This window comes from Geodermatophilus sp. CPCC 205506 (assembly GCF_051383635.1).
Lineage (GTDB): Bacteria > Actinomycetota > Actinomycetes > Mycobacteriales > Geodermatophilaceae > Geodermatophilus.
In genome coordinates this window covers 1-54,979 of the sequence record NZ_JALPKP010000004.1, presented here as the reverse complement: position 1 = coordinate 54,979, position 54,979 = coordinate 1, and the positions used below count along the sequence as shown (strand labels likewise).

Here is a 54,979-nt window from a genome sequence, read left to right as displayed (position 1 = left end):
CCGTCGCGGTGGACGACACCCTGGCCGCGGCCCGGGAGCGGGTGAAGGCCGTCCGGTCTGCGACCATTCCGCGAGCGTGACGCGCGAGTGAGCATCGCAGCGAGCGCCGGCGAGCGAGGAGCGGAGCGAGTGCGGAACCGAGCCCAGGTGCACGACCGGTGAGCTCCGGCACGCTGATCACGGTCGCCCCGACGGGGGCGGAGTCGGCGAAGGCCGACGTCCCGGCGCTGCCGGTGACCGTCGAGGAGGTCGTCGCCACCGCGCGCGATTGCCAGGCGCTGGGCGCCGCCGTCGTCCACCTGCACATCCGCGACGCCGGCACCCGGCCGACGCTGGAGCTCGACCGGGTGCGCGAGGTCGTCGCCGCCGTGCGCGAGGCGACGGACCTGGTGGTGCAGCTGTCCACCGGCGGCGCGGTGACCGACCCGTTCGACGCGCGACTGGCCGTGCTGGACGCCGAGCCGGATGCCGCCTCCCTCTCGCTGGGCACGGTGAACTTCGGCCGCGACGTCTTCAGCAACCCGTGGGACCTCATCGTCGAGCTGCACACCCGGATGCAGCAGCGCGGCATCGTGCCCGAGTACGAGGTCTTCGACCTCGGCCACCTGGCCACCCTCGCCCGGCTGCTGGACGGGTACGGCCCGCCGCACGGCGGGCACGTCCACGTCGACCTGGTCATGGGCGTGCCCGGCGGGATGCCCGGGACGACGCAGGCCCTCGCCGCCTGCCTGCCGCACCTGCCGCCGGGCGCGTCGTTCGCCGCGACCGGCGTCGGGCGGACCTCGCTGCCGGTCATGCTCGCGGCGCTGTCGGCCGGCGGGCACCTGCGGGTCGGCATGGAGGACACGCTCACGTATGCGCCCGGGGAGCCGGTGCGCGACAACGCCCAGCTGGTCGCTCGCGCGGCCGGGCTCGCCCGGATCGCCCAGCGACCGCCGATGAGTACCGGGGACGCCCGCGCGTTCCTCGGCATCGCGCCGCCCGCCCGCACCCGCACGACCGTGGAGGCTCTCCCGTGACCCCCGAACCGACCCCCGCGGGCGGCGCCGCCGTCGACGCGCTGCTCGACCCCGGCTTCCTGGAGGCCGCCGTGCAGCGGCCGATGGCCGACGTCCGCCGGCTGCGCCGCCAGGCCGAGCAGCAGGAGGTCAACCTCTCCTACACCCGCCGGCTGCTGCAGGGCCGGCTGGACATCGTCCGCCGCGAGCTGCAGCGACGGGCCGAGCACGACGGCCGCTCCCTGGTCGACCTGCTGCCGGAGATCCTCGCCGAGAAGGGCCGCGGCCCGGCGCACGGCCTCGGCCGCCACCAGACGGTGCAGCCGGCCGCGCCCGGGGAGTACGAGCACTGGGTCAACGCGCTGACCCCCGGCGTCGACCTCTCCGACGTGACCGGGCTGGCCGAGGCCGACCTCGAGCAGGCCGCCCGGTCCCTGGCCGCCGCCGAGAGCACCCTCTCGGAGCGCCGCCGGGGCGTGCAGCGGGTCATGGACGGCCTCGCCGCCGAGCTCGGCCGCCGGTACCAGAACGGCGAGGCCGACGTCGCCGCGCTGCTGGCCGACGAGGGCCGGCACTGATGAAGGGCCCCCTTGCCCCCCACCACTCGCACGCTCGCGGTGGGGCCCTGCAAGGGGGCCGTTCCAGTACGTCACCTTGGCCGGAGAACCCGGTGCTGGTGGAGGTGTGGCGCTCCGGGTTCCTCGAGTCGGTGCACCGCGGCGCGCTGGTCGTCGTCGGCACCGAGGGGGAGGTGCTCTACTCGGCCGGGGACGTCGACCGCCCGGTGCTGCCGCGCTCGGCGAACAAGCCGGTGCAGGCCACCGCGCTGCTCGCGGCCGGCTGGTCGCCGGGCTCGGGCGAGGAGCTGGCCATCGGCGCGGGCTCGCACTCCGGGGAGGACGGGCACCGCGATCTCGCCGCCGCGGTGCTGGCCGCGGCCGGGCTGGCGCCCGACGACCTGGGCTGCCCGCCCGCCCTGCCGGCGCACGAGCCGACGCGCGCCGCCTGGCTGGCGGCCGGTCGCGAGCCCGAGCGGCTGGCGATGAACTGCTCGGGCAAGCACGCGGCGATGCTGGCCGCCTGCGTGGCGGCGGGCTGGCCCACCGAGGGGTACCTGGACCGCGAGCACCCGCTGCAGCAGGCGATCGAGGCGCGGCTGGGCGAGGCCGCCGGGACGACGGTCGGCGCGGTCGTCGTCGACGGCTGCGGCGCCCCTCAGCACGCGCTGCCGCTGACCGGGCTGGCCCGCGGCGTGGCCGGACTGGTCGAGGCGCCGTCCGGCAGCCGGGACCGGGCGGTGGCCGACGCGATGCGCGCGCACCCGTGGTTCGTGGCCGGCACCGGACGCGAGGACACCGATCTCATGCGGGCCGTCGACGGGCTGCTGGTCAAGGGCGGCGCCGACGGCGTGCACGTGGCGGCCGTCCCCGGGCGCGGGGCGGTCGCCCTCAAGCTGGACGACGGCGGCGAGCGCGGCCGCACCCCGGTGCTGTGCGCCGGCCTGGCCCGGCTGGGCGTGCCGGCGGAGCAGCTGGCGCCCTGGGCGCTGACGCCGGTGGCGGGTGGGGACGGCGTGGTGGGTGAGGTCCGCTCGGCCGCGGCGCTCGGGACTCGAGCCGAACCGGACAGGTGTGAGTGAGCTCACGGATGGGTGCCGGCTCAGCCGCTTGCAGTAGCTAGCACCCCAGGTTAGCGTCGTGAACGTGCAGACACCCGGCGAGTTCGTCCGTGAGCAGGTGACCACCGTCCGCGAGAAGGTGGACCAGCTCGCGGGCACCGTCGTGGAGACCGTCGTCGCCGAGCGCTCCAAGGTCTCGGCGACGAGCTCCCAGGTCGGTGAGTTCATCCGGGAGCAGCGCAGCGCCGCCCGGGTGTCCCTGCGTGAGCTCGCCCGCAGTGCCGGGGTGAGCAACCCGTACCTCTCCCAGGTGGAGCGGGGGCTGCGCAAGCCCTCGGCGGAGATCCTCGCCGCCATCGCCAAGGGCCTGAAGATCTCGGCCGAGACGCTCTACGAGCAGGCCGGGATCCTCGACCGCCGCGCCGGTAACCCCGACACCGTGGCGGCCATCCGGTCCGACCAGTCGCTCTCCGAGCGGCACAAGGCGGTCCTGCTCGAGCTCTACGAGACCTACGTCCGGGAGCACGCGTCGAGCGCGCCGGCGGCCCCCATCACCGCATCCCCGTCCACGTCCAGCCCCTCGAAGGAGTCGGCATGAGCACCACCCAGACCCTGAAGAAGGTCGGCGAGACCGTCGCCGTCCAGAACAAGACCGTCCTGCTGGCCGCCGTCGGCGCCGGTGACCTGGCCGTCGAGCGCGCCCGCGCCGTGGTCGGGACGCTGCGCTCGCGCGCCGAGGCCCTGCCGGGCGAGGCCCAGGTCCAGGTCGACCTGGCCACCAAGGAGGCCCGCGCCAAGGCCGAGGAGGCCGCCGCCCGCGCCCGCAGCGCCGTGCAGTCCGCCCGCACCTCCGCCCAGAACGTCGCCTCCGCCGTCCGCCCGGAGACCGTCGCGAGCACCCTGACCGGCCTGGTCAGCACCGCCCGCACCCAGACGGTCGCCACCATCGAGACCCTCGCGGTCCGCGGTGGCGAGGTCGTCGAGGAGCTGCGCCGCCAGCCGACCTTCCGCAAGGTCGTCTTCCGGGCCGAGCGGGCCGTGGACGCCGTCGAGGACCGCCTCGAGGACGTCCTCGAGGAGACCGCCGAGGCCGTTGCGGAGGCCTCGAACGAGGTCACCTCCGTCGCGCAGAAGACCGCGGCCAAGACCGCCAAGGTCATCGACGCGGCCGAGGAGAAGACCGCGCAGGCCGCCGAGGCAGCCAAGTCCACCGTCGGCGAGGTCGCCGAGACCGCCCCGGCCAAGCCGGTCAAGAAGAGCTCGCCGGCCCGCAAGGCCACCCCGGCGAAGGCCTCGGCCCGCGTGACCCGGGCCCGCACCGCCAAGCCCGCCGACCCGACGGCCGTGCCCGCCAAGAGCACCGACTGACGAAGGACCCCCTGCAGGGGGTCGACAGGGCCCCGGAGCCGCGCGCAGCGCTCCGGGGCCCTGTGCCGTCCTGGGCACCTCCCCGGACCCACCCGAACGGGTGCGCGTGCCCGGGCTGAGCGCAGTCCCGGGGGTACCCTGCCGGGCATGCTGTCCTTCGACGGGGTCATCTACCTGGGCCTGTACTACGGGGCCCTGGCGCTGACCGCCTACGCCCTCGTCGACGCCCTCGTCCGGCCGGCCACCGGCTACGTGGCGGCCGGCAAGCTGACCAAGCCCGCCTGGGCTGCGATCACCGGGCTGGCGACGCTCGTCGTCTTCTGGCAGGGCCCGATGAGCTTCCTGGGGCTGCCGGCGATCATCGCCGCGATCGTCTACCTGGTCGACGTCCGGCCCGCGGTGCGCGGGCTGCGCCGGGGTGGCAGCGGCTGGTGACCCGCCGCTGCGGCGGCCGGTGTCAGTACCCGCGGTCGGCGGGCATGACGACCCACAGCACCAGGTAGGCGATGAACTGCGGGCCGGGCAGGATGCAGGAGAGCACGAACGCCAGGCGCAGGCCGCCGACCGACAGGCCGTAGCGCCGGGCGATCCCCGAGCAGACGCCGGCGATCACCTTGTTGCTCGTGTCGCGACGGAGCGGGAGTCGGGCAGGCGAGGTCATGGCCCGACCCTACGGCCGGCGGGCGCGGGGGCGGGCGGTCCGGGCGACGGCCTCATCGGCTGAACACGCCCTCCGGGGGTTCCGGGGAGGCGACGGCATCGACGTCGTGCACCGGCCGGGACCGGCCGGCGAACCGGTCGAGGTCCGCGCCCTCCACCACGCGGCTGGGCATGGGGTCGGCGGCGCAGCGGCGGGTCAGGGCGGCGATCGGCAGCTCGGCGTCCGAGGCCACCGCCACCAGGTTCCCGAAGCGGCGGCCGCGCAGCGTGCCCGGCTCGGCGAGCAGGCAGACGTGCCCGAAGACGGCGCGCAAGGTGGCGACCTGGACGCGGGCGAAGCGCAGCGGAGGCCCGTCGGCCACGTTGGCCGCGAAGTACCCGCCGGGGCGCAGCACCCGCCGCGCCTGCTGCGCGTACTCGACGCTGGTCAGGTGGGCCGGGGTGCGCGCACCGGCGAAGACGTCGCTGAGCACGACGTCCGCGCTCGCCGTCGGCAGCGCCTCCAGGCCGGCGCGGGCGTCGGCCGCCCGCACGCGCACCCGGGCCCCGCGCGGCAGCGGCAGGTGGGCGCGGACCAGCTCGGTGAGCCGCTCGTCGATCTCCACGACCCGCTGCCGGGACCCGGGCCGGGTCACCGCGACGTAGCGGGGCAGGGTGAGCGCTCCGCCGCCGAGGTGGACGACGTCGAGCGGCCGGCCCTCGTCCGCGGCCAGGTCGAGGACGTGCCCCATCCGGCGCACGTACTCGAACTCCAGGTGGGACGGGTCCTCGAGGTCGATGTGCGACTGCGGCGTCCCCTCGACCATGAGCACCCACGAGCCGTCCCGGTCGGCGTCCCCGAGCAGTTCGGCGGTTCCCCCGTCGACCGGCGTCGGGCCGGGCGGGACCACCGGCTCGGGTCGCGGGTACCGGCTCACACCGGTCATGGTGCCGTGGCGGCCGGGCGTTCCCGCAGCCGCGCCCGGCGGTCAGCCGTCGGTGACAAGTCGGCGACGCACCGTGATCGGCCGCGCGGGTGCCCGCTGTTCGCCTGGGACTCCGCTGTGCGGTGGTGCCGGGGCAGGGCCAGGCTCAGCGGCACCAGAGGGATGTCCGACGGTTCCTGCTGTCCGCCGGACGGAGCTGAGGAGGTCGAGCATGGTCGATCGACGGACGGGCACGGCGGGGAGGACGGCGCGGCGCGTCGCCGCCGCGGGCGCCGGAGGGCTGCTCGTGGCGCTGGCGCTGCCGGCGGGAGCCGCGGTCGCGGGTGGCGGCCACGGGTGCGAGCACGGGGACAACGACAGCTTCGACGAGCTGCTGGAGTGCATGACCGCCGACGGCGTACTGGAGCACCTCGAGGCCTTCCAGAAGATCGCCGACAACAGCACCGACCCCGTCTACCCCGGCACACGGGCCGCCGGCACCGACGGCTATGCCGACAGCGTCGAGTACGTCGCCGGCCTGCTCCGCGAGGCGGGGTACGAGGTGACCCTCGACCCGGTCCAGATCACCTTCAACTTCCCGGCGGAGCTGCGGCAGCTCACGCCCACCGCGGCCGAGTACGAGACCGGCGTCTTCACCGGGAGCGGGTCGGGGCGGATCGAGGCCGGCCAGGTCGTCCCGGTCGACGTCAACCTGGAGGGGGACCGCGCCTCGACCAGCGGCTGCGAGGCCGAGGACTTCGCCGACCTGGACCTCTCCGGTCCCGCCGACATCGCGCTGATCCAGCGCGGCACCTGCAGCTTCGGGCTCAAGGCGCAGAACGCCGACCAGGCGGGCGCCGAGGCGGTCATCGTCTTCAACCAGGGCAACAGCCCCGACCGCGAGGCGCTGTTCATCGGGGACGCCCAGACCCTCGACCTCGAGGGCACGATGCCGGCCACGTACGACATCCCGGTCGTGGGCGCCAGCTTCGCCGAGGGTGTGGCCCTGGCCCAGCCCGGCTCGACCGCGTTCGTGGAGGTGCTGCCCGCGGAGACGCGCACCGACCACAATGTGATCGCCGAGCTGCCGGGGGAGAACCGGGACAACGTCGTCATGGCCGGCGCGCACCTGGACAGCGTCATCGAGGGGCCGGGCATCAACGACAACGGCTCGGGCTCGGCCGCGCTGCTGGAGACGGCGCTGCTGATGGCCGAGGGCGAACACGAGAACACGCTGCGGTTCGGCTGGTGGGCCGCCGAGGAGCAGGGCCTGGTCGGGTCGGCCGACTACGTCGCCGGGTTGTCGCAGGCCGAGCGCGACCGCATCGCGCTGTACATGAACTACGACATGGTCGGTTCGCCGAACTACGTCTTCATGGTCTACGACGCCGACCAGTCGACGTTCCCGGCGCCGGAGGGTGTCCCGATCCCGGAGGGGTCCACCGCCATCGAGGACGTGTACGAGTCGTACTACACGCTCGTCGGCGAGCCGTACGACGACACCGAGTTCTCGGGCCGGAGCGACTACGAGGCATTCATCCTCGCCGGCATCCCCTCGAGCGGGCTCTTCACCGGCGCGGAGGGCATCAAGACCGAGCCGCAGGCGGCGATCTGGGGCGGGACAGCGGGGGAGCAGTACGACCCGTGCTACCACCTGGCCTGCGACACCATCGAGAACCTGGACCGGCACGCGCTCGACGTGAACAGCGACCTCATCGCGTTCGCGATGCTGACGTTCGCGTACTCCACGGAGCCGGTCAACGGCGTCGAGGGCAGGGACCCGCGCGGCGGGCCCGTCGAGCTGCCGGCGCCGGCGGGCCCCGAGGGGACCTTCGTCGAGGCCGGCGGCGGCGCTGCCTCCGGGGCGGTGGCCTGAGCACCCGGTGACCGGCCGGGGGCGGTCGCGCGGCCGCCCCCGGCCGGCGCCTCCTCAGCCGGGCGCGACGGCCGACCAGCGCACGGTCAGCTCGCCGTGCCGCCAGCGGCGGGAGGAGCCGACGAACGGCCACCCCGCGTCGGCGAGGGACTGGACGGCGGCGGTCCAGCGCTGGCGCGGGCCGAACGTGGACAGCCCCGCGGCGGCGGCCCAGGCCCCGTCGAACGCGCGCAGGAACTCGTGCACCGGCCGGCCGGGCACGTTGTGGTGGATCAGCGCCTTGGGCAGCCGCTCGGCGAGGTCGGACGGCCGGTCCAGGTCCGCGACCCGCGCCGCCAGGGTGAGGGTGAGCGGGCCGTCGGCGTCCAGGGCCACCCACGCCGCGCGCCGTCCCCACTCGTCGCAGGTGCCCTCGACCAGCAGGCCGCCGGGACCCAGCGCGGCGCACATCGTCTGCCAGGCGCGGGCCGCGGACTCCTCGTCGTACTGGCGCAGCACGTTGAACGCGCGCACCAGCACCGGCCGCAGCCCGGCCAGCTCGAACCCGCCCACCCGGAAGTCGACCCGCGGCGGATCGCGGTCGGCGGCGACGGCGGCCACCCGCGCGGGATCGATCTCCAGGCCGACCACCTCGAGGCCGGGCACCACCGGACCGAGCCGGCCGGCCAGCTCCAGCGTCGTCACCGCCGAGGAGCCGTAGCCGAGGTCGACGACCAGCGGCCGGGCGGCGTCACGCAGCCGGGGGACCTGGGTGGCCAGCAGCCACCGGTCGATCCGGCGCAGCCGGTTGGCGTTCGTGGTACCGCGGGTGGGCAGCCCCAGCGCCCGCGCGCGGCCCGCCGCCAGCCGCGGGTTGGCCTTCCTCGGGGCGAGGGACGCGCGGCGCTTGTGGTCACCGCCTCCTGCCTCGCTCACCGGTGCGGAGCCTAGTCGCGGTTAGCGTGGGGGCGTGCAGGTCCGACGGAACGCCCGCCTCGCGGAGCTGACGACGCTGGCGGTGGGCGGTCCCGCGGAGCGCCTGGTCGAGGTCACCGACGCCGAGCAGCTGGTCGCCGCGGTCCGCGAGGCCGACGAGGCCGGTCGGCCTCTGCTGCTGCTGGGCGGCGGCTCCAACATCGTCGCGCCCGACGAGGGCTGGCCGGGGGACGTCGTCGCCGTCCGCAGCCGGGGGGTCGAGCGGACCGGGTCGCAGCTGGTGGTCCAGGCCGGCGAGCCGTGGGACGACCTGGTCGCGCACACCGTCGAGCAGGGGCTGGCGGGTATGGAGGCGATGTCGGGCATCCCCGGGTCGACCGGCGCGACGCCCGTGCAGAACGTCGGCGCCTACGGCCAGGAGGTCGCGCAGGTCCTCACCGCCGTCCGCGTCTACGACCGGGCGGAGAAGGCCGAGTACACGCTGAGCCCCGCCGAGTGCGACTTCGCGTACCGCGACAGCCGGCTGAAGCGGCAGCCGGGCCGGTTCGTCGTCCTCGAGGTGTCGTTCGAGCTGCAGCCGGGCGCGGCGTCCCGGCCCGTCGGCTACGCCGAGCTGGCCCGCACGCTGGGCGTGGAGCTCGGCGCGACGGCGCCGCTGGCCGACGTCCGCGCCGCCGTCCTGGCGCTGCGCCGGGGCAAGGGCATGGTGTGGGACCCCGCCGACCCCGACAGCCGCAGCGCCGGCTCCTTCTTCACCAACCCCATCGTCCCGGCGGACCGGGCCGTCGACGGCTGCCCGAACTGGCCGGCCGGCGACGGCCGCGTGAAGCTCAGCGCGGCCTGGCTGGTCCAGCACGCCGGCTTCGGCCGCGGCACCCGCGAGGGCCGGGTCGGGACGTCGTCCCGGCACAGCCTGGCCCTGACGACGGCGGAGGGCGCGACCGCCGCCGAGCTGCTCGCCTTCGCCGACAAGGTCGTGGCCACCGTCGAGGAGCGCTTCGGCGTCACCCTGGAACGCGAGCCGACCGCCGTCCGGCCGTAGGGGCTCCCGCACGTCCCAGGGCGTTGATCATGGGTTTGTTGCTCGCGGACAGGCCGCTGCACGCAGGTCGTCCTGCAACAACCCCATGATCAACGAGAAGGTCGGGGTGAGCGGCGGGGGGCTCAGCCCTCGCGGTGGACCTTGTGCTGGGCGGCCTGGGCGCGGGGGCGGACGACGAGCAGGTCCACGTTGACGTGGTGCGGGCGGGTGAGCGCCCACGCGACGCAGTCGGCGACGTCCTCGGCCACCAACGGCTCGCGCACCCCGCGGTAGACCGACTCCGCCTTCTCCTGGTCGCCGACCCGGTTGAGGGCGAACTCCTCGGTCCGCACCATGCCCGGCGCGATCTCCATGACCCGGACCGGCTGGTCGTACAGCTCCAGCCGCAGCGTCTCGACCAGGGTGTGCACCGCGTGCTTGGCCGCCGTGTAGGACGCCCCGCCCTCGTAGGAGACCAGCCCCGCGGTGGAGCCCATGAACAGCAGGTCGCCGGCGCCGGACGCGATGAGCCTGGGCAGCAGCGCCTTGGTCAGCCGCACCGTGCCGAGCACGTTGACCTCGTAGGTGCGCGCCCAGGAGTCGAGGTCGGCGTCGGCGACCGGCGCCGCGTCGAAGGCCCCACCGGCGTTGTTGACCAGCACGTCCACCCGGTCCAGGGCGCCGGCGAACTGCTCGACCGACGACGGGTCGGTGAGGTCCAGCGGCAGGGCCCGCGCCCCGATCGTCGCGGCCAGCTCGGTCAGCCGGTCGAGCCGCCGGGCCCCCAGGACGACGTCGAAACCCTCGCCCGCCAGGCGCCGCGCGGTGGCCGCACCGATGCCGCTCGAGGCGCCGGTGACGACGGCGGTCCGGCCCGCGCCGGGCGGGCCTGCGGGGGTGGGGGGAGACTGGGGAGCGGGGCCGGGCATGAGGACCATCCTGGCGCTGTTGCAGGATGGGGAGTCGAGCGGGTGCCGTCCGGTGCCCGGAACCGAGGCGGGAGGTCGTACGTGACCGCTCGCCGCCGTCCCTGGTCGGCCGTGCCCCGGCGGGTGGCGACGCTCTCGGTGCACACGAGCCCGCTGGACCAGCCCGGTGCCGGTGACGCCGGTGGCATGAACGTCTACATCGTCGAGGTCTCCCGGCGGCTGGCCGCCCGGGGCATCGAGGTCGACGTCTTCACCCGGGCCACGTCCAGCGACCTCCCCCCGGTGGTCGAGATGAGCCCGGGCGTCACCGTGCGGCACGTCACCGCCGGCCCGTTCGAGGGTCTGGGCAAGGAGGAGCTGCCCGGCCAGCTGTGCGCGTTCACCGCCGCCGTCCTCCGCGAGGAGGCGCAGCACGAGCCGGGCCACTACGACGTCGTCCACTCGCACTACTGGCTGTCGGGCCAGGTGGGCTGGCTGGCCCGCGACCGGTGGAGCGTGCCGCTGATCCACACCGCGCACACGCTGGCCAAGGTGAAGAACGCCGCGCTCGCCGCCGGTGACCGCCCCGAGCCGCGGGCCCGGGTGATCGGCGAGGAGCAGGTCGTCGACGAGGCCGACCGGCTGATCGCCAACACCGACGACGAGGCCCGCCAGCTGGTGGACCACTACGGCGCCGACCCGCGCCGCACCCTCGTCGTCCCGCCCGGCGTCGACCTGGACCGGTTCACCCCCGGCGACCGGACGGCGGCCCGCCGCGCGCTGGGCGTCCCCGCCGACGCCGTCGTGCTGCTCTTCGTCGGCCGCATCCAGCCGCTCAAGGCCCCCGACCTGCTGCTCGAGGCCGCGGCGCGGATGCTCGCCGACGACCCCGCGCTCCGTGACCGGCTCCAGGTGCACGTGATCGGCGCGCCCAGCGGCTCCGGGCTGGAGGCCCCCCGCCAGCTGGAGCAGCTCGCCGCCGAGCTGGGCATCGCCGACCTGGTCCGGTTCCTCCCGCCGCAGCACTCCGAGCGGCTGGCCGAGCACTACCGCGCCGCCGACGTCGCCGTCGTGCCCAGCCACAACGAGTCCTTCGGGCTGGTGGCGCTGGAGGCCCAGGCGTGCGGCACGCCGGTGGTCGCCGCCGCGGTCGGCGGCCTGCGCACCGCCGTGCGCCACGGGGTGTCCGGTCTGCTCGTGGAGGGCAGGGACCCGGCCGACTACGCCGCCGCCATCCGCGCCGTCCTGGCCCGCCGGGAGCTGCTGTCGGCCGGCGCCCGCCGGCACGCCGGCGCGTTCTCGTGGGAGCGCACGGTCGACTCCCTGGTCGGGGCCTACGCCTCCGCCGCCCGCGAGATGGCGTCGGCCGCCCGCCGCGCGGCCGCCAGCGCGGTGCTGCGGCCGGCGCGGGCGCTGGGGACGGTGCGACCGCTGCCCAGCGCCCAGGTGGCCCAGTGAGCGGACAGCGGCGCGAGCATCGCAGCGAGCGCCGTCGAGCGGGGAGCGGAGCGCCCCGCGGGAGCGAACCGGTGGCCCAGTGAGCGGACAGGACGGCGCAGTGAGCAGGGTCGAGGAGCTCGACGACGTCATCGAGGCGACCCTGCGCGAGGCCGAGCTGGCGCACGAGCACCCGGCACCCGGCCGCTGGCTGGTCGACCTGCCCGGCACGAAGAAGCTCAAGACCGTCTGCGGGCTGATCGTCGGTGAGCACGCGCTGCGCGTGGAGGCGTTCGTCTGCCGCCAGCCCGACGAGAACCGCGAGCAGTTGTGGACCTTCCTGCTGCAGCACAACGCCCGGATGTACGGCGTCGCCTACTCGATCGACCGCGTCGGCGACGTCTACCTCACCGGCCGGCTGCCCCACGCGGCGGTCACCCCCGAGGAGCTCGACCGCCTGCTCGGCGCGGTGCTCAGCTACGCCGACGACCACTTCAACACGATGCTCGAGATCGGCTTCGGCACCTCGATCCGCCGCGAGTGGGCGTGGCGGGTCAAGCGCGGGGAGTCCCTGCGCAACCTCGAGGCGTTCGCCGACTTCGCCGACCCCTCGCGCCGGTCCCGCTCCGAGGAGGCCCGGGACGGCGGAGCGTGACGGCGACCGACCGCACTCCCGCCGCGGTCGAGGAGGAACGGCCCGGCCACGACCGCCGCTGGTGGGTGCTGGCGACCATGACGGTCTGCCTGCTCGTGGTGATCATGGGCAACACGACGCTCAACGTCGCGATCCCCAGCCTGCAGCGGGAGCTGGGCGCCACCCAGGGCGAGCTGCAGTGGGCGATCGACGCCTACATCCTCGTCTTCGCCGGCCTGCTCTTCTCCTGGGGTGTGGTCGGTGACCGCATCGGCCGGCGCCGGGTGCTGCTGCTGGGCCTGTCGATCTACACGGCGGCGTCGCTGTTCGGGGCGTTCAGCGGTACCCCGGGTGAGCTGATCCTGTGGCGGGCGGTGATGGGCGTCGGCGGGGCCGCGGTGCAGCCGGCCACCCTCGCCGTCATCACCAACGTCTTCCCGCCGGGAGAGCGCGGCCGCGCGATCGGCATCTGGGCCGGCGCCGCGGGGCTGGCGGTCGCCGCCGGTCCGCTGGCCAGCGGCGCGGTGCTGGAGCACTTCTGGTGGGGCGCGATCTTCCTCATCGCCGTCCCGGTCGCCGTCGTCGGGATCGTGGCCACGCTGCTGGCCGTCCCCGAGTCGCGGGACCCCTCACCGGGTCGGCTCGACGTGCCGGGCGTGCTGCTGTCCATCGTGGCGCTGGCCGGGCTGGTCTACGGGATCATCCACGGCGGGTCCGGCGCGGGCTGGGGCTCACCCGGCGTGCTCGTGCCCCTGCTCGGCGGGCTGGCCCTCCTGGCGCTGTTCGTCTGGCTCCAGGCCCGGTCCACCCACCCCGCGCTCGACGTGACGCTCTTCCGCAACCCGGCCTTCTCCGCCGCCGCGGCCGGCCTCGGGCTGAACTTCTTCGCGCTGATGGGCGCGACCTTCTATCTCGTCTACTACCTGCAGGGCGTGCTCGGCCACGGCCCCCTGGCCAGCGGCGCCGCCCTGATCCCGATGGCCCTGGGCATGGCGGTCATGGCGCCGGGCGGCTCGCGCCTGGCCGAACGCCTCGGCGCCAAGGTCGTCGTCGCCTCCGGCTTCGCGCTCATCACGACAGCCGTGCTGGGCTTCCAGCTGCTCGACCGCGGCTCGCCGCTGTGGCTGCTGCTGGCGATCCTGTCGGTGCAGGGCCTCGGGATGGGGGCGGTGATGGCACCGACGACGGAGTCGATCATGTCCGTCGTCCCGCGGCACAAGGCCGGAGCGGGCGCGGCGGTGAACAACTCGGTGCGCCAGGTCGGCGGCGCGCTCGGGGTGGCCATCCTCGGGTCGCTGCTGGCGGCCTCCTACGCCGGTGCCCTGGGCGACGCCGTCGACGCGCTGCCGGCGGGTGCCCGGGAGGAGGCCAGCACGTCGATCGTGGCGACCCTCGAGGCGGTCGCCGCGGCCGGTGCGGGCGGGGACGCCGACGCGGCCGCGGCCGCCTCCGGGCTGGTCGGGCCCGCGCAGGACGCCTTCGTCACGGCCATGCACCGCACCGCCGTCGGCACCGCCGCGGCGACCGCCGTCGCCGGGGTCGTCGTCCTCGTGTGGCTGCCCGGACGGCGCCGGGCCGCGGCACGGTCGTAGGACGGACGGCGGACCGCCGGTGGGCCGTCCCAGCCGTTAGCGTGGCGCCGATGCAGGAGGGTCCCGCGCAGGTCCGCTTCGTGCGGGCGCTCGTCGGCGTGGTCGCGGCCTCGGCGCTGGTCTACCCCATGCTGCTCTGCGCGGTGCAGCTGCTCTTCGCTCAGCTCGTCGTGGTCGACGTGGCGGCGGTCGTGGTCTGGCTCGTCGTCGCGGTCACCTGCAGCATCGCGGCCGTGGCGGTCCTGCGGTGGGGTGCGGCCCGGCCGGTCCGCAGCCCGTGGCTCGTCACCGGGCTGCTGCCGCCGGCAGCCTTCGAGCTGTGGCTGCTCTGGCCGCTGCTCACCGGGTGAGCCCCGGCGGGCCGCGTCGGGCAGGATGGCCGCGTGACGACCGGGACGCTGGTGCTGCTCCGCCACGGCGAGAGCGAGTGGAACAAGGCCAACCTGTTCACCGGCTGGGTGGACGTGCCGCTGTCGGAGAAGGGCCGCGCCGAGGCCGCCCGCGGCGGTGAGCTGCTCGCCGAGCACGGGCTGCTGCCCGAGGTCTGCCACACCTCCGTGCTCAAGCGGGCCATCTCCACCGCCGAGCTGGCGCTGGCGTCCGCCGACCGGCAGTGGATCCCGGTCAAGCGCTCCTGGCGGCTCAACGAGCGGCACTACGGCGCGCTGCAGGGCAAGGACAAGGCGCAGACGCTCGCCGAGTACGGCGAGGAGCAGTTCACGATCTGGCGCCGCTCCTACAGCACGCCGCCGCCGCCGATCGAGCCCGGCAGCGAGTACGCCCAGGACGACGACCCGCGCTACGCGATGCTGCCGCCGGAGGTGCGGCCGGGGACCGAGTGCCTGGCCGACGTCGTCGTCCGGATGCTGCCCTACTGGTACGACGCGATCGTGCCCGACCTGCGCGCCGGCCTCACCGTGCTCGTCGCCGCGCACGGCAACAGCCTGCGGGCGCTGGTCAAGCACCTCGACGGGATGGGTGAGGACGAGGTCGTCGGGCTCAACATCCCCACCGGGGTGCCGCTGCGCTACGACCTGGACGACGACCTGCGCCCGGTGAAGCCGGGCGGGGAGTACCTCGACCCCGAGGCCGCGGCCGCGGCGATCGAGGCGGTCAAGAACCAGGGCAAGCGCTGAACGACGACCGGGGCCCCTCCCGCGCGGGAGGGGCCCCGGTCGTCGTCGCCGGATCAGCCCGCGGCGCTGACCCGGCGCTCGCCGGTGACCAGGTAGACCACCCGCCGGGCGACGTTCACCGCGTGGTCGGCGAACCGCTCGTAGTAGCGGCCCAGCAGGGTGATGTCGATGGCGGTCTCCACGCCGTGCGGCCAGTCGGCGGAGAGCACCTCGCGGAACAGCTGCCGGTGCAGCTGGTCCATCGCGTCGTCGTCGTCCTCGAGCTCGAGCGCAGCCTCGACGTCGCGCTTGGCGATCACCGTGCCGGCCTTGGTCACCAGCCCCTCGGCGACGTGCCCGGCCTCGAGGAACACCGGCCGCACCTCCTGGGGCACCGCCGACTCCGGGAACCGCATGCGCGCGACCTTGGCGATGTGCTCGGCCAGGTCGCCCATCCGTTCGAAGTCGCTGGCGATCCGCATGGCGGTGATGACCGTGCGCAGCTCGGTGGCCACCGGCGCCTGGCGGGCCAGCAGGGTGAAGCAGCGCTGGTCGATGCTCTCGCGGGTCGCGTCGAGGGCGTCGTCGGAGGCGATGACCAGGTCGGCCAGCGTGACGTCGGCGTCGAGCAGGGCGGTGGTCGCCTTGCTCAGCTGCGAGCCCACCGAGTTCGCCATCTCCACCAGGCAGTCCCGGATGTCGTCGAGCTCCTCGCGGAAGTTGTCGCGCACCGTCGTCCTCCTCGCCGGCCGTCCTGGCCGTGTTCACCTGCGCCCGGTCCCCCTGACCCGACGGCCCGGCGCTCTCGGTGTCGAGGGTAGGTCCGCTACGGTTCCGCATCCGGCCCGCCGGGTGAACGAGTGGGCACGGGAACGTGAACAGTGCCGGTACGGGCGTGTGGCACCACCCCGACGGGGGACGACGGGCTGCTGCGCGCGCCTACAGTCATGATCGTGAGCCCCACGGTCGCCCTCGTGGTCGGCCTGGTCGTCGGTGGCGCCCTGGTCGCCACCGTCCTGCTGCGCTACAACCGCCCGGACCTGGACCGCACGACCCCGCCGCCGGCGCCGCCGCTGTCCGAGGCCGTCCTGGCCCGCCGGCTCGTCGACCTGATGGACCCGGCGGTCGTGGTCCTCGACGCCGACGACGTGGTGGTGCTCGCCAACCCGCCGGCGCGGGGGCTGGGCATCGTCCGCGACACCCGGCTGCTGGTGCCCGAGCTGCTCGAGCAGGCGCGCGCCGTCCGGGACGGCAGCCGGCGCCGGGCGGAGGTGGAGCTGCCCGGCGCGCTGGTCGGCGGGGGGCCGCGGCGGGTCGGGGTGCACGGCATCCGGCTGCAGCCCGGCGAGCTGCCGGGCCCGGTCGCCCTCGTGCTGATGGACGTCACCGAGGCACGGCGCGTGGAGGCGGTCCGGCGCGACTTCGTCGCCAACGTCGGCCACGAGCTGAAGACCCCCGTCGGCGCCCTCAGCCTGCTGGCCGAGGCGGTGGAGGACGCCGCCGACGACCCGGACACGGTGCGCCGGTTCGCCGCCCGGATGAACCACGAGGCCGACCGGCTCGGCCGGCTGGTCCGCGAGCTCATCGACCTGTCCCGGCTGCAGGGCGGCGAGCCGCTGCCCGAGCTCACGCCGGTCGAGGTGGACCGCGTCGTCGCCGAGGCGGTGGACCGCACCGGCCTGGCCGCGTCGGCCAAGCAGATCACCATCGCCGCCGGCGGGCAGCTCGGCCTGGTCGTGCGCGGGGTGGAGTCGCAGCTGGCCACCGCGGTGACCAACCTGCTGGCCAACGCCGTCGCCTACAGCCCCGAGGGCACCCGCATCGCGGTCGGCGCCCGTGCCCGGTCCGGGTTCGCCGAGATCACCGTGACCGACAGCGGCATCGGCATCCCGAAGGAGGACCGCTCGCGGGTCTTCGAGCGCTTCTACCGGGTCGACCAGTCGCGGGCCACGAGCACCGGCGGCACCGGCCTCGGGCTGGCGATCGTGAAGCACGTGGCGAGCAACCACGGCGGCTCGGTGAGCGTGTGGAGCGAGGAGGGCCTCGGCTCCACGTTCACCCTGCGCATCCCGCTCGCCGTCCACCGCGCGGGGCCGCGCACCCCCGGCGACGACGTCGCCGGCCTCGAACCCGCCGGCGACACCGTCGTCCGGCCCTCCGGCGCCGGAGGGACCGGAGCAGATCCGGCCGGCGGCGGGACCGCCGGACACGACATGGCCGGCGGCAGGACCGCCGGACACGACATGGCCGGCGGCAGGGCCGCCGGCGACGCCCCGAAGGGACGGTCATGACGCGAGTGCTCGTGGTGGAGGACGAGGAGTCCTTCTCCGACGCGCTGTCCTACATGCTGCGGAAGGAGGGGTACGAGGCCGTCGTCGCGGCCAGCGGGCCGGAGGCGCTGGCCGAGTTCGACCGCGGCGGCGCCGACATCGTGCTGCTCGACCTGATGCTCCCCGGCCTGCCCGGCACCGAGGTGTGCCGGTCGCTGCGGGCCCGCAGCGGCGTGCCGATCATCATGCTGACCGCCAAGGACTCCGAGGTCGACAAGGTCGTCGGTCTGGAGCTCGGCGCCGACGACTACGTCACCAAGCCGTACTCCGCGCGGGAGCTCGTCGCCCGGATCCGGGCGGTCCTCCGCCGTCGCGGCGAGGCGGACGTGCCCGCCGAGTCGGCGCTGGAGGCCGGCCCGGTCCGGATGGACGTCGAGCGGCACGTCGTCGCGGTGGACGGCGAGCCGGTGTCGCTGCCGCTCAAGGAGTTCGACCTCCTCGAGCTGCTGCTCCGCAACGCCGGCCGGGTGCTCACCCGCGGCCAGCTGATCGACCGGGTCTGGGGCTCGGACTACGTGGGCGACACCAAGACCCTCGACGTCCACGTGAAGCGGCTGCGGGCCAAGATCGAGCCCGACCCGGCCAACCCGAAGTACCTGGTCACGGTCCGGGGCCTGGGCTACAAGCTCGAGGCATGAGGGACCGACCGGCCCGGGGTCACGCTCCCCGGCCGGTCTCCTCCTGCAGCTCGTCGATCTTGCGCGAGGCGTCGGCCTTGGTGAGGTCCTCGGGGACCTCCTCGCCGGCCTCGCGGGCCAGCGTGCCGAGGTAGCTCCGCTGCGCGCCGGTGGCCGGCTCGTCCCCGGTCACCCAGTCCGACGGGTCCTTCTCCGTGGTGCGCTCGGTGTGCTCGTTCGATTCGCTCATGTGTTCGATCGTAGGGGCGCTGACGGCGTCCCGCAGGTCGACGTCAGGCCCCGACCAGCTCGCGCTCGGCGCCGTTGGGCCGCTGGGCGCGGACGGCGTCCCAGCGACGGCCGGTGCGGTAGACGTGCACCTGGCCGCAGGCCGGGCACTCGACGTGCATCGCGATGTGGGTCGGGTGGTTGGTCACCGAGCGGATGCGCCGCTCGGCGACGAGCTCGTCGGTCCGGGTCACGGGGCAGGTGATCAGCAACATGGGATGAGCGTGCTCCCGACGGAGCCACCCGACGAGTGGCAGGAGTGACGCGGATCGCGTCATTTCTGCCATACTGTCGGCATGGCGCTCGCGCACCGTCCGCTCGTGGTCAGCACCGTCGTCGCCGACGGCCTGGTGGGTAGTTTCGGGCTCGGGGTGGCCGCCGAGGTCTTCGGCTACGACCGCCGGGAGATGGGTCTGCCCCGCTTCGACTTCGGCCTGGTCACCGAGCAGCCCGGCGTCGTCCGCACCGACACCGGCATCCCCCTGACGGTGGAGCACGGCCTCGACCGGCTGGCCGCCTCGGACATCGTGACCATCACCGCCTGGGAGCTGTTCAGCCGCGTGCCGACGCCGCAGCTGCTCGACGCGTTCCGCACCGCGCACGCCAACGGGGCGCTGATCGTCAGCCAGTGCACCGGGGCGTTCGTGCTCGCCGCCGCCGGGCTGCTCGACGGCCAGCGGGCCACGACCCACTGGAAGTACGCCGGGGAGCTGGCCGCCCGGTACCCGGCGGTGCACGTCGACCCGATGGTCCTCTACGTCGACAACGGGCAGATCATCACCGGCGCCGGCACCGCGGCGGGCGTGGACACGCTGCTGCACGTCGTCCGCCGGGAGTGGGGCGCGGCCGCGGCCAACGCGCTGGCCCGCGAGATGGTCGTGGCGCCGCACCGCGACGGCGGGCAGGCCCAGTTCATCGACGCGCCCGTGCCGGCCTGCGAGGACGACCTGCTCGGCGCCGTCCTGGAGTGGGCCTCGGCGCACCTGGCCGACGAGATCAGCGTCGACACCCTCGCCCGCCGGGCGCTGATGAGCCCGCGCAGCTTCGCCCGCCGGTTCAAGGCGACCACGGGGACGACGCCGCACGCCTGGCTGCTCGGCCAGCGGCTGGCCGCCGCGGAAGAGCTGCTGGAGAACAGCGACGCACCGGTCGAGGAGATCGCCCGCCTGGTCGGCTTCGGCACCGCCGCGGGCCTGCGCGAGCAGTTCACCCGGCGCCGCGGTGTCTCCCCGCGCGCCTACCGCCAGACGTTCCGCGCCGCCCTCGTGGGGGACGACGACCGCGCCGCCTGAACGCGGAAAAGGAAGCCATACCCGCGTCGGGAGCCGCAGGACGTGGGAAGAGCTTCCTATGCCTCGGGAGGGCCGGGCTCAGGCGCCGGGGATCGGGCGGGCGATGCCGACCAGCGAGTCCAGCCGGGTGGCGTTGGCCGGCGCCAGAGGGCTGCGCACCACGTCGGTCAGGGCGAGCCCGGCCCGCGCCAGCAGCAGCGCGTGCGTGCGCGGCGTGAAGTGCCAGATGTGCTCGGTGGGCTTGAGGGTCCACCAGCGGGTGCCGAGCAGCCGGGCAGGCAGCGAGGAGTAGTAGGGCGTCGAGAACACGACGACGCCGTCGTCGGCCACCAGCGAGCGCACCGAGCGCCAGAAGGACAGCGGGTCGGGCACGTGCTCGACGGTGTCCCAGGCGCAGACGACGTCGAAGCCGGGGGTCAGCGGCGCGTCCTCGAGTTGCCCGCAGAAGACGTCGAGGCCGAGGGCCGACTGTGCGTGCTTCGCGCCGGTGCGGGAGAGCTCGACGCCGGACGTCGTCCAGCCGGCCGCGCGGGCCGCGGCGAGGAAGAGGCCGTAGCCGGCGCCGACCTCGAGCAGCCGCCCGCCGACCGGCGCGCTGCCCCTGACCCGGTCGATCAGCCGCAGCCGGCCGGCGGTCCAGGTGCGCTGCAGCAGCATCGCGGGGGAGAACCGGCCCCCGGTGCCAGGGGCGCCGTCGTCGGACCCGGAGGCGCCGGCGGCCCCAGCGGCGCCGGAGACGCCGCTGCCGTAGACCCCGCCCTCGAAGTAGGTGACGTCGTCGTAGAGCCGCTGCAGCGCCTCCGGGCGCAGGCGGGGGCTGATGAAGACCAGCCGGCACTGCGGGCAGCGCACCACGCCGAACGGGGCGACGTCGTGCACGAGCGTGCCGGGGATGCCGCACAGGCAGCAGGCGACGTCCTCGGTGTCCTCGCTCGTCCACCGCGCCCGCTCGTCCACCCGGTCAGCCTACGGAGCCGCCGGCCCGATCCCGTGCACCGGTGGACGCCGCGCCGACCGGCGGGGCGGCGGGCGGGCTGTCACCCGTGCTGGCGTGGCGCAGCGCCAGCAGCGTGCTGATCCGGCGGCGCACCACCGGCGAGACGAGACCGTGCTCGTCGTGGGGGTCCAGCAGTTCCCCGGGGACGACGACGTAGCGGTTGGGCGCGGCCTCGGCCTGGGCGAGGAAGGCGCGGCGCACCGCCAGCGGGTCGGCGCCGGCCGGCGCCGCGGTGACCGGCGAGTCGACCACCACGGTGAGGTCGGGCAGCAGCCCGTGGGTGGCCCACAGCGACGTCCGGAAGATGCGGTCGGCGTCCAGGCCCTGGCCGGCGCCGTGGAAGGCGATCGAGGTGTCCACGTAGTGGGTGTTCACCACGACCTGGTTGCGCTCCAGCGCCGGGCGGATGACGGTCGCCACGTGCTGCGCGCGGTCGGCGGCGGCCAGCAGCGCGGCCGTGTGCGCCCCGACCTTGCGGCCCTCGTCGTCGGCCTCCGCGGAGCCGGGGCCGGGCGGGAACAGCACGCCGCGCACCTGCCGGCCGAGGGGGGTGTCGCTCGGCTCGGAGGTGACCTCGACCGGGCACCCGCAGTCGATCAGCACCTGCGCGAGGTCGGCGGTGTACCGGCGGGTCAGCTCGCGGTCGGCGCCCTCGACGACGATGAACAGCCCCACCCCGCTGGCCGAGGCCGACAGCAGGTCCGACCGGCCCCACAGCAGGCGCAGCACGTCGCGGAAGCGGGTGCGCGAGCGGCCGGGCACGACCTGGCGGGTGGCGTAAGCGCTGACCACGAGCGCCAGCAGCCCGCCGATGAGCAGCGTGAGACCCGGTCCGGTGACGGTGAGCACGAGGTCGCCGAGCCGGATGTCGTGGGTGCCCAGCAGGCCGGCCAGGCCGGGGCCGATGGCCACGGCGAGCAGCAGCACGATGCGCACCGAGGAGATGACGAAGGCGAAGACCCGGCCGCGCAGCCGGTCCTCCACCTCGAAGCCGATCAGCGTGTAGCCGATGATCCAGCACACCCCGGCGAACAGGCCGACGAGGAAGGCGGCCCCGGTGGCCAGCACGAAGTCGCGCAGCACCGACATCGCCAGCAGCGCCAGCCCGGCCAGCCCGATGGCGTGCGAGAAGACGCTGCGGCGGGGGACGGTCGGCAGGATCCGTGGGCCGACCAGCATGCCGATCGCCAGGCCGGTGAAGACCACGCCGAAGACCACGCCGTAGCCCGCGGTGCCGGCCTGGAGCGTGGCCACGTAGAGCTGGGCGACGCCGATGGTCAGCCCACCGGCCCCGAACGCGCCGATCACCCCCACGTAGAGGGCGCGCATGAGCGGCTGGCCGCGCAGGAAGGACACGCCCTCCACGACGAGGGAGAAGACGTTGCGCTGCCCGCCGTCCCGGTCCGGTGGCGTGCCGGGGATGAGCCGGCGGGAGAACAGCACGGTGCAGGCGCTGACGAGGAAGGTGACGGCGTTGAAGACCAGCGCGACGACGATCGCCGTGCGCGCCTCGTCGCCCTCGCCGCCCTCGAAGACCCGGGTCGCCGTCGACAGCAGCGCGAACACCAGCGAGGCCACCGGGACGGCGCCGTAGACGCTGAACAGCGAGACCTGGTTGGCCACCGCCAGCCGCTCGCGCGGCACGATCGCCACCCACATCGCCTGCTTGGCGGGGTTGGTGAACAGCCCCACCGCCTCGACGAGGAACTGGGCGATGTACAGCCAGGTCAGCTCGTAGGTGGCGGCGATCGACAGGTACAGCGCGAAGGCGAGGAACTCGCCCACGATCACCGTCGTCCGCCGGTCGAGCCGGTCGGCGAGCGCGCCGGCCACCGGGCCGAGCACGAGGTCGGGCAGCAGGCGGGTGAGGATGACGCCGGAGATCGCAGCGCCCTGGACGGCGAGCGACTCGTCGCGGGTCAGCTGCTGCGCCATCGCCGTGGTGGCCAGCAGGCCCAGCCAGTCGCCGAGGCTGGAGACGGTGATCGTGGCCCACAGCCGGCGGAAGACCGGGATGCGGACCAGCGCGAGGAAGGCGTTGTCCGGCCGGGCACCGGGGGCCCGCGACCGCCCTCCTGCCCTGGAGGACCTCGCGTGGTGCTCGGTCACTGTCCCCGCCGTCCGCTCGTGGTGCCGTCCCCGGCGAGGGTAGTGGCGGGAACGCCCGACTCAGAGCCCCTGCGCCCCGGACGGGTGGTGCGCGTCGGGTCGCCTTCGGTGCAGGACGACGGGCACCGGCGCCGGGCTGGCCGGGTGCGGGGCGATCAGGCCCAGGTCGAGCCGGGCCTCGGTGAGCCGGCGCAGTTCCGCGTAGGCCGGCCCGCCGACCAGGGCGGTCAGCTCCGCGGCGTAGGTGACCACCAGCGGTTCGGGGGAGACGTGCGCCGCCGGGGAGCCGGTGCACCACCAGTGCAGATCCGCGCCCCCGGGGCCCCAGCCGCGCCGGTCGAACTCCCCGATGCTCGACACCAGCACCGTCGTGCCGTCGGGGCGCTGCACCTCCTCCTGCTCCCGGCGCACCGGCAGCTGCCAGCAGACGTCGGGCTTGGTGAGCATCGGGTGCAGGTCCTCCCGCACGGCCATGCGGTGCAGCGCGCAGCCGGTGCCGCCGGGGAAGCCGGGCCGGTTGAGGAACACGCAGGCGCCGTCGACCAGCCGGGTGCGCAGGGAGCGGACGCCGCCCTCCTCGTCGGCGTCGTCCTCCTCGGTCCAGGCGCCGCGGCCGACCGGGGCCAGCTGCCAGTCCTCGTCGGCGAGGTCGGCGACGGCGGCGGTGACCCGCGCCAGGTCGTCCTCGTCGGTGAAGAAGGCGCCGTGGCTGCAGCAGCCGTCGTCCGGCCGGCCCTCGACCACCCCGGCGCAGCCGCGGCCGAACACGCAGGTCCAGGCGGAGGAGAGCCAGGTGAGGTCGGCGCGGACGACGTGCCCGGGGTCGGCCGGGTCGGGGAACTCCACCCACTCGCGGGCGAAGTCCGGCGGCACCTCCGGCGGCACGTCGTGCACCGGCCCAGGGTAGGTGGCCGACGGCGGCGTCGAGCCGGCGCGCCCGGTCCGGGGGAGGACGGCGCGCGGCGCAGGCCCCGGCTGCTGACCGGCTCAGCCCCTCCGGGAACCGACCGGCAGACTGACCGCATGCGGCTCGGGGTGCTGGACGTCGGATCGAACACCGTCCACCTGCTCGTGGTGGACGCCCACCGCGGCGCTCATCCCACCCCGATGCACGACGACCGCGCGGTGCTGCGGCTCGCCGAGCACGTCGGCCGCGACGACCTGCTCTCCCGGGACGGCGAGAAGGCGCTGGTCAAGGCGGTGCGCAGGGCCTGCGACATGGCCGAGCGGCAGGGCTGCGAGCAGCTGCTGGCGCTGGTGACCTCCGCGATCCGGGAGGCCGACAACGGCCTGGAGGTGCTCGAGCGGGTCCGCCAGAAGACCGGCGTCCACCTGGAGGTGACCAGCGGCGAGGAGGAGGCCCGGCTGACCTTCCTCGCCGTCCGCCGGTGGTTCGGGTGGAGCGCGGGCCGGCTGCTCGTGCTCGACATCGGCGGCGGCTCGCTGGAGCTGGCCAGCGGCATGGACGAGGACGCGGACGTCGCGCTGTCGCTGCCGCTGGGTGCCGGGCGCATGACCCGCCGCTTCCTCCCCGACGCGCTCGAGGGCGGCCGTCCCGACCTGCGCGCCCTCGGCGAGCTCGACGAGTACGCCGCCGACCTGCTCGCGCCCGCGGCGAAGAAGCTGCTGGGCGGGGGACCCCCGGACCTCGTGGCCGCCACCAGCAAGACCTTCCGCACCCTCGCCCGGCTGACCGGCGCCGCGCCCTACTCCGCGGGGCTCCGGGCGCCGCGCCACCTCACCCTGGACGGCCTGGCGCAGCTGACCGGGTTCATCTCCCGCATCGAGTCCTCGGCGCTGGCCGAGCTGCAGGGCGTCTCCCCGGACCGCGCCCACCAGGTCCCCGCCGGCGCCGTCGTGGCGCGGGCCGCGATGCGCGCCCTCGACGTACCGTCCGTCCGGATCTGCCCGTGGGCCCTGCGCGAGGGGGTCATCCTGCGGCGACTCGACGCGTTGGGGGACGAGCGATGACGGAGGCCCGGCGGGATCCGGAGACCGGGGGCCGGCCGCTGGCCGACATCCTGCGGGAGGCCGGGGTCGAGTCCCCGCGCGGGCGGAGGCGCCGGGGGGACGACGACCACGACACCGGCGTCCGGCAGCGTGGCGCCGGCGGGGACCGCACCGAGCGCGGGGAGCGCAGCAGCGACACCGGCCGGGTGGCGGAGCGCGGCGCGTTCGGCCGGCGGGCGACCGACCGCACCGGCGACCTGGCCCCGCCGACCCCCGAACGCCGCCGTCCCCGCGCCGCCGATCCGTCGACCGCGGCGATCCCGGGCCTGCGCCCCTCCCGGAAGCCGGGCGTGCCGAGCGCGACGACGGCCACGACAGGTGTGGTCGGGACCCCCGCCAGGGCGAAGGCGACCGACGAGGCGCCCTCGACCGGGCCGATCCCCGTCGTCCGCGCCGACGCCGACGCGCCGCTGCTCGACGACGGGGCGGTCGGCGGGCGGGAGGGGGCGCTGGCCTGGCTGCGCTTCGCCGGCGAGCTCGTGGTCGCCCTCGCTGCCGGCGTCGGCATCTACTTCCTGTTCACCGTGCTGTGGGAGCTGCTGCCCTACCTGGCCGTGCTCCTGGCCCCCCTGGCCGTCGCCGGCCTGGTCGCCGGGGTGGCGGCCTGGCGGCAGCGGCAGGACAAGGAGGCCGCCGGCGTCCGGCTGGTCGGCATCCTGGTCTTCGCCGGCACGCTGCTCACCATCGCGCCGGCCGCGAGCCTGCTCTCGGGCACCTGAGGAAGGCGGCTCCTCCGCGGGTGCTCTCCGTCAGTCCTCCTCGTCCTCGTCGTCGTCCGAGTCCTGCGGACCGGCGGCGAACTGCTCGACCATCGCGGCCGTGAACGCGTCGAGGTCGTCGGGCTGGCGGCTGGTCACCAGGTTGCCGTCGACGACGACCTCCTCGTCCACCCACTTGGCGCCCGCGTTGCGCAGGTCGGTCTGCAGGGACGGCCACGAGGTCATCCGCCGGCCCCGCACGACGTCGGCCTCGGCCAGCACCCAGGGCGCGTGACAGATCGCGGCCACCGGCTTGCCCGCGTCGAAGAAGGCCTTCACGAAGGCCACGGCGTCGGCGTCGGCGCGGATGAAGTCGCCGTTGATCACGCCGCCGGGCAGCACCAGGGCCGCGTACTCGTCGGGGTCGGTGGAGCTCACGACGGCGTCGACCCGCTTGGTGTCGGCCTTGTCGATGTGGTCGTAGGCGGTGATCTCGCCGGCCTCGAGCGACACCAGCTCGGGCTCGGCCCCGGCCTCCTCCAGCGCCTGCCAGGGCCGGTCGAGCTCGATCTGCTCCACGCCGTCGGTCGCGAGGACCGCCACCTTCATCCGGTCCAGTTCTCCAGCCATGCGGCCGCCGCTACCCCGGCCCTGCGGGTGACACACGCGTCCGGCACTACGGTTCGGCTCGTGCGCGCGCAGACCCCCGCCCCGGTGCGCCGCCTGCTGGGCCGGCGCCCCCTGACCCTCGCCGGAGCCGGCCCGCGGGTCGAGGACGCCGTCCGGGCCGCCGCCGAGGTGGTCGGCGCCGGCCACCCGGTCGCGCTCGAGCACCGGCCCGCCGGGGACGCCCCCGACCCCGCCGCCGAGCTGCGCGACCTCGTCGCGGGCGTGACGGCGGCCGGGCTGGCCGCCTCCTGCGAGCTGACCGTGCCGGTGGACCGGGTGGGCCTCGGGGCGCTGCCGGTGGCGCGGGCCGCGCTGGAGGCCGGGCTGGGGGTGGCGCTGGACGGTGCGCCGGGCGTGGTCGCCGGGGTGTCGGCCCGGGTGCCGTCCGCGGCCGTCGTCGTCCGCGCGGGCACCGCCGGCGCCGAGGAGCGGTGCCGGGAGCTGGCCCCCGGCCGGGTCCGGCTGACCGAGGGGCGCGGCGCCGCCGCCGACCTGTCCTTCGTGCGCTGCCTGAACGTGCTGATGGCCGGGGCCGGGCGGCCCGCGATCGGCACCACCGACCCGCGGCTGGTCGCCATCGCCGGCGAGCGCGCCGCCTGGAACGAACGAGCACCCGACAGCTGGGAGTACGTCATGCCGTGGAGAGTCCACACCGAGCAGCAGCGCCGGCTGGCCGCCGGCGGGTACCAGGTGCGGGTGGCCCTGCCCTCGGGCGCCGGCCACCCGGGAGCGGCCCTGCGGCGGCTGGCGGGCCGGTCGTGAGCGAGGCGAGGCAGGGGCTGGCGATCATCGGCGGCGGCAAGATCGGGGAGGCGCTGCTCTCCGGGCTGATCCGGCGCAGCGGCGCCGACGGCATCGTCGTGTGCGAGCGCAGCCCGGAGCGGGCCGCGGAGCTGAGCACGCGGTACGGTATCCCGGCACTGGGCCTGGTCGAGGCGGCCGCGCGGGCCCGGGTGCTGCTGCTGGCGGTCAAGCCGCAGGACATCGGCGCGCTGCTGGGGCAGCTGGCCTCCGCCGTCGACCCCGGGCACCTGGTCGTGTCGGTCGCCGCCGGCGTCCCGACGTCCACCCTCGAGGAGGCGCTGCCCGCGGGCGTGCCCGTGGTCCGCGTCATGCCGAACACGCCGGCGCTGGTCGACGAGGGCATGAGCGTGCTGTCGGCCGGCGCGCACGCCGGCGAGTCGCACCTGGACGAGGCGGAGGCGCTGCTGGCCGCGGTGGGCCGGGTGCGCCGGGTGCCGGAGACCCAGCAGGACGCGGTGACGGCGCTGTCGGGCAGCGGGCCGGCGTACTTCTTCTACCTGGTAGAGGCGATGATCGACGCCGGCATCCTGCTGGGGCTGCCGCGCACCCTGGCCGCCGACCTCATCGTGCAGACCGCGCTCGGTGCGGCGGTGATGCTGCGCGACTCGGGGGAGCACCCCGTCCAGCTGCGGGAGGCCGTCACCAGCCCCGGCGGGACGACGATCGCGGCCATCCGGGAGCTGGAGCGGCACGGGGTCCGCGCCGCGCTGATCGCCGCGATCGAGGCGGCACACGACCGCTCCGTCGAACTCGGGCGGGACGCGAGGGATCGATGAGGCTACCCCCATCGGGGGACAACATGTCGACAATCCGTGAGCAGATGGGAACGTGTCGTCGACGACGCGCCCGAACACATGTCGACAGAGCTACATAGGTGTAGTTCTGCCCAGGACGGACCGGTCCGCCTGTTCGTTTCTTCCATCGCTTCTGTCCCACCCATCCCCCTACTCTCTGTATCAGCACGTGCGTGTCCCGTAGTCGGTGGGGAAGCCGGCGCCCGACGCGTGCTAGGTCCGGAGATGAAGTCATGACCATGCCCCAGCGCACCGCCCACGCCGCCGCCTACGCCCGTCCGGGCGTCCCCGGCCCGCGTCAGGTCGCCCGGCCGATCTCGGCCGCCTCGATGGGCCGCCCGATCGCCCCGGCCCACCCGGCCGCCATGCCCGTCGGCCGCCCGACCGTGCCCGCGCCCCGCTCGGCCGTCACGTTCCTGACCGTCGCCGAGGTCGCCAGCATGATGCGGGTCTCGAAGATGACCGTGTACCGCCTCGTGCACGCCGGCGAGCTCGCCGCCGTCCGCGTCGGCCGCTCGTTCCGCGTCCCGGAGCGCGCCGTCCAGGACTACCTGCGCGACGCCTACACCGACATCGCCTGAAAGAGGCCGCCGTCCTCCGAGGCGGCTGCCTGCACCACACCTCCCCCTCCGGGTGAGGAGATCGCGCCGGATGGTTCCCCGTGGCAGCGTCGCCGCGGGGGCGCCGGGTACGCTCGGTCGCCGAGCGACGCCGGGCAGGTCCGGGTGTCGCCCACGAGCTGATCACCTCGCGCGGCGCCCGGAGTGACCTCCCTGGTCACCGACGAGTGCCGCGCGGCGACGACGTCGGGAGCACGACCATGGGTTCGGTCATCAAGAAGCGCCGCAAGCGGATGGCGAAGAAGAAGCACCGCAAGCTGCTCAAGAAGACGCGCGTCCAGCGTCGAAACAAGAAGTGAGCTGACGCTCGTGCCGCCTGCGGTCGTCCTGGTCACCGGTGTCAGCCGATGGCTGGGCGGAGCGCTGGCGGCCGAGCTCGCTCGCGACCCCGCCATCGAGCGGGTCATCGGGGTGGACACCGTCCCCCCGTCCCCGGAGGTCCTCCGCCGGCTCGGCCGCACCGAGTTCGTGCGGGCCGACATCCGCAGCCCGCTGATCGGCAAGGTCATCACGACGGCCTCGGTCGACACCGTCGTGCACATGAACATCAGCGCCACGCCCGCCGGATCCGGTGGGCGGGGACCGATGAAGGAGCTCAACGTCATCGGGACGATGCAGCTCCTCGCCGCCTGCCAGCGCGCGCCCTCGGTCCGCCGCTTCGTGCTGAAGTCGACCAGTGCCGTCTACGGCGCCTCCTCCCGCGACCCCGCCGTCTTCACCGAGGCCATGCAGGCCCGGCGGGTGCCCTCCGGCGGGTTCGCCAAGGACAGCCTCGACATCGAGGGCTACGTCCGGTCCTTCGCCCGCCGCCGCCCCGACGTCGGGGTGGTGTCGCTGCGGTTCACGAACTTCATCGGCCCGCGGATCGACTCGCTGCTCACGCACTTCCTGCGCATGCCGCTGGTGCCCACCGCCCTGGGCTACGACGCCCGCGTGCAGCTGCTGCACGAGGACGACGCGCTCTCCGTGCTCACCCGCGCGACCACCGGCGGGTTCGAGGGCACGGTGAACGTGGGCGGGGACGGCACGCTGCTGCTCTCCCAGGTGATCCGCCGGCTCGGCCGGCTGCAGGTGCCCCTCCCGTCGGTGACGCTCGGCTCGGTCGGCCGGCTGACCCGGCGGTTCGGCTTCGTCGACTACTCCCCGGAGCAGATGCGCTTCCTCAACTTCGGCCGGGTGGTCGACACGACCGTGCTCCGCGAGGAGTTCGGCTACACCCCGCGCCACACGACGGCAGAGGCCCTGGCCGACTACGCGGCCACCATCGCGCCGGTGGTTCCCCCGGACCTCGTCCGCGGTGCGACGACCCGCGCGCAGGAGCTCGTCGCCCGGCTCGGCGCGGCCGCGGGCTCGGTGGGGGAGCGGCTGCGGCCGGCCCCCGCCGCGCCGGGACTGCGGGCGGTGCGCGATGCCTGAGGCACGGGTCATCCGGCTGCGGCCCGACGACGAGGACGCGCACGTCCCGCCGCCGCCGTCGGCCAGCTGGGAAGAGCAGGTCGCCGGGGGGCTGGAGTTCCTCCGGCGCCGGCTGACCGGCGACTACGAGACCGACGAGTTCGGCTTCGACCCCGACCTGACCGACCACGTGCTGCTGCCGATGCTGCGGCCGCTGTTCTCGCGGTGGTTCCGGGTGGAGACGCACGGCACGGAGAACGTGCCCGACACCGGCGGTGCGCTCGTCGTCGCCAACCACTCCGGCACCGTCCCGATCGACGCGCTGATGACGACGGTCGCGCTGCACGACGACCACCCGGCCCGGCGCCGGCTGCGGCTGCTCGGCGCCGACCTGGTCTTCGAGCTGCCCTTCGTCGGCACCGTCTCCCGCAAGATGGGCACCACCCTGGCCTGCAACGAGGACGCCGAGCGCCTGCTCACCGGCGGCGAGCTGGTCGGCGTCTTCCCCGAGGGCTTCAAGGGGATCGGCAAGCCGTTCCGCGAGCGGTACACGCTGCAGCGGTTCGGCCGGGGAGGTTTCGTCACGGCGGCGCTGCGCACCGGGGCCCCGATCATCCCGTGCGCCATCGTCGGCGCCGAGGAGACGTACCCGATGATCGGCAACGCGAAGACGATCGCCCGGCTGCTCGGGCTGCCGTACTTCCCGATCACGCCGACGTTCCCGGCGCTCGGCCCGCTCGGGCTGCTGCCGCTGCCGTCGAAGTGGCTGATCGCGTTCGGTGAGCCGATCGAGACGGCGTCCTACGGTCCGGCCGCCGCCGAGGACCCGATGCTGGTGTTCAACCTGACCGACCAGGTGCGGGAGACCATCCAGCAGTCGCTCTACCAGCTGCTGCTCCAGCGCAAGTCCGTCTTCGGCTGAGGACCCCGGCCCCGTCCCGGGGACGGGGTCCGCTCAGTGCGCCCCGGCCTCGCCCGGGGAGTGGGCCTTGCGCCGGTGGATCGTGAGGTTCATGACGGCGACCACCACGGCGCCGACGACGAGCCCGAGGAACGCGCTGGCCAGCGTGTTGACCAGCCAGCCCACGACCCCGCCGAACGCACCGGTGGCCTCGTGCGCCGCCTCCTCCCAGTGGTGCACGGTCTCGTAGAGCAGGTGCCAGCCCAGCTCGTCGGTGCCCACCAGCAGGATGTGGCCGCCGACCCACAGCATCGCCGCGGTGCCGACCACGGTGAGGGCGGTGAGCAGCCGCGGCATCGCCTTGACCAGTCCGCGGCCCAGCGCCGCCACCCGCTGCCCGGGTCGCTGGGACAGGCTCAGTCCGACGTCGTCCATCTTCACGATGACGCCGACGACGCCGTACACCAGGACGGTGATGCCGACCGCGACGATCGCGAGGATCACCGTGCGCGACAGGAACGGCTGGTCGACCACCTCGTTGAGCGAGATGACCATGATCTCGGCCGACAGGATGAAGTCGGTGCGCACGGCGCCGGAGATGATGGTCTTCTCGTCCGGGAGGGCCTTCTCGGCCGCGGCGTGGGGGTCGTCGTGGCCGCGGAGCTTGTGCCAGACCTTCTCCGCACCCTCGTAGCACAGGTAGGCGCCGCCGACCATGAGGATCGGGGTGAGGAGGACCGGCAGGAACTGACTGAGCAGCAGCACCGCGGGCAGGATGATGAGCAGCTTGTTGCGCAGCGACCCCAGGGCGATGCGCCGGATGATCGGCAGCTCGCGCTCCGCGGCCAGGCCGTGCACGTACTGCGGCGTGACCGCCGTGTCGTCGACGACGACACCGGCAGCCTTCACGCTGGCCCGTCCAGCGGCGGCCCCGATGTCGTCGACGGAGGCGGCGGCGGCACGCGCCAGCACCGCCACGTCGTCGAACAGGGCCACGAGTCCACCAGCCAAGGCAGGTCCTTCCGGTCGGTCCGCACGCGTGTGCCGTGCACGTGATGATGGTCGGTCCGGCCGGATGGCGCCCGGCCTCCCCGCGGGAGTACCCGGTCGGGCCCGTCGAACGCCTCGTGTCGGTGCGGCGACTCAGAAGGGCCAGCGCTGGCGGCGACGGAGGGCCAGCGCGCCGCCGACCAGGCCGCCGGAGAGCGCGGCGGCCGCCACGGTGGGGACGCCGATTCTCGCGGCCTTGCGACCGGTGCGGAAGTCCTTGACCTCCCAGCCCCGGGATCGGGCGACCGCGCGCAGCTCCGTGTCCGGGTTCACCGCGACCGCCGTCCCGGCGAGGGTGAGCATCGGCAGGTCGTTGGAGCTGTCGCTGTAGGCGGTGCACCGGGAGAGGTCCAGGCCCTCGCGCTCGGCCAGGGCCCGCACCGCCTCGGCCTTGGCCTCCCCGTGCATGAGCTCGCCGACCAGCCGGCCGGTGTAGTGCCCGTCGACCACCTCCGCGACGGTGCCCAGCGCGCCGGTGAGGCCTAGGCGGTGGGCGATGATCCGGGCCAGCTCCACCGGGGTCGCGGTGACCAGCCACACCCGTTGCCCGGCGTCGAGGTGCTTCTGGGCGAGCACGCGGGTGCCGGCCCAGATCCGGTCGGCCATCAGCTCGTCGTAGATCTCCTCGCTGACCGCGACGATCTCGACGACCGGCCGGCCGGCGACGAAGGCCAGCGCGTTCTCGCGGATGGTGTGCATGTCGTCGGCGCTCTCGTTGCCGGCGACGCGGAACTTCGCCTGCTGCCACACGAACAGCGCCAGGTCGCGGGCGCGGAAGTACTTGCGGGCGGCCAGCCCGCGCGCGAACCAGAACAGCGAGGCGCCCATCATCATCGTGTTGTCGACGTCGAAGAACGCGGCCGCGGCCAGGTCCGGGACGACGGCAGGTGCGGGCTCGACCTCGGCGGCGGCGGCGGAGGCGGCACCGGCGACGTGCGCCCGGGTCTCCTCGTCCGGCAGCTCCGCCTGGCGCCGTGCGCGGCGGCCGCGGAAGGGCAGTCCCGACACCACGACCTCCCCCTGTCTCCGTGCGCCGCCGGGGCAGCCGAGGCGGGGCGGGGCGGCGCGATCCGACCCTAGTGGGCGTCCGGCGTGCGCCGAGGACGCGGGTTCAGCAGATCAGCAGCGGGATGCAGACCGGCAGTGGCGTGTCGACCAGCGGTGGCGGAGCCGGCCGGGACGGCGCCGGGACGGTCGGGAGCCCACCCGCCGGCGGGCCGCCGACCGGCGGCAGGGGGAGTGGCCGGGACGGCGACGGGGCCGGGGCCTGCGGCGTCGACGACGCGACCCCGCCGGAGGGCGCACCGGCGTCGGCCGGTTGCGGTCCCGGCGGCGTCGCGGGCGTCGGGTCCGGCGCATCGGCGGCGGGTCCGGTCACGGGCGCCGGGTCGGCCGTCGGCGGTGCGGGCGCCTCCGGCGCAGCGGCCGCCGGGACCTCCGCCGCGCACGCCACCGGAACCGGGCCGAGGGCGTCCGGCGCGTCGACCGCCGGGCCGGTGGGGCAGGCCAGCGCGCTCCGCAGGCCCGCGGCACGCCGGGCCAGGTCGGCGAGCAGCGTCAGCGAGTCCTCCGCGGCGGCGCCCGCGCCGGCCGGGACGTCGGACCGGAGCGCGACCAGCCCGACGCTCTGCTCCGCCGTCCAGACGGCCAGCTCGTCGACGGGGGCGGCGTCCGCGTCGCGCACCGCCTGCGCCGCGAGCAGGGCGGCGCCCTGGGTCGTCTGCTCGTCCATCGTGTCCAGCACGCCGATGACGACGTCGGCGGGGGCGGCTCCGGCCAGGGCGCCGAGCTCGTCGAGCCGGGTGGCGGCGAACTGCAGCAGGGTCAGGCCGCGGTCGCTGCCGGTCAGCGCCAGCCGGGTCTGCTCGGTGCCGCGCTTGACGCCGTAGAGGACGTCGCCGGGCCGGGCGTCGCCGGCCAGCGCGACCACCCCGCCTGCGGCGGTCACCGTGAGCGCGGCGCCGACCAGGCCGGCGGTCAGCCGGGCGCGCCAGGCCGGCGTCCTCCGGTCCGAGGCCCGCGCGGCCAGCAGCCGCCGCAGCCGCGAGCGCGGTGCGGGGACCGGCGTGCGCACCGCGGCCATCGCCACCAGCCTGTCGCGGGTCCCCGCCCGGAAGGCCGGGTCCGGCCCGTCGTCGAGCCCGGCGGCCAGCACCTGCAGGCGGGCGAGGACGCCGTCCTCCCGCTCGCGCAGCGCGGTGCGACGGGCGCCCGCGGGCGCCGCGCCGTCGGGACCGCTCACCGGGTGCCTCCGAGCCGTGGGATGGGGGTGGGTCGTCCAGCGCGGCGCACCCGTGCGGTCAACGAGCCGGCGCGGGGGCCGGTGACGGGGGCCGGCGTGCCGCTCATCGCAGTCCCTCCGGCAGCAGCGCGGCCAGCCGGCGCACCGCGCGGTGGGTGAGGGCCTTGACCGCGCCGTCCTTCTTGCCCATGACCGCGGCGGTCTCGGCCACCGACAGGCCCTGCAGGAAGCGCAGCGAGATGCACTCCTGCTGCTCGCTGCCCAGCTGGCGGATGCAGGAGAGCAGCTGCTCGTTGGTCAGCTGCCGCACCACGGCGTCCTCCGGGCCCTCGGTGGCCCGGTCGGCGTCGCGCATGTCCGCGGTGGTGACCTCCAGCCGGTAGCGGCTGCTCTTCACGTGGTCGAGGACGAGGTTGCGGGCGATGGTGACCAGCCAGGCGCCGACGTCGCGGCCCTGGTAGGTGAGGGAGTCGATCCGCCGCAGCGCCCGGACGAAGGTCTCGCTGGTGAGGTCCTCGGCCACGGTCCGGTTCCCCACCCGGTGCAGCAGGTAGCGGAAGACCATGTCCACGTACCGGTCGTAGAGCCGGCCGAAGGCCTCGGCGTCGCCGCCCTGCGCCGCGCGGACCAGCTCCCAGACGTCGACGTCGGGCTCGGCGAGGGCGCCGAGCGCGGCCGGCCGCGCCTCGTCGAGCGCGGCCGCCTCGGTCAGGGCGCCGTCGACCGGCTGCGGCGGTGGCATGCGGGCGTCGGACCTCCTCCTCGGCCCGCGGGCCGCCTCGGCTCGCACCACCCCCGCGGGGCGGCGCACAGTGCTGCGGGGCTCCCCCCCATGGTGACAACATCGCGGCAGCCCGTCCACGACGTGGTCACCCACCGTGTCGTGGCCCTTCCCGCGGGTGGCCATGACCCCGCCACCGGAGGAGCTGTGCATGACCGAGGCCGGTACGTCCCTCTCCGCGCTGGTGCGGGCGGCGGCGCGGAGCCGGGGCAGCGCTCCTGCCGTGGTCGACGGAGGGTCGCGGCTGACCTGGGCCGAGCTCGATGCGCAGGTCGACCGCGCGGCGGCCGGCTACGCGGCCCGCGGGCTGACGCCGGGGCAGCGGGTCGCCGTCCAGCTGCCCAACGGGGCCGACTGGCTGCGGGCGGCGCTCGGCGCGCTGCGGGCGGGGCTGGTCGTCGTCCCGGTGAACACCGCCTACACCGACCCCGAGCTGGAGTACGTGCTCACCGACAGCGGCGCGGCGCTGTTCGTCGCGGGCGACCGGGCGCCGGTCGCCGGCGTGCCGGTCTGCACCGGGCCGCCGGCGCACGACGCCGCACCGCCGGCGGACGCCGAGGGGGAAGCCGCCCTGTCGTTCCTGGCCTACACCAGCGGCACCACCGGCCGGCCGCGGGGCGCGATGCTCCCGGCCGCGGCGCTGCGGGCCAACCAGGAGCAGTGCCTGGCGATGAGCCCGCCGCCGGTCCGTCCCGGCGACCGCGTGCTCATCGCGCTCCCGCTGTTCCACGTCTACGGGCTCAACGCCGGCTTCGGGCTGGTCGCGGCCACCGGCGCCTGCGCCGTCCTCGTCGACCACTTCGACCCGGCCGGGACGCTCGAGCTGATGGCGCGCGAGGAGGTCACCGCCGTCCCCGGGGCGCCGCCGATGTACCAGGCGTGGCTGGCCGTCGCCGACGCGGCGGGCTCGGACGCCGGCCTGCGCCGCGCGTTCGCCGCCGTCCGGATGGCCTCCTCCGGCGCCGCCCCGCTGCCCGCCGAGGTCTGGCGGGGGATGCGGGACCGGGCCGCGGTCACCGTCTGGGAGGGCTACGGGCTCACCGAGGCCTGCCCGGTCGTGGCCAGCACCCTGGCCACCGGGCGGGCCAAGCCGGCCTGCATCGGCGGGCCGATCCCCGGCGTGGAGATCCAGCTGCGCGACACCGCCCAGCGCGAACCGGTCGAGGACGACGCACCGACCGCCGTCCGCTTCGCCGAGGACGGCCCGGGGGAGATCTGGGTCCGCGGACCCAACCTGTTCTCCGGCTACTGGCCCGACGGCGCGGGCGGCCCGGACGCCGAGGGCTGGCTGGCCACCGGGGACCTCGCCTATGCCGACCGGGACGGTGACCTGCACCTGGTCGACCGGCGCAGCGACCTCATCCTCGTCAGCGGGTTCAACGTGTACCCGGCGGAGGTGGAGCGGGTGCTCGACACCCATCCCGCCGTCGCCGAGAGCGCGGTCATCGGCGTGCCCGACGCCCGCACCGGCTCCGCGGTCCGCGCGGTGGTCGCCCTCCGGTCCGGGCGGACGGTGGGCCTGGCGGAGCTGCGCGAGCACGCGGCGGCGTCGCTGGCCCGCTACAAGGTGCCGACGTCAGTGCAGGTGCTGGCCGCGTTGCCGCACTCGCTGACCGGCAAGGTGAGCCGCGCCCGGCTGCGCGAGCTGGGCCTGACCCGCCCGGACGACGACGTGGAGGAGGTCTCGTGAGCGAGGCGCGGCTGCAGTTGCTGACCCGCCGGGAGTGCCACCTCTGCGAGAACGCGGCCGCGGCGCTGGAGCTGATCGCCGCCGAGGCGGGGCTGGCGGTCACCGCGGTCGACGTCGACGCCGACCCGGAGCTCCAGGCCGAGTACGGCGACCGGGTGCCGGTGCTGCTGCTCGACGGCCGGGAGCACTCCTACTTCACCGTCGACGTGCCGCGGCTGCGCCGGGACCTGAGCCTCCCCTGACGGCCCCCGTGCAGGGACCCGCCGCGAGCCTGCGAGTGGCGGGAGGCACGGGGGTCCTTGCTATGGTCCTCACCACAGCTGGCGCCGTCTGTCCTGGGTTGCGGCCTCCGAGCCTCCCAGCGACTTTGTTCCTGCGTTCACAAGCGGTTACCGTGGCTGTCGCCGGGCGGTCTCCCGCCCGGGCCCCCGATGTCGTTCGACCGCATCCGGCACCCGCCGGACGTACGGGCGCGACCGCTGTGGAGTGAGTCCGTGACGCAGCCACGGCCCCGGATCCCCGAGGCCACCGTCGCCCGCCTGGCCGTGTACCTGCGGGTGCTCACCGGCCTCGCCGACGGTGGCCGCAGCAACGTCTCCTCCGGTGAGCTGGCCACCGCGGCCGGCGTCAACCCCGCCGGGCTGCGCAAGGACCTCTCCCACCTCGGCCCCTGCGGCGTCCGCGGGGTCGGCTACCACGTGGGCACCCTGCGCGACCGCATCGCCCGGGTGCTCGGCGTCGAGCGGTCCCGCGCGTGCGTGCTGGTCGGGATCGGCAACCTCGGCACCGCACTGGCCGACTACGCCGGCTTCGGCAGCCGCGGCTTCCGGTTCGTCGGGCTCTTCGACGCCGCCCCGGTCCGGGTGGGCCAGCGGATCGGCGGGCAGCTCGTGCGCCCCATGGACGAGCTCGACGAGGTGGTCGCCACGACGGCGGCCACGATCGGGGTCATCGCGACACCGGCCGAGGTCGCCCAGTCCGTCTGCGACCGGCTGACCGCGGCCGGGGTGAGGAGCATCTTGAACTTCGCACCGGTGGCGCTGAGCGCACCCCAGGGTGTCGACGTGCGCCAGGTCGACCTCTCCGTCGAGTTGCAGGTGCTCGCGTTCCTCGGCCAGCAGCGCGGCGGGATCGAGTCCGTGGAGGTGCTCGCATGAGTCTCCTGGCGGTCGGCGTGAGCCACCAGACCGCGCCCGTCGCGCTGCTCGAGCAGTTCGCGATGGGTGCCGACGACACCGTCAAGGCGCTGCACGAGCTGGTCGGGACCGACCACGTCAGCGAGGCCATCGTGCTGGCCACCTGCAACCGCGTCGAGGTGTTCGCCGAGGTGGACCGTTTCCACGGCGGTGTCACCGACGTCAGCCGGGTGCTGGCCCGCCAGGCCGGCGCCACGGTGGAGGAGCTCTCGCCCTACGTCACCGTCCACTACGAGGACCAGGCCGTCACGCACCTGTTCACCGTCGCCGCCGGCCTGGACTCGATGGTCGTCGGCGAGACGCAGGTGCTCGGCCAGCTGCGCACCGCCTACGCGCTGGCCCGTGAGCAGGGCGCCGTGGGCCGGGCGCTGCACCCGGTCGCCCAGCGGGCGCTGCGGGTGGGCAAGCGCGTGCACACCGAGACCGGCATCGACCGGGCCGGCGCCTCGCTGGTCTCGGTCTCCCTCGACCACGCCGAGGACCGGATCGGCTCGCTGGCCGGCCGCTCGGTGCTGGTGGTCGGTGCGGGCTCGATGGGCGCGCTGGCGGCCACGACGCTGGCCCGCCGCGGCGCCGCCGTCACCGTGAGCAGCCGGACGCCGGCGCACGCCGAGCGGCTGGCCACCTCGGTGGAGGGCCGCGCCGCCGAGCTGGCCCGGCTGCCCGAGGAGCTGGCCGCCGCCGACGTGCTGGTCACCTGCACCGGGGCGCGCGGCATCGTCGTCGGGACCGAGGTCGTCGCCCGGGCCATGACCGGCCGCGCCGGCCGGCCGCTGGTCGTCATCGACCTGGCGCTGCCCCGGGACGTCGACCCCGGCGTGGCCGCCGTGCCCGGCGTGCACGTGGTCGACCTCGCCCTCCTGCAGGGCGAGCGGACGGCGGCCGGCGAGCTCTCCGCCAGTCCGGTGGCCGCCGACGACATCGCCGCCGCGCACGCGCTGATCGAGGCCGAGACCGCGCTGCTGCGGGCCGAGTGGCAGGCCGCCGCCGTCGCGCCGACGGTCTCCGCGCTGCGCAGCCAGGCCGCCGAGGTGGTGGACGCCGAGCTGCTGCGGCTCTCGACGCGGCTGCCCGACCTCGACGCCAAGGCCCGCAGCGAGGTCGCCCGCACGGTGCGCCGGGTGGTGGACAAGCTGCTGCACGAGCCGACCGTGCGGGTGAAGGAGCTGGCCAGCGCCCCCGGCGGCGTGGACTACGCCGACGCCCTGCGCGCGCTGTTCGGGCTGGGGATCGACGCCCCCGTCGTCCCCGAGCGGGCGAGCCTGGCCGACGCGGTCACCGTCGACCCCGACGAGCTGAGTGCCGGCGGTGGCGGGTGACCACCACGACCTCGACGCTCCGGCTGGGCACCCGCGCCAGCCGACTGGCCACCACCCAGTCCCAGGCGGTCGCCGACGCGATCACCGCGGCGAGCGGCGTCCCCGTGGAGCTGGTGCACATCAGCACCGAGGGCGACCGCTCGGCGGCGGCGATCGCGCAGCTCGGCGGCACCGGCGTCTTCGTGGCGGCGATCCGGCAGGCCCTGCTGGAGGATGCCGTCGACGTCGCCGTCCACAGCTACAAGGACCTCCCGACGCGGCCCGAGCCCGGGCTGACGGTGGCGGCCGTGCCGCTGCGGGAGGACCCGCGCGACGCGCTGGTCGCCCGCGACGGGCTCACCCTCGGCGAGCTGCCGGCCGGCGCGCGGGTCGGCACCGGCGCGCCGCGGCGGGTGGCCCAGCTGCGCGCCCTCGGCCTCGGGCTGGAGGTCGTGCCGATCCGCGGCAACGTCGACACCCGCATGGCGCGGGTGGTTCCGGGCGACCTGGACGCCGTCGTCCTGGCCCGGGCGGGGCTGACCCGGCTGGGCCGGCTGGACGCCGTCACCGAGACCCTCGACCCGCTGCAGGTGCTGCCCGCGCCGGCGCAGGGCGCGCTGGCCGTGGAGTGCCGGGCCGACGACGTCCGCACGCGGGAGCTGCTCGCCGCCCTGGACGACCCAGCCGCCCGCGCCTGCGTGGCCGCCGAGCGCACCACGCTGGCCACGCTCGAGGCCGGCTGCAGCGCGCCGGTCGCGGCCTACGCCGAGCTCGCCGAGGGGGAGGACGGCCCCGAGCTGTTCCTCCGTGCCTCGGTCACCGCGCTCGACGGCAGCGACGGTGTGCGCGGCTCGGTGAGCGGGCCGCCGGCCGACGCCGAGCGGCTCGGCCGCGAGCTCGCCGCCGACCTGCTCGACCGCGGCGCGGCCGAGCTCATGGCGGCTTCCCGATGACTCCCACCCCCGCCGGGCATCCCCGCCCGGCTCCCCAGACCCCCGCACACCAGCCCTCACGGGCCAGGAACAGGAGCTCGCGATGACGCGCTTCCGCAAGCAGAACGGAACGGCCGGCAAGGTCGTCTTCGTCGGCGCCGGCCCGGGCGACCCGGGCATGCTCACCGCCCGGGCGACCGCGGCGCTGGCCGAGGCCGACGTCGTCCTCGTCGACCCGGACGTGCCGCCGGCGATCGCCGACGCGGTCCGCGAGCAGCGGCCCGGGCTCGAGCTGACCCCCGCCACGGGTGAGCCGGCCGAGATCGCCAAGGCCGCCGTCGCTGCCGCCAAGGGCGGCAGCACGGTCGTCCGGCTCGTCGCCGGCGACCCGTTCACCTCCGACGGCGCGGTCAAGGAGGTGCTCGCCGTCGGCCGCACCTCGGTCGGCTTCGACGTCGTCCCGGGCGTCGCCCCGGCCACCGCCGTCCCGGCCTTCGCCGGTGTCGCCGTCGGCGGCACGTCGGTCAGCGCCGACCTGCGCGGCGGCGACGTCGACCTCGCCGCGCTGGCCGCGGCCGCCTCGGGGCTGGGCGCGCCGCTGGTGCTGCAGGCCAACGCCGAGGAGCTCCCCGACGCGGCCGCGCGGCTGGTCGAGGGCGGCCTGTCCGCCGGGACGCCGATCGTGGTCACCACCGGCGGCTCGGGCACCGCGCAGAAGAGCGTGGTCGCCAAGCTGGCCGCCGTCGCGGAGAAGACCGCCGGCCTCGACGCCCTGACCGGGCCGGTCGTGGCCACCGTCGGCTCGGCCGTCGACAAGCGCGGCAAGCTCTCCTGGTGGGAGAGCCGGCCGCTGTTCGGCTGGCGGGTGCTGGTGCCGCGCACCAAGGACCAGGCCGGCGGGATGAGCGACCGGCTGCGCGCCTACGGGGCCGTGCCGGTCGAGGTGCCGACGATCGCCGTCGAGCCGCCGCGCAGCCCCGCGCAGATGGACCGCGCCATCAAGGGCCTGGTCACCGGCCGCTACGGCTGGATCGTGTTCACCTCGGTGAACGCGGTCAAGGCCGTGCGCGAGAAGTTCGTCGAGCTGGGCCTCGACGCGCGTGCCTTCGCCGGCGTCAAGGTCGCCTGCGTCGGCGAGCAGACCGCCGAGGCGGTGCGGGCCTTCGGGATCGCGCCGGAGCTGGTGCCCACCGGGCAGCAGTCCAGCGAGGGCCTGCTGGCCGACTTCCCCGAGTACGACGACGTGCTGGACCCGATCAACCGGGTGCTGCTGCCGCGCGCCGACATCGCCACCGAGACCCTCGCCGCCGGCCTGGTCGAGCGGGGCTGGGAGATCGACGACGTCACCGCCTACCGCACCGTCCGGGCGGCCCCGCCGGCCGCCGCGGTGCGCGAGGCGATCAAGGGCGGCGGCTTCGACGCGGTGTGCTTCACCTCGTCGAGCACGGTGCGCAACCTGGTCGGCATCGCCGGCAAGCCGCACGCCAAGACCGTCGTCGCGGTGATCGGCCCGCAGACCGCGGCCAGCGCCCAGGAGTTCGGCCTGCGGGTCGACGTCCAGCCGGAGATCGCCGCCGTGGCGCCGCTGGTGGACGCGCTCGCCGAGTACGCCGACTCGCTCAGGGCCGCGGAGGACGCGTGACCGCCGGCTTCGCGCGCGGGCGCCGGCTCCGGTCGACGCCCGCGTTGCGGCGCCTGACCGCCCAGACGCGACTGGCCCCGGCCGACTTCGTGCTGCCGGTGTTCGTCAAGCAGGACATCGCCGAGCCGGTGCCGATCGGCTCGATGCCCGGCGTCGTCCAGCACACGCTGGACTCGCTGCGCAAGGCCGCGCACGAGGCCGCCGAGGCCGGCATCTCCGGGCTGATGCTCTTCGGCATCCCCTCGGCGAAGGACCCGGTCGGCTCGCAGGCCGACGCCGCCGACGGGATCGTCAACGTCGCGCTGCAGCAGCTGCGCGCCGACCTCGGCGACGAGCTGGTGCTCATGGCGGACCTCTGCCTGTGCGAGTACACCGACCACGGGCACTGCGGCGTCGTGACGCCGGCAGGCGTGGTCGACAACGACCCGACGCTGGACCGCTATGCCGCGGTGGCGGTCGCCCAGGCGCAGGCCGGCGCCCACCTCGTGGCGCCCAGCGGGATGATGGACGGCCAGGTCGCGGCGATCCGCGCGGGACTGGACGGCGCCGGGTCCACCGAGGTGCCGATCCTCGCCTACGCGGCCAAGTACGCCTCGGGCTTCTACGGCCCGTTCCGGGAGGCCGCCGAGGGGGCGCCGCAGTTCGGCGACCGCTCGACCTACCAGATGGACCCGCCCAACGCCGACGAGGCGCTGCGCGAGGTGGCGCAGGACATCGCCGAGGGCGCCGACGCGGTCATGGTCAAGCCGGCGCTGCCCTACCTGGACGTCGTCGCCCGGGTCGCCGACGCCGTCGACGTCCCGGTCAGCGCGTACCAGGTGAGCGGCGAGTACGCGATGGTCGAGGCCGCCGCGGCGAACGGCTGGGTGGACCGGCGGCGAGCCGTCCTCGAGACGCTCACCGCGATCCGCCGGGCCGGCGCGGGCACCGTGCTCACCTACTGGGCGGTGGAAGCGGCGCAGTGGTTGTCGCCCACCCGCCCCTAGCGATGACGTACGTCGAGCCCGGGGGCTCCTGGCGGCCGTTCTGGCCGGTCGCCGGCGTCGTCGGGCTCCTCGTCGTCGTGGACCTGCTGCTGCCCGGGCGGGGGGTCCCGTCGCTGGTCCTCGCGCTGGCCGGGTGCGCGCTCGGTGCCGTGCTGGGCCACACGCTCATGGTCCGCCGGGCCTGGACGGTGCGGGTCGACGCCGAGGGCGCCGACGCCGGCCTCACCGTCGGCCGGGAGCGGGTACCGCTCGCCGACGTCGACGCCGCCCACCTGCGCGCGGTCACCGCCGGGACGGCGGGGGCCGACGCCGGCGCCGCCGTCCTCGGCGGCGGCGGGTCGCTGCCGCGCGGGCGGGCCGGGCTCCCGCTGCGGCTCATCGACGGGCGCACCGTGCTGGTGCCCACCCGCGACCCGGCCGCGCTGACCACCGCACTGCTCGCCGCCCTCCGGGACACCCCGGACGGCTCCCGAGGGAGGAAGGGGACACTGGGCTCGTGACCTCGCCGGACAGCCCCCCGTACGCCTACGAGGCCCCCAGGTCGGCCGATCTGTTCGCCCGCGGTCAGCGGGTCACCCCGGGCGGGGTGAACAGCCCGGTGCGCGCCTTCCGCGCGGTCGGCGGCACCCCCCGGTTCATGGCCAAGGGGTCCGGGGCCTACCTGACCGACGCCGACGGGCGCCGCTACGTGGACCTGGTCGCCTCGTGGGGCCCGCTGATCCTCGGCCACGCGCACCCGGCGGTCGTCGAGGCGGTCACCGCCGCCGCCCGCCGCGGCCTCACCTTCGGCGCCCCGACCGAGGGCGAGCTGGAGCTGGCCGAGGAGATCATCGCCCGGATGCCGCCGGTGCAGCGGGTGCGGCTGGTCAACTCCGGCACGGAGGCGGTGCTCTCGGCGGTCCGGCTGGCCCGCGGCGTCACCGGCCGCCCGCTCGTGGTCAAGTTCGCCGGCTGCTATCACGGCCACGTCGACGCGCTGCTGGCCTCGGCCGGCTCCGGCGTGGCCACCCTGGGCCTGCCCGACACCCCGGGCGTCACCACCGGCGCGGCCGCCGACACCGTCGTGCTGCCCTACAACGACGTCGCGGCGGTCGAGGCGGTGTTCGCCGAGCGCGGCGCCGAGATCGCCTGCGTCATCACCGAGGCCGCGGTCGGCAACATGGGCGTCGTCCCGCCGCTGGACGGGTTCAACGCCCAGCTGCGCCGGATCACCGCCGCGCACGGCGCGCTGTTCATCGTCGACGAGGTCATGACCGGCTTCCGGGTCTCCCGCTCCGGCTGGTACGGCGTGGACCCGGTCGACGCCGACCTGTTCACCTTCGGCAAGGTCATGGGCGGCGGGCTGCCCGCGGCCGCGTTCGGCGGCCGCGCCGACCTCATGGACCACCTGGCCCCGGCCGGGCCGGTGTACCAGGCGGGCACGCTGTCGGGGAACCCGGTGGCCGTGGCCGCCGGCCTGGCCACGCTGCGGCACTGCACCGGCGCGGTCTACGCCCGCTGCGACGAGGTGGCCGGGACCCTGCGCGGCGCGGCCAGCGCCGCGCTGTTCTCCGCCGGCGTCCCGCACCGGGTGCAGCAGGCCGGCTCGATGTTCTCCGTGTTCTTCGTGCCCGACGGGCGGCGGGTCCGCGACTACGACGACGCCCGCTCGCAGGACGCCAGCCGCTACACCGCCTTCTTCCACGCGATGCTCGCCCGCGGGGTGTACCTGCCCCCGTCGGCGTTCGAGGCGTGGTTCGTCAGCGCCGCGCTGGACGACGAGGCCGTCGAGCGGGTGCTCGCCGCGCTGCCCGCGGCCGCCCGCGCCGCCGCCGCGGTCGAGCCCGCCGCCGCGCCGCCCGCCGAGGACCCGGCCGGGGTGAGCACCTGATGGCCGAGACCACCGTGGTGCACCTGCTGCGCCACGGCGAGGTGTTCAACCCGGACAAGGTCCTCTACGGCCGGCTGGCCGGCTACCGGCTCTCCGACGCCGGCGAGGGCATGGCGCGGGCGGCCGCCCGCTGGTTCGCCGACCGGGGGGTGACGCACCTGGTGTCCAGCCCGCTGGAGCGGGCCCGGCAGACCGCCGCGCCGATCGCCGAGGCGCTGTCGCTGCCGGTCACGCTCGACGACCGGCTGATCGAGGCGAGCAACCTGTTCGAGGGGCTGCGGGTCGGCGTCGGCGACGGCGCCCTGCGCATGCCCCAGCACTGGTGGAAGCTGCGCAACCCGTTCCGGCCCTCGTGGGGCGAGCCCTACGTCGAGATCGCCGCCCGGATGCTCGCCGCGGTCGAGGCCGCCCGCGACGCCGCGCGCGGGTCGGCGGCGGTGTGCGTCAGCCACCAGCTGCCGATCTGGACCGTCCGGCTGCACCTGGAGGGACGCCGGTACGTGCACGACCCGCGCCGCCGACAGTGCGGCCTGGCCAGCGTCACCTCGCTGACCTACGAGGGCGACCGCTTCGTCGGGCTCTCCTACGCCGAGCCGGCGGGTGCGACCGACCCCGACGCGGTGCCCGGGGCATGAGGTACCTCCCTCCGAGGAGCTCCGATGGCGCTCCACGTCCCCGCAGGGGCCCCGGTGGTGGGTTGCTCGGTGCCCTGGCGGCGGCGCTGCTGCTCGCGGGCTGCTCCACCGGCGCGAACGCCGTCGACGTCAACAACGGCGGCGAGTTCCGCTTCGTCGCCGGCACCCCGGCCGGTGAGGTCATCCCGGCGGCCGAGCGCGCCGCCGCGCCCGACTTCTCCGGCACCCTGCTGGGCGGGGGCGGGTTCTCCTCCGACGAGCTGGCCGGCGACGTCGCCGTCCTCAACTTCTGGGGCTCGTGGTGCCCGCCCTGCCGGGTGGAGACGCCGGAGTTCCAGGAGGTCTACGCCGACGTCCGGGACCAGGGCGTCGCCTTCCTCGGGCTGAACGTCAAGGAGACCAGCGAGCAGTTCGCCCAGGCCTTCGTCGACAGCGAGGGCATCGAGTTCCCCTCCCTCTACGACCCGCGCGGTGAGGTGGCGCTGGCGTTCCGGGACTACCCGGCGAACGCGATCCCGTCCACGATCGTGCTCGACCGTGACGGCCGGGTGGCCGCCGTCTACACCGGCGAGGTCGCCCAGGGCGACCTGCGCGCGGTGATCGACTCGCTGGTGGCGGAGGGGAGCTGATGGGGGAGACGTTCGGCGCCCTCGTCACCGACGGCCCGCTGCTCGTCGCCGCCGCGGTGGCCGCGCTGGTCGGGCTGGTCAGCTTCGCCTCGCCGTGCGTGCTGCCCCTGGTGCCCGGCTACCTGTCCTACGTCACCGGCCTGGCCGGCACCGGCGCCCGGGCGGCGGTCGCGGTGCCGGCCGGCAGTTCTCCTCCCCCGGGGGCCCAGGCGACCGCGGTGCGCACCGACGAGCGCTCCTCCCGCGGCCGGATGGTGCTCGGCGCGCTGCTGTTCGTGCTCGGGTTCACCGCGGTCTTCGTCGCCTTCGGCGCCGCGTTCGGCGGGCTGGGCCGGTTGCTGCTGCAGCACGCCGACGTGCTGACCCGCGTGTTCGGCGTCGTCACCATCGTCATGGGGCTGGCCTTCCTCGGCTGGCTGCCGGTCCTGCAGCGCACCGCCCGGATCTCCGCCCGCCCGGTCGCCGGCCTGGCGGGGGCGCCGCTGCTGGGCGTCGTCTTCGGCCTCGGCTGGACGCCGTGCCTCGGGCCGACCCTGGCCGCGGTCAACTCGCTGGCCTACGTGGAGGCGACCGCCGGCCGCGGCGCGGTGCTCGGCGTCGCCTACTGCCTGGGCCTCGGGGTGCCGTTCGTGCTGGTGGCGCTGGGCGCCCGGTGGGCTCTCGGCGCGACGTCCTTCCTGCGCCGGAACGCCCGGACCGTCACCCGCGTCGGCGGCGCACTGCTGCTCGTCGTCGGCGTCCTGCTGGTCACCGGGGCCTGGACCGAGATGATGGGCTGGCTGCGCTCATGGCTGGCCGCGACAGGCTTCGGGGAGTCCGCCCTGTGAGCACCGCGAGAACGACGGGCGAGCGAGCATCGCAGCGAGCGCCAGCGAGCGAGGAGCGGCACGAGCTCGGAGTCGAGCCATGAGCCTGCAAGCGCCGCCGCGGCCGGCCGAGGTGCCGCAGCCGCCGGCCGGGCCCTCGGCCGGCCGGCGCGCGCTGAACCTCTGGCTGCGCTGGTGGCGCCGGCTCACGGCCATGCGGACGGCGATCATCCTGCTGCTCCTGCTGGCGCTGGCGGCGATCCCCGGGTCGCTGCTGCCGCAGCGGTCGCTCAACCAGAGCAACGTCACCCAGTACTTCGCCGACCACCCGACGCTGGCGCCCGTCCTCGACCGCCTCTACCTGTTCGACGTCTTCAGCTCCCCGTGGTTCGCCGCGGTCTACCTGCTGCTGTTCGTCTCGCTGATCGGCTGCGTCGTCCCCCGGCTGGTCGAGCACGCCCGCGCGCTGCGCGCCGCGCCGCCGCCGGCCCCCCGCCGGCTGCTGCGGCTCCCGGACTCCGCCGAGCTGCCCACCGCCCTGGACGGCGCTGCCGCCCTCGACGTGGTCGAGGAGGAGCTGCGGGTCCGCCGCTTCCGGGTCGTCCGCCGGTCCGGTGGGTCCGGCCCCGAGCTGTCGGCCGAGAAGGGCTCCTGGAAGGAGACCGGCAACCTGCTGTTCCACCTCTCGCTGGTGGCGCTGCTGCTCGGCCTGGCCGGCGGCAAGCTGTGGGGCTACGAGGGCAGCATCCTGGTCACCGAGGGCCAGGGGTTCTGCAACTCGTTCCAGCAGTACGACACCTACTCGGCCGGTCCCCTGGTCGAGGGCGGCGACCTCACGCCGCTGTGCGTCGACCTCGAGGACTTCCGCGCCGAGTACGAGGAGAACCTGACCGCGGCCTCCTTCACCGCGGACATCTCCTACGGCGCCCCCGGCGAGGAGGGCAGGCCGACGACGATCGGCGTCAACGACCCGCTGCGCCTCGACGGCGACCGGGTCTACGTCACCGGGCACGGCTACTCCCCGGCGTTCACCGTCACGCTGCCCGACGGGACGGCGTTCACCGACGTCTCCGCGCCGTTCCTCCCCTCCGACCAGACCACGATGGCCAGCGAGGGCGCGCTCAAGCTGCCCGACCTGGGTGCCGGGGTCGAGGACCAGTTGGCCCTCGAGGGCTTCTTCGCCCCGACCGGCGTGCTGCAGGGCGGCATCCTCACCTCGATCGACCCGCGACCGCTCAACCCGCAGGTCGCGATCCTGGCCTACCAGGGCTACCTGGGCCTGGACTCCGGGTTGCCGCAGTCGGTGTACGCGCTGGACCGGAGCCAGATCGAGCGCGGCCGGCTCGCCGAGGTGGGCCGGGCCAACCTGTCGGTCGGGCAGTCCCTGACCCTCGAGGACGGGACGGCGATCACCTTCAGCGGCTACCGGCAGTTCGCCGCGCTGCAGTTCTCGCACGACCCCGGGCAGCTGTGGGTGCTCGCCGCCGCGGTCAGCCTGCTGCTCGGCCTGCTCGCGCTGCTGCTCCTGCGCCGCGAGCGGTTCTTCGCCCGCGTCGGACCCGCCTCCGACGGCGGCGGTACCGTGCTCACGGTCGGCTCGCTGACCCGGGGCGGCGGCGACAGCGCTCCCCGGTTCGCCGAGCTGACCGGCCGGCTGCGGACGGCGCTCGACGCCCGCGCCCCCGGCACCCCCACCCCGTCGTCCGGCGGGGCCCGCACCGGAACCGGAGGCTCTCCCGAGTGACCGTTGACCAGTCGCTGGCCGACCTGTCGGACACCCTGTTCTCGATCACCGTCGCGCTCTACTCGGTGGCCGTCGTCGCCTTCTCCGCGCAGCTGGCCTTCGGTCGCCGTCCGGCCACCGACCGCGAGCTGGTCGGCGCCGGGGTCGGCACGGGCACCGGCGGGGACGGCGCGGCTCCGGCCGAGACGACGGCCACCGCCCGGTGGGGCCTGGCCGGGATCGCGCTCACCGCCCTCGGCGCGCTGGTGCACACCGGCGTCCTGGTCACCCGCGGCCTGGCCGCCGACCGGCTGCCCTGGGGCAACATGTACGAGTTCGCCACCGCCGTCGTGCTCGTCGGCGTGGTGGCGTTCCTCGTGGTGGCCGTCCGCACGCCGGTGGTGCGCAGCATCGGCGCCTTCGTGCTCGCACCGGTCGTGATCTCCCTGGTCGCGATCGGGCTCTTCCTCTACACCGAGACCGGCCCGCTGGTCGCGGCGCTGCGCTCGAGCTGGCTGGCCGTGCACGTCAGCACCGCGATCCTCGGGTTCGGCATCTTCTTCGTCAGCGGGATCGCCAGTGTCCTGTACCTGCTGCGGGTGCGGCACGAGACCGGCGGCGCCGACGCCGGCAGCTCGGTGCTCTCCCGCCTGCCGAGCGCCGCGACCCTGGACCGGGTCGCCCACCGCACCGCCGTCTTCGGCTTCCCGATCTGGACCTTCGCCGTCATCGCCGGCGCCATCTGGGCCGAGAGCGCCTGGGGCCGGTTCTGGGGCTGGGACCCGAAGGAGACGTGGGCGTTCATCGCCTGGGTCGTCTACGCCGGGTACCTGCACGCGCGGACGACGGCCGGCTGGCGCGGGCGTCCTGCGGCGTGGGTCAACGTGGTCGGCCTCGGCGTCATGATCTTCAACCTGCTGTACGTGAACATGGTGTCCACGGGACTGCACAGTTACGCAGGGGTCAGCTGAGTCGCACGAGCACCCCCGAGGGGTGACACGCTGGCCGTTCCGGGGGCCGGCAGCGTGACGCGGCCCACCGCCGCGTGCTTCCATGCGCGCATGACGCAGAACGGGGCAGTTCCCCGTGGGTAGGCACTCGGCCGCCGACGGCGCCACCGTGCACCCGGTCGTCGCCGCCGCGCTCGCCCGGCGACAGGAGGGTGTGCCCGCCGGCCGGCACGGTGACCTGGAGGCAGAGAGCACGCACAGCAACGTCGGCTGGCCCGGGTCCCCGGGCTCCGGTGAGGGCACGCCCTCCGGCGGCAGCGTGGGCTGGCCGGGCGGCGCGAGCCAGCCGGCCCGTCAGGAGACGTCGGTCGCCGACGAGGCACCGGAGAAGCCCCGCGGCTGGCGGCGCCTGTTCGGCTCTCGGGCGGCTTGAGAGAGGACCCCTGCCCCCACCGCTCGCAAGCCCGCGGCGGGGCCCTGCAGGGGGCCTTACGCGGGAGAGCCGTCGTCGCGCCGCGCGCGGCGCTCGAGCTCGCGTAGGAACTCGGGGTCGTCGTCGGGCGCCATCGGCCGGACGTCGCGCCCCGGACGGGGCCCCGGACGCCGCGGGGCACGCACCCCGCCCGCGCCCGGACCGCCCGCCGCGGAGGCCGCGCGCATCACCAGCACGACCACAACGACCGCCACCACCAGCACCACCAGGAACGCCATGGCGGTCCACCCCCTGCCGTCGAGCCCGAGTGCACTCCACAGTACGTGCGCGGCGATACTCGACCGCGGCAGTCCACCGCCGGGCGAGGGGAGCGCACCATCGACGCCGTCGACCGGCAGCTGATCGAGCTGCTGCGCGCCAACGGTCGGGCGAGCTACGCCGAACTGGCCCGGCAGGTCGGGCTCTCCTCACCCGCGGTGCACGAGCGGGTCGGCAAGCTGGAGGCCGCCGGCGTCATCCTCGGCTACCACGCGATCATCGACCCGCCGTCCGTCGGGCTGGACGTCACGGCCCTGGTGAGCGTCATCGAGAGCGACTCGGTCGACGACACCGGGCTCGTGGAGGCGTTGCGGGTGATGCCGGAGGTCGAGGACTGCTGGCGGGTCGCCGGCAGCGAGGGCTACGTGCTCAAGGTGCGCGTGACCGACATCCCGGCACTGGAGGCCACCATCAGCGCGTTGAACAGGATCCGGGGCGTCGCCCGGACTCGGACGACCGTCGTCCTGAGCACGAAGTGGGAGGGCCGCCATGGCCGAGAAGGCTGAACCGACGGTGCCCGGCGCGCCGACCGGGGGACCGGCGGCCCCGCCGCGGATCGCCCCCTGGCTGGTCATCTACACCGTCGGCCGGCTGGCCATCGCAGCCGCGCTCGTGCTGCTGCTGTGGTGGCTCGGGCTGGAGGGCTTCCCCGGCCTGCTGTTCGGCCTGCTGCTGTCGATGCCGGTGTCCTACGTGCTGCTGCGCCCCTCGCGCGAGCGGCTGACCGAGGGGCTCGCTGCCCGCAGCGTCGCCCGCCAGCAGGCCAAGCAGCGGCTGGGCGCCCGCCTGAGCGGCGACCAGCCCGCCTGACCCGTCGGTCAGCCCGGGGTGTGCAGGTCGCGGGTCGTCATCCGCGTGACCGCCCCGTACCACGAGCGCGCGGACGCCAGCCCGGTCACGACGGTGCCCACGACCCACCCGGCGTCCCCGGCGGCGGTCACCAGCTCGTCGCGGACCGGGCCGAAGCGGCCGCCCAGCAGCCCGGCCACCTCGGCGATCGCGGTGGCCGCGGCCAGCGGTGGGGGCGGCTGCGCGCCGATCCCCTCCAGCGTCGCCGACACCGCCGCTCGCGACACCGCCGGGTCCACGGGGCGGTAGCGCTCCCCGCGCCACCACCGCCGCTGCCGGTACGGCTCCCACACACCCTCCGCGACGAGCGTCCGGGCGATCTCGGCGAGGTCCGGGCCGCCGTCGGCGACCACCTCGTCCAGCGTGCGGCCGGAGGTGGCCAGGTCGGCGGCGACGTGGTCGGCGAGCGGGTCACCGGTGGGCGTCGCGTCGACCGCGACGTGGTCGTCGGCGTCGGTGAGCCGGCCGGCGAGGGCCAGGTCGACGAGGAGGCCGGCCCGCACCGCGCGGTCGGCCCAGCGGGAGTCGGTCAGCCGGCCGTCGCCCTGGAGGCAGAGCAGCGCCAGCCGCCGTCCGACGCCGTCGGGGCCCGCCATGCCGGCAGGGTAGGGCCTCAGCCGCTGAGCGCGAGGCCGGCGGCGACCAGGACGCCGGTGGCCAGCGTCAGCACGCCGGTGCCCTGCAGCGCCCCGATGAGCACCGGACCACGACCGCCGGAGAGCACGGTGCGCACCGGCGGCACGGCCAGGGGGACGGCGAGCAGGCCCAGCAGCGCCCACGGCCGGGTCACCCCGATCGCGGCCACCACGGCGAACGCGACGACCGGGAGCGCCGCGAAGGTCACCCGGGTGCCGCGCTCGCCCACCAGCACCGCCAGCGTGCGCTTGCCGACGGCGGCGTCACCCTCGATGTCGCGCAGGTTGTTGACCACCAGCAGGGCCACGATGAGCAGGCCGATGGGCACGGCGGCGGCGACGGCCAGCCCCTCGACCGAGCGGGTCTGCGCGAACGTCGTCCCGACGACGGCGACCAGGCCGAAGAAGACGAAGACGAACACCTCGCCCAGCGCCCGGTAGCCGTAGGGGATCGGGCCGCCGGTGTAGGTCCAGGCGGCGACGATGCACGCCGCGCCCACGGCGACCAGCCACCAGCTCGACAGCGCCGCCAGCGCGAGCCCGGCGACGCCGGCGACGGCGAACGAGAGCAGCGCCGCGACCAGCACCTGCCGGGGCGTCGCCGCGCCGGAGCCGACCAGCCGCATCGGCCCGACCCGCACCGTGTCGGTGCCGCGGGTGCCGTCGGAGTAGTCGTTGGCGTAGTTCACCGCCACCTGCAGCGCGAGCGCGACGACCAGCGCCAGCAGCGCCGGGACGAGCCGGAACCCGTCGAGCGCGGCGGCCGCGCCGGTGCCGACCAGCACGGGCGCCAGTGCGGCGGGCAGCGTGCGCGGGCGGGCGCCGGCCAGCCACTGGGCGGGGGTGGCCATCGTCACTCCTCCTGGAGGGCCGCGGCGACGCCCCGGCGGTCGGGCTTGCCGGTGTGCAGCGTCGGGACGGCGGGGATGCGGTGCAGCTCACGGGGGGCGGACGGCGCCCCCAGCCGGTCGGCGACCCAGGGCCGCAGCGTCGCGAGGTCCGGCTCCGCCCCGGGCACGGGGACGACGGCGGCGACCACCCGCTGCCCCCACTCCGCATCGGGCCGGCCGAACACCACCGCGTCGGCGACGTCCGGGTGCTCGCGCAGCACGCCCTCCACGGCCGGCGGGGCGACGTTCACCCCGCCGGTGACGACGACGTCGTCCAGCCGCCCGTGCACGGTGAGCCGGCCGTCCGCGTCGAGCGCACCGGCGTCCCGGGTGCGGAACCAGCCGCCGGCGAAGGCGGCCACGCTGCCCTCGGGGTCCAGCCGGTAGCCCAGCGCCAGCACCGGCCCGGCCAGCTCGATGCCGCCGCCGGTCATCCGCACGTGGACGCCGTCCAGCGGCCGGCCGTCGTACACGCAGCCGCCGGCGGTCTCGGTCATGCCGTAGCTCGTGACCACGGCGACGCCCTCGGCCCGGGCCCGGGCCCGCAGGCCGGCGTCCGTGGCGGCGCCGCCGACCAGCACCGCGTCGAGCGCCCGCAGCGCGTCCGGTTCGGCGTCGAGGTACCGGCGCAGCTGGGTGGGCACCATCGCCACGTACCGCCGGCCGGCGGGCATCCGCGCGAGGGCGGCGGCCAGGGGCTCACCGCGGGCGAGCACGGTCGGCGACGTGCCGGCCAGGATCGACCGGCACAGCACCTGGAGCCCGGCGATCGACGACACCGGCAGGGCGAGCAGCCACGACCCGGGGCCGCCCAGGCGCTGCTGCGTCGCCGCGGCCGAGGCGCGCACGGCCGCGGCGGGCAGCAGCACGCCGGAGCCGGCGCCGGTGGAGCCCGAGGTGACGACGACGAGGTCCGCGCCGGGTTCCAGCGGTTCCTCGGGACGCAGCAGCGCGCGGGCCGCCTCGACCGCCGCGGGCGGGCCCGCCGGGAGGACCGCCAGTGGAGCGCGGCCGTCGAGCGCGGCGCGCAGGTGCGGCAGCAGCGCGAGGGGGTCGGCGGGCGCGGGCACGAGGATCAGGTGCCGGGCCACGAGGTCCCAGAGTAAGGACCCTCCTGCCCCCCACCGCTCGCAGGCTCGCGGAGGGGCCCTGCAGGAGGGCCGGATTACGCTGCTCGTGTGGCGGAGGCGGCGGTGATCGACGCCGTGCGGATCTGGTCGGTGCCGATGCGCACCCGCTTCCGCGGCATCGACGCGCGCGACGGCGTGCTGGTGCACGGCCCGGCCGGCTGGGGCGAGTTCTCCCCGTTCTGGGACTACGACGTCGACGAGAGCCGCCGCTGGTGGGCGGCCGCCGTCGAGTCCGCGGTCGAGGGGTGGCCCGCCCCGGTCCGGGACACGGTGCCGGTCAACGTGACGGTGCCCGCCGTCGACGCGGACCGGGCACACGCGCTCGTCGCCGCCTCCGGCTGCCGTACCGCCAAGGTGAAGGTGGCCGAGCCCGGGCAGACGCCGGCCGACGACGTGGCTCGGGTCGAGGCGGTGCGCGACGCCCTGGGCCCGGACGGCGCGATCCGCGTCGACGCCAACGCCGCCTGGGACGTCGACACCGCGGTGGCCCGCATCCGCGAGCTGGACCGCGTCGGCCTCGAGTACGTCGAGCAGCCCTGCGCCACGCTCGACGAGCTGGCCGCGCTGCGCCGGCGCACCGACGTCCGGGTGGCGGTGGACGAGGGCGTGCGCCGCGCGGCGGACCCGCTGCGGGTCGACCTGCGGCAGGCCTGCGACGTCGTCGTCCTCAAGGTGCAGCCGCTGGGCGGGGTCCGGGCCGCGCTGCGGGTGGCCGAGGCGCACGGACTGCCGTGCGTGGTCTCCTCGGCGCTGGAGTCGTCGGTCGGCATCGCCGCGGGGGTGGCGCTGGCCGCCGCGCTGCCGGAGCTGCCGTTCGCCTGCGGGCTGGCCACCGTCGCACTGCTGGCCGGCGACGTGACGAGCACGCCGCTGCTCCCGGTGGACGGCGCGCTGCCGGTGCGGCGGGTGGAGCCCGACCGGCTGGCCGAGGTGGCGGCCGACCCGCCGACCCAGTCGCGCTGGGGGGCCCGGCTGGCCGCGGTGAGCGCTCGGTGAACCCCGCCACCTGGTGCGCGCTGGTGCTCGTGGACGAGCTGGTCCGCGGCGGCGTCACCGACGCCGTCCTCGCGCCGGGGTCGCGGTCGGCCCCGGTCGCGCTGGCGCTGTTCGAGGCCGAGCGCGCCGGCCGGCTGACCCTGCACGTGCGCATCGACGAGCGGACGGCGTCCTTCCTCGCCCTCGGCCTGGCGAAGGCGTCCGGCCGCCCGGTGCCGGTGCTCACCACGTCCGGAACGGCGACGGCGCACCTGCACGCCGCCGTGCTCGAGGCCGACGCGTCGGGGGTGCCGCTGCTGGCGCTCACCGCCGACCGCCCGCCGGAGCTGCGCGACACCGGGGCGAACCAGACGATCGTGCAGCCCGGGCTCTACGGCGGGGCGGTACGGGCCGCCGTCGACGTCGGGGTGCCCGAGGCCGGCCGCGAGGTGGCGCAGAACCGGTACTGGCGGTCGCTGGTGGCCAAGGCCCTGCTCGTCGCCCGGGGCGCGCTGTCCGGCGACCCGGGGCCGGTGCACCTGAACCTGCCGTTCCGGGAGCCGCTGCTGCCCGACGGTCCCGTTCCCGCGGAGCTGCCCGGGCCGTGGGCCGGCCGGCCGGACGGCGCGCCGTGGACGGCCGGGACGGGACCGTCGGCTGTCCCCCTGCCGGACGCCGGGCCCGCCCGCACGCTCGTCGTGGCCGGCGACGCGCCCGCTGCCCTCGGCCGGGCGGCGGCCGCGCTGGC

Annotated in this window: 63 protein-coding genes (1 of these 63 cut by a window edge); 44 read left to right on the top strand and 19 right to left on the bottom strand. The window is 75.7% G+C overall.

All coding sequences use genetic code 11. The annotated features are described in order from the left end of the window. The 7 genes from ygfZ to MY520_RS03455 form a co-directional block, all read left to right on the top strand. A protein-coding gene (gene ygfZ, locus MY520_RS03485; RefSeq protein WP_436690135.1) for a CAF17-like 4Fe-4S cluster assembly/insertion protein YgfZ crosses the window boundary here: on the top strand, positions 1-80 show its end. 1,030 nt of this gene lie to the left of the window's left edge; 80 of the gene's 1,110 nt are visible here — the last part of the coding sequence; its start codon lies off the left edge, out of view; the stop codon is at positions 78-80. A gap of 78 nt (positions 81-158) precedes the next feature. Further along, a complete protein-coding gene (locus MY520_RS03480; RefSeq protein WP_436690133.1) occupies positions 159-1,019 on the top strand; it encodes a 3-keto-5-aminohexanoate cleavage protein in 861 nt (286 codons plus the stop codon). Then, positions 1,016-1,576 (top strand): RsiG family protein, encoded by a 561-nt coding sequence (locus MY520_RS03475; RefSeq protein WP_436690131.1) that lies wholly within the window; start codon positions 1,016-1,018, stop codon positions 1,574-1,576. Before MY520_RS03480 ends, MY520_RS03475 begins: the two co-directional genes overlap by 4 nt. 92 nt (positions 1,577-1,668) lie before the next feature. Then, on the top strand, positions 1,669-2,637 hold the full coding sequence (locus MY520_RS03470) for an asparaginase (protein ID WP_436690129.1): 969 nt from the start codon (positions 1,669-1,671) through the stop codon (positions 2,635-2,637). Positions 2,638-2,701: 64 nt separating this feature from the next. Next, positions 2,702-3,214, top strand: coding sequence for a helix-turn-helix domain-containing protein (locus MY520_RS03465; RefSeq protein WP_436690127.1), 513 nt, complete (start codon positions 2,702-2,704; stop codon positions 3,212-3,214). Continuing rightward, complete coding sequence (locus MY520_RS03460; RefSeq protein ID WP_436690125.1) at positions 3,211-3,984, top strand: hypothetical protein; 774 nt, start codon at positions 3,211-3,213, stop codon at positions 3,982-3,984. The genes MY520_RS03465 and MY520_RS03460 overlap by 4 nt, the downstream gene beginning before the upstream one ends. A gap of 147 nt (positions 3,985-4,131) precedes the next feature. Beyond that, the gene (locus MY520_RS03455; protein WP_436690123.1) at positions 4,132-4,419 is read left to right on the top strand and encodes a DUF2516 family protein; all 288 of its coding nucleotides are present in this window, start codon (positions 4,132-4,134) and stop codon (positions 4,417-4,419) included. A gap of 22 nt (positions 4,420-4,441) precedes the next feature. Here MY520_RS03455 and MY520_RS03450 read toward each other — a convergent pair whose 3' ends face one another. Together MY520_RS03450 and MY520_RS03445 are read right to left on the bottom strand one after the other, a co-directional pair. Continuing rightward, positions 4,442-4,645, bottom strand: a complete 204-nt coding sequence (locus tag MY520_RS03450; protein WP_436690121.1) for a PspC domain-containing protein — start codon at positions 4,643-4,645, stop codon at positions 4,442-4,444. 52 nt (positions 4,646-4,697) lie between these two features. Next, positions 4,698-5,561 (bottom strand): spermidine synthase, encoded by an 864-nt coding sequence (locus tag MY520_RS03445; RefSeq protein ID WP_436690119.1) that lies wholly within the window; start codon positions 5,559-5,561, stop codon positions 4,698-4,700. 220 nt (positions 5,562-5,781) lie between these two features. Between MY520_RS03445 and MY520_RS03440 the strand changes: the two genes are divergently transcribed. Next, positions 5,782-7,425: a M28 family peptidase gene (locus tag MY520_RS03440; RefSeq protein WP_436690117.1), complete on the top strand. Its 1,644-nt coding sequence runs from the start codon at positions 5,782-5,784 to the stop codon at positions 7,423-7,425. Positions 7,426-7,479: 54 nt separating this feature from the next. Here the strand turns inward: MY520_RS03440 and MY520_RS03435 are convergent, their stop codons facing one another. Next, positions 7,480-8,340: a class I SAM-dependent methyltransferase gene (locus MY520_RS03435; RefSeq protein ID WP_436690115.1), complete on the bottom strand. Its 861-nt coding sequence runs from the start codon at positions 8,338-8,340 to the stop codon at positions 7,480-7,482. A gap of 34 nt (positions 8,341-8,374) precedes the next feature. Between MY520_RS03435 and MY520_RS03430 the strand changes: the two genes are divergently transcribed. Further along, positions 8,375-9,382, top strand: a complete 1,008-nt coding sequence (locus MY520_RS03430; protein WP_436690113.1) for a UDP-N-acetylmuramate dehydrogenase — start codon at positions 8,375-8,377, stop codon at positions 9,380-9,382. A gap of 122 nt (positions 9,383-9,504) precedes the next feature. Here MY520_RS03430 and MY520_RS03425 read toward each other — a convergent pair whose 3' ends face one another. Then, a complete protein-coding gene (locus MY520_RS03425; protein WP_436690111.1) occupies positions 9,505-10,290 on the bottom strand; it encodes an SDR family oxidoreductase in 786 nt (261 codons plus the stop codon). 81 nt (positions 10,291-10,371) lie between these two features. Between MY520_RS03425 and mshA the strand changes: the two genes are divergently transcribed. From mshA to MY520_RS03400, 5 genes are all read left to right on the top strand, one after another. Continuing rightward, on the top strand, positions 10,372-11,727 hold the full coding sequence (gene mshA / locus MY520_RS03420) for a D-inositol-3-phosphate glycosyltransferase (protein WP_436690109.1): 1,356 nt from the start codon (positions 10,372-10,374) through the stop codon (positions 11,725-11,727). Between the two features lie 100 nt (positions 11,728-11,827). Beyond that, on the top strand, positions 11,828-12,361 hold the full coding sequence (locus tag MY520_RS03415; protein WP_436690107.1) for a YbjN domain-containing protein: 534 nt from the start codon (positions 11,828-11,830) through the stop codon (positions 12,359-12,361). Continuing rightward, a complete protein-coding gene (locus MY520_RS03410; protein ID WP_436690105.1) occupies positions 12,358-13,932 on the top strand; it encodes an MFS transporter in 1,575 nt (524 codons plus the stop codon). Before MY520_RS03415 ends, MY520_RS03410 begins: the two co-directional genes overlap by 4 nt. A gap of 50 nt (positions 13,933-13,982) precedes the next feature. Beyond that, positions 13,983-14,282 (top strand): hypothetical protein, encoded by a 300-nt coding sequence (locus MY520_RS03405; protein ID WP_436690103.1) that lies wholly within the window; start codon positions 13,983-13,985, stop codon positions 14,280-14,282. Between the two features lie 33 nt (positions 14,283-14,315). Then, positions 14,316-15,068 carry a phosphoglyceromutase gene (locus MY520_RS03400; RefSeq protein WP_436690101.1) on the top strand — a complete coding sequence of 251 codons (753 nt, stop codon included), beginning with the start codon at positions 14,316-14,318 and terminating at the stop codon, positions 15,066-15,068. A 53-nt stretch (positions 15,069-15,121) separates the two neighbouring features. Here the strand turns inward: MY520_RS03400 and phoU are convergent, their stop codons facing one another. After that, complete coding sequence (gene phoU / locus MY520_RS03395) at positions 15,122-15,778, bottom strand: phosphate signaling complex protein PhoU (RefSeq protein ID WP_436690099.1); 657 nt, start codon at positions 15,776-15,778, stop codon at positions 15,122-15,124. A 222-nt stretch (positions 15,779-16,000) separates the two neighbouring features. Here phoU and MY520_RS03390 point away from each other — a divergent pair, with 222 nt between their 5' ends. Beyond that, a complete protein-coding gene (locus MY520_RS03390; protein WP_436690097.1) occupies positions 16,001-17,338 on the top strand; it encodes a sensor histidine kinase in 1,338 nt (445 codons plus the stop codon). Continuing rightward, positions 17,335-18,015, top strand: coding sequence for a winged helix-turn-helix domain-containing protein (locus MY520_RS03385; protein WP_436690095.1), 681 nt, complete (start codon positions 17,335-17,337; stop codon positions 18,013-18,015). The genes MY520_RS03390 and MY520_RS03385 overlap by 4 nt, the downstream gene beginning before the upstream one ends. A 19-nt stretch (positions 18,016-18,034) precedes the next feature. On the opposite strand, the gene MY520_RS03380 is transcribed toward MY520_RS03385, so the two are convergent. Both MY520_RS03380 and MY520_RS03375 read right to left on the bottom strand, forming a co-directional pair. Then, on the bottom strand, positions 18,035-18,244 hold the full coding sequence (locus MY520_RS03380) for a DUF3072 domain-containing protein (RefSeq protein WP_436690093.1): 210 nt from the start codon (positions 18,242-18,244) through the stop codon (positions 18,035-18,037). A 43-nt stretch (positions 18,245-18,287) separates the two neighbouring features. After that, positions 18,288-18,497, bottom strand: coding sequence for a hypothetical protein (locus tag MY520_RS03375; RefSeq protein ID WP_436690091.1), 210 nt, complete (start codon positions 18,495-18,497; stop codon positions 18,288-18,290). An 81-nt stretch (positions 18,498-18,578) separates the two neighbouring features. Between MY520_RS03375 and MY520_RS03370 the strand changes: the two genes are divergently transcribed. Further along, complete coding sequence (locus MY520_RS03370) at positions 18,579-19,574, top strand: helix-turn-helix domain-containing protein (protein WP_436690089.1); 996 nt, start codon at positions 18,579-18,581, stop codon at positions 19,572-19,574. 78 nt (positions 19,575-19,652) lie between these two features. On the opposite strand, the gene MY520_RS03365 is transcribed toward MY520_RS03370, so the two are convergent. From MY520_RS03365 to MY520_RS03355, 3 genes are read right to left on the bottom strand one after another with little or no spacing between them, the layout of a single operon-like run. Next, on the bottom strand, positions 19,653-20,531 hold the full coding sequence (locus tag MY520_RS03365) for a class I SAM-dependent methyltransferase (protein ID WP_436690087.1): 879 nt from the start codon (positions 20,529-20,531) through the stop codon (positions 19,653-19,655). Positions 20,532-20,535: 4 nt separating this feature from the next. Next, the gene (locus MY520_RS03360; RefSeq protein WP_436690085.1) at positions 20,536-22,680 is read right to left on the bottom strand and encodes a bifunctional MFS transporter/dTMP kinase; all 2,145 of its coding nucleotides are present in this window, start codon (positions 22,678-22,680) and stop codon (positions 20,536-20,538) included. Positions 22,681-22,740: 60 nt separating this feature from the next. Beyond that, entirely contained in the window at positions 22,741-23,574 is an 834-nt protein-coding gene (locus MY520_RS03355; protein ID WP_436690083.1) for a hypothetical protein, read from the bottom strand. Positions 23,575-23,703: 129 nt separating this feature from the next. Between MY520_RS03355 and MY520_RS03350 the strand changes: the two genes are divergently transcribed. Both MY520_RS03350 and MY520_RS03345 read left to right on the top strand, forming a co-directional pair. Beyond that, complete coding sequence (locus MY520_RS03350) at positions 23,704-24,651, top strand: Ppx/GppA phosphatase family protein (RefSeq protein WP_436690081.1); 948 nt, start codon at positions 23,704-23,706, stop codon at positions 24,649-24,651. Beyond that, a complete protein-coding gene (locus tag MY520_RS03345; protein WP_436690079.1) occupies positions 24,648-25,409 on the top strand; it encodes a hypothetical protein in 762 nt (253 codons plus the stop codon). Before MY520_RS03350 ends, MY520_RS03345 begins: the two co-directional genes overlap by 4 nt. A 30-nt stretch (positions 25,410-25,439) precedes the next feature. Here MY520_RS03345 and MY520_RS03340 read toward each other — a convergent pair whose 3' ends face one another. Then, entirely contained in the window at positions 25,440-26,018 is a 579-nt protein-coding gene (locus MY520_RS03340) for a type 1 glutamine amidotransferase domain-containing protein (RefSeq protein ID WP_436690077.1), read from the bottom strand. Positions 26,019-26,078: 60 nt separating this feature from the next. Between MY520_RS03340 and MY520_RS03335 the strand changes: the two genes are divergently transcribed. From MY520_RS03335 to MY520_RS03310, 6 genes are all read left to right on the top strand, one after another. Then, positions 26,079-26,819, top strand: a complete 741-nt coding sequence (locus MY520_RS03335; RefSeq protein WP_436690075.1) for a hypothetical protein — start codon at positions 26,079-26,081, stop codon at positions 26,817-26,819. Then, a complete protein-coding gene (gene proC, locus MY520_RS03330; protein ID WP_436690073.1) occupies positions 26,816-27,637 on the top strand; it encodes a pyrroline-5-carboxylate reductase in 822 nt (273 codons plus the stop codon). Before MY520_RS03335 ends, proC begins: the two co-directional genes overlap by 4 nt. A gap of 251 nt (positions 27,638-27,888) precedes the next feature. Then, the gene (locus MY520_RS03325) at positions 27,889-28,236 is read left to right on the top strand and encodes a helix-turn-helix domain-containing protein (protein ID WP_436690071.1); all 348 of its coding nucleotides are present in this window, start codon (positions 27,889-27,891) and stop codon (positions 28,234-28,236) included. Positions 28,237-28,475: 239 nt separating this feature from the next. Then, entirely contained in the window at positions 28,476-28,574 is a 99-nt protein-coding gene (locus MY520_RS03320; RefSeq protein WP_012854759.1) for a 30S ribosomal protein bS22, read from the top strand. A gap of 10 nt (positions 28,575-28,584) precedes the next feature. Then, positions 28,585-29,691 carry an NAD-dependent epimerase/dehydratase family protein gene (locus MY520_RS03315; RefSeq protein ID WP_436690069.1) on the top strand — a complete coding sequence of 369 codons (1,107 nt, stop codon included), beginning with the start codon at positions 28,585-28,587 and terminating at the stop codon, positions 29,689-29,691. Further along, on the top strand, positions 29,684-30,592 hold the full coding sequence (locus MY520_RS03310) for a lysophospholipid acyltransferase family protein (protein WP_436690067.1): 909 nt from the start codon (positions 29,684-29,686) through the stop codon (positions 30,590-30,592). The genes MY520_RS03315 and MY520_RS03310 overlap by 8 nt, the downstream gene beginning before the upstream one ends. Positions 30,593-30,625: 33 nt before the next feature. Here the strand turns inward: MY520_RS03310 and MY520_RS03305 are convergent, their stop codons facing one another. The 4 genes from MY520_RS03305 to MY520_RS03290 form a co-directional block, all read right to left on the bottom strand. Continuing rightward, a complete protein-coding gene (locus MY520_RS03305) occupies positions 30,626-31,582 on the bottom strand; it encodes a DUF808 domain-containing protein (RefSeq protein WP_436690065.1) in 957 nt (318 codons plus the stop codon). Between the two features lie 132 nt (positions 31,583-31,714). Continuing rightward, on the bottom strand, positions 31,715-32,629 hold the full coding sequence (locus tag MY520_RS03300) for an HAD family hydrolase (protein ID WP_436690063.1): 915 nt from the start codon (positions 32,627-32,629) through the stop codon (positions 31,715-31,717). 103 nt (positions 32,630-32,732) lie between these two features. Next, on the bottom strand, positions 32,733-33,863 hold the full coding sequence (locus MY520_RS03295) for a DUF5667 domain-containing protein (RefSeq protein ID WP_436690061.1): 1,131 nt from the start codon (positions 33,861-33,863) through the stop codon (positions 32,733-32,735). A 103-nt stretch (positions 33,864-33,966) separates the two neighbouring features. Next, complete coding sequence (locus MY520_RS03290) at positions 33,967-34,605, bottom strand: sigma-70 family RNA polymerase sigma factor (protein ID WP_436690059.1); 639 nt, start codon at positions 34,603-34,605, stop codon at positions 33,967-33,969. Between the two features lie 190 nt (positions 34,606-34,795). On the opposite strand from MY520_RS03290, the gene MY520_RS03285 reads away from it, so the two are divergent. The 15 genes from MY520_RS03285 (at position 34,796) to MY520_RS03215 (ending at position 49,434) form a co-directional block, all read left to right on the top strand. Next, positions 34,796-36,334, top strand: a complete 1,539-nt coding sequence (locus tag MY520_RS03285; protein ID WP_436690057.1) for a class I adenylate-forming enzyme family protein — start codon at positions 34,796-34,798, stop codon at positions 36,332-36,334. Continuing rightward, a complete protein-coding gene (locus MY520_RS03280) occupies positions 36,331-36,576 on the top strand; it encodes a glutaredoxin family protein (protein ID WP_436690055.1) in 246 nt (81 codons plus the stop codon). The genes MY520_RS03285 and MY520_RS03280 overlap by 4 nt, the downstream gene beginning before the upstream one ends. A 252-nt stretch (positions 36,577-36,828) precedes the next feature. Next, a complete protein-coding gene (locus MY520_RS03275) occupies positions 36,829-37,491 on the top strand; it encodes a redox-sensing transcriptional repressor Rex (protein ID WP_436690053.1) in 663 nt (220 codons plus the stop codon). Continuing rightward, the gene (locus tag MY520_RS03270; RefSeq protein ID WP_436690051.1) at positions 37,488-38,849 is read left to right on the top strand and encodes a glutamyl-tRNA reductase; all 1,362 of its coding nucleotides are present in this window, start codon (positions 37,488-37,490) and stop codon (positions 38,847-38,849) included. The genes MY520_RS03275 and MY520_RS03270 overlap by 4 nt, the downstream gene beginning before the upstream one ends. Next, positions 38,846-39,781: a hydroxymethylbilane synthase gene (gene hemC, locus MY520_RS03265; protein ID WP_436690049.1), complete on the top strand. Its 936-nt coding sequence runs from the start codon at positions 38,846-38,848 to the stop codon at positions 39,779-39,781. The genes MY520_RS03270 and hemC overlap by 4 nt, the downstream gene beginning before the upstream one ends. 82 nt (positions 39,782-39,863) lie before the next feature. Further along, positions 39,864-41,402: a uroporphyrinogen-III synthase gene (locus MY520_RS03260; RefSeq protein WP_436690047.1), complete on the top strand. Its 1,539-nt coding sequence runs from the start codon at positions 39,864-39,866 to the stop codon at positions 41,400-41,402. Continuing rightward, complete coding sequence (gene hemB, locus MY520_RS03255; RefSeq protein WP_436690046.1) at positions 41,399-42,388, top strand: porphobilinogen synthase; 990 nt, start codon at positions 41,399-41,401, stop codon at positions 42,386-42,388. The genes MY520_RS03260 and hemB overlap by 4 nt, the downstream gene beginning before the upstream one ends. A 2-nt stretch (positions 42,389-42,390) precedes the next feature. After that, on the top strand, positions 42,391-42,888 hold the full coding sequence (locus MY520_RS03250) for a hypothetical protein (RefSeq protein WP_436690044.1): 498 nt from the start codon (positions 42,391-42,393) through the stop codon (positions 42,886-42,888). Continuing rightward, positions 42,885-44,258 (top strand): glutamate-1-semialdehyde 2,1-aminomutase, encoded by a 1,374-nt coding sequence (gene hemL, locus MY520_RS03245; protein ID WP_436690042.1) that lies wholly within the window; start codon positions 42,885-42,887, stop codon positions 44,256-44,258. Before MY520_RS03250 ends, hemL begins: the two co-directional genes overlap by 4 nt. Next, the gene (locus MY520_RS03240; protein WP_436690040.1) at positions 44,258-44,893 is read left to right on the top strand and encodes a histidine phosphatase family protein; all 636 of its coding nucleotides are present in this window, start codon (positions 44,258-44,260) and stop codon (positions 44,891-44,893) included. Before hemL ends, MY520_RS03240 begins: the two co-directional genes overlap by 1 nt. 62 nt (positions 44,894-44,955) lie before the next feature. After that, a complete protein-coding gene (locus tag MY520_RS03235; RefSeq protein ID WP_436690038.1) occupies positions 44,956-45,522 on the top strand; it encodes a TlpA family protein disulfide reductase in 567 nt (188 codons plus the stop codon). Beyond that, the gene (locus MY520_RS03230; RefSeq protein ID WP_436690036.1) at positions 45,522-46,349 is read left to right on the top strand and encodes a cytochrome c biogenesis CcdA family protein; all 828 of its coding nucleotides are present in this window, start codon (positions 45,522-45,524) and stop codon (positions 46,347-46,349) included. Before MY520_RS03235 ends, MY520_RS03230 begins: the two co-directional genes overlap by 1 nt. 79 nt (positions 46,350-46,428) lie before the next feature. After that, the gene (gene resB / locus MY520_RS03225) at positions 46,429-48,072 is read left to right on the top strand and encodes a cytochrome c biogenesis protein ResB (protein ID WP_436690034.1); all 1,644 of its coding nucleotides are present in this window, start codon (positions 46,429-46,431) and stop codon (positions 48,070-48,072) included. Continuing rightward, the gene (gene ccsB, locus MY520_RS03220; RefSeq protein WP_436690032.1) at positions 48,069-49,022 is read left to right on the top strand and encodes a c-type cytochrome biogenesis protein CcsB; all 954 of its coding nucleotides are present in this window, start codon (positions 48,069-48,071) and stop codon (positions 49,020-49,022) included. Before resB ends, ccsB begins: the two co-directional genes overlap by 4 nt. 115 nt (positions 49,023-49,137) lie before the next feature. Next, on the top strand, positions 49,138-49,434 hold the full coding sequence (locus MY520_RS03215) for a hypothetical protein (RefSeq protein ID WP_436690030.1): 297 nt from the start codon (positions 49,138-49,140) through the stop codon (positions 49,432-49,434). Between the two features lie 56 nt (positions 49,435-49,490). Here MY520_RS03215 and MY520_RS03210 read toward each other — a convergent pair whose 3' ends face one another. Continuing rightward, positions 49,491-49,712 carry a hypothetical protein gene (locus MY520_RS03210; RefSeq protein WP_436690028.1) on the bottom strand — a complete coding sequence of 74 codons (222 nt, stop codon included), beginning with the start codon at positions 49,710-49,712 and terminating at the stop codon, positions 49,491-49,493. Between the two features lie 45 nt (positions 49,713-49,757). On the opposite strand from MY520_RS03210, the gene MY520_RS03205 reads away from it, so the two are divergent. Both MY520_RS03205 and MY520_RS03200 read left to right on the top strand, forming a co-directional pair. Continuing rightward, positions 49,758-50,258 carry an Lrp/AsnC family transcriptional regulator gene (locus tag MY520_RS03205; protein ID WP_436690026.1) on the top strand — a complete coding sequence of 167 codons (501 nt, stop codon included), beginning with the start codon at positions 49,758-49,760 and terminating at the stop codon, positions 50,256-50,258. Further along, positions 50,242-50,562 carry a DUF4229 domain-containing protein gene (locus MY520_RS03200; RefSeq protein ID WP_436690024.1) on the top strand — a complete coding sequence of 107 codons (321 nt, stop codon included), beginning with the start codon at positions 50,242-50,244 and terminating at the stop codon, positions 50,560-50,562. Before MY520_RS03205 ends, MY520_RS03200 begins: the two co-directional genes overlap by 17 nt. Positions 50,563-50,570: 8 nt before the next feature. Here the strand turns inward: MY520_RS03200 and MY520_RS03195 are convergent, their stop codons facing one another. From MY520_RS03195 to menE, 3 genes are read right to left on the bottom strand one after another with little or no spacing between them, the layout of a single operon-like run. Continuing rightward, entirely contained in the window at positions 50,571-51,197 is a 627-nt protein-coding gene (locus tag MY520_RS03195; RefSeq protein ID WP_436690022.1) for a GPP34 family phosphoprotein, read from the bottom strand. Between the two features lie 17 nt (positions 51,198-51,214). Further along, complete coding sequence (locus tag MY520_RS03190) at positions 51,215-52,087, bottom strand: 1,4-dihydroxy-2-naphthoate polyprenyltransferase (protein ID WP_436690020.1); 873 nt, start codon at positions 52,085-52,087, stop codon at positions 51,215-51,217. 2 nt (positions 52,088-52,089) lie between these two features. Next, a complete protein-coding gene (menE, locus tag MY520_RS03185; protein ID WP_436690018.1) occupies positions 52,090-53,217 on the bottom strand; it encodes an o-succinylbenzoate--CoA ligase in 1,128 nt (375 codons plus the stop codon). A gap of 87 nt (positions 53,218-53,304) precedes the next feature. Here menE and MY520_RS03180 point away from each other — a divergent pair, with 87 nt between their 5' ends. Together MY520_RS03180 and MY520_RS03175 are read left to right on the top strand one after the other, a co-directional pair. After that, positions 53,305-54,252 carry an o-succinylbenzoate synthase gene (locus tag MY520_RS03180; RefSeq protein WP_436690016.1) on the top strand — a complete coding sequence of 316 codons (948 nt, stop codon included), beginning with the start codon at positions 53,305-53,307 and terminating at the stop codon, positions 54,250-54,252. Beyond that, the coding region (locus MY520_RS03175; RefSeq protein WP_436690014.1) for a thiamine pyrophosphate-binding protein at positions 54,249-54,979 on the top strand (731 nt) is incomplete at its 3' end. The genes MY520_RS03180 and MY520_RS03175, both read left to right, overlap by 4 nt.

What these genes read in the sequence shown, in the direction of transcription:
- MY520_RS03460 (WP_436690125.1), top strand. Translation starts at nt 3,211, where the DNA reads ATGAGCACCACCCAGACCCTGAAGAAGGTCGGCGAGACCGTCGCCGTC.
- MY520_RS03455 (WP_436690123.1), top strand. Translation starts at nt 4,132, where the DNA reads ATGCTGTCCTTCGACGGGGTCATCTACCTGGGCCTGTACTACGGGGCC.
- MY520_RS03450 (WP_436690121.1), bottom strand. Translation starts at nt 4,645, where the DNA reads ATGACCTCGCCTGCCCGACTCCCGCTCCGTCGCGACACGAGCAACAAG.
- MY520_RS03440 (WP_436690117.1), top strand. Translation starts at nt 5,782, where the DNA reads ATGGTCGATCGACGGACGGGCACGGCGGGGAGGACGGCGCGGCGCGTC.
- MY520_RS03425 (WP_436690111.1), bottom strand. Translation starts at nt 10,290, where the DNA reads ATGCCCGGCCCCGCTCCCCAGTCTCCCCCCACCCCCGCAGGCCCGCCC.
- MY520_RS03405 (WP_436690103.1), top strand. Translation starts at nt 13,983, where the DNA reads ATGCAGGAGGGTCCCGCGCAGGTCCGCTTCGTGCGGGCGCTCGTCGGC.
- MY520_RS03385 (WP_436690095.1), top strand. Translation starts at nt 17,335, where the DNA reads ATGACGCGAGTGCTCGTGGTGGAGGACGAGGAGTCCTTCTCCGACGCG.
- MY520_RS03380 (WP_436690093.1), bottom strand. Translation starts at nt 18,244, where the DNA reads ATGAGCGAATCGAACGAGCACACCGAGCGCACCACGGAGAAGGACCCG.
- MY520_RS03375 (WP_436690091.1), bottom strand. Translation starts at nt 18,497, where the DNA reads ATGTTGCTGATCACCTGCCCCGTGACCCGGACCGACGAGCTCGTCGCC.
- MY520_RS03370 (WP_436690089.1), top strand. Translation starts at nt 18,579, where the DNA reads ATGGCGCTCGCGCACCGTCCGCTCGTGGTCAGCACCGTCGTCGCCGAC.
- MY520_RS03350 (WP_436690081.1), top strand. Translation starts at nt 23,704, where the DNA reads ATGCGGCTCGGGGTGCTGGACGTCGGATCGAACACCGTCCACCTGCTC.
- MY520_RS03345 (WP_436690079.1), top strand. Translation starts at nt 24,648, where the DNA reads ATGACGGAGGCCCGGCGGGATCCGGAGACCGGGGGCCGGCCGCTGGCC.
- MY520_RS03340 (WP_436690077.1), bottom strand. Translation starts at nt 26,018, where the DNA reads ATGGCTGGAGAACTGGACCGGATGAAGGTGGCGGTCCTCGCGACCGAC.
- MY520_RS03325 (WP_436690071.1), top strand. Translation starts at nt 27,889, where the DNA reads ATGACCATGCCCCAGCGCACCGCCCACGCCGCCGCCTACGCCCGTCCG.
- MY520_RS03320 (WP_012854759.1), top strand. Translation starts at nt 28,476, where the DNA reads ATGGGTTCGGTCATCAAGAAGCGCCGCAAGCGGATGGCGAAGAAGAAG.
- MY520_RS03310 (WP_436690067.1), top strand. Translation starts at nt 29,684, where the DNA reads ATGCCTGAGGCACGGGTCATCCGGCTGCGGCCCGACGACGAGGACGCG.
- MY520_RS03290 (WP_436690059.1), bottom strand. Translation starts at nt 34,605, where the DNA reads ATGCCACCGCCGCAGCCGGTCGACGGCGCCCTGACCGAGGCGGCCGCG.
- MY520_RS03285 (WP_436690057.1), top strand. Translation starts at nt 34,796, where the DNA reads ATGACCGAGGCCGGTACGTCCCTCTCCGCGCTGGTGCGGGCGGCGGCG.
- MY520_RS03270 (WP_436690051.1), top strand. Translation starts at nt 37,488, where the DNA reads ATGAGTCTCCTGGCGGTCGGCGTGAGCCACCAGACCGCGCCCGTCGCG.
- MY520_RS03260 (WP_436690047.1), top strand. Translation starts at nt 39,864, where the DNA reads ATGACGCGCTTCCGCAAGCAGAACGGAACGGCCGGCAAGGTCGTCTTC.
- MY520_RS03250 (WP_436690044.1), top strand. Translation starts at nt 42,391, where the DNA reads ATGACGTACGTCGAGCCCGGGGGCTCCTGGCGGCCGTTCTGGCCGGTC.
- MY520_RS03240 (WP_436690040.1), top strand. Translation starts at nt 44,258, where the DNA reads ATGGCCGAGACCACCGTGGTGCACCTGCTGCGCCACGGCGAGGTGTTC.
- MY520_RS03230 (WP_436690036.1), top strand. Translation starts at nt 45,522, where the DNA reads ATGGGGGAGACGTTCGGCGCCCTCGTCACCGACGGCCCGCTGCTCGTC.
- resB (WP_436690034.1), top strand. Translation starts at nt 46,429, where the DNA reads ATGAGCCTGCAAGCGCCGCCGCGGCCGGCCGAGGTGCCGCAGCCGCCG.
- MY520_RS03210 (WP_436690028.1), bottom strand. Translation starts at nt 49,712, where the DNA reads ATGGCGTTCCTGGTGGTGCTGGTGGTGGCGGTCGTTGTGGTCGTGCTG.
- MY520_RS03200 (WP_436690024.1), top strand. Translation starts at nt 50,242, where the DNA reads ATGGCCGAGAAGGCTGAACCGACGGTGCCCGGCGCGCCGACCGGGGGA.
- MY520_RS03195 (WP_436690022.1), bottom strand. Translation starts at nt 51,197, where the DNA reads ATGGCGGGCCCCGACGGCGTCGGACGGCGGCTGGCGCTGCTCTGCCTC.
- MY520_RS03190 (WP_436690020.1), bottom strand. Translation starts at nt 52,087, where the DNA reads ATGGCCACCCCCGCCCAGTGGCTGGCCGGCGCCCGCCCGCGCACGCTG.